Raw genomic sequence first — 55,556 nt, 5'->3', positions numbered from 1 at the left:
CGTCCTCTCTCCAGTCGGTCCACATGGAACCTGCGCCTTGCGACGGAATCACCACGCTCGCATCCGTATCCCCAAACACGCGGCGCACGTGGCCCTTGGTGATCCAGTTCGAGGTCTCCGGGGAATCTACGCCCTCGAGAAAGTACACAACGGGCCCGCCGTTGCCCACGACGACGTCGACGGGAATATCGCGCCCCATCGACGGCGAAGACACGATCCACTTCTCGCGGCCAGGTTCGTCGGTGGCGCGCCGCTCCACGAGGGAGACCTCGTCGATTTCTTTAATCGGGTACGGGTACTCTTCCTGCTCCGTAGACCATGCGTCGGTGAGTAGGTGGGAGGAGGTACCCAAGCCATCGATGACGTTGAACATGGTGTCCACGGCCCACTGCGATGAGGCCTCGTCGCGGCTCGACAGTTGGTAGGAGGAGCCGGGCGTGAACATCAGGGAGCTGGCCACCAGCGCGGAGAAGAGCTTCATAAACGGCTACCTTAATACAGATTCCGGTATGCTCGGCGCACATGCTCGGAAAGGATGACACCATGAAGATGGCCCCGCGCCACCGTCAGCAATTGCCACCGCTTCCGATGGTTTCGGCCAAGCTGGGGGAGCGGTTGGCCAGCCAGGTGTTCGTGGAGGAAGGCCGGGAGTTGCTTCCGGAGTTGCAGGAGTTCCGCCGCGATTTGCACCAGAACCCGGAGGTGGGGCTGCACCTGCCGCGCACCCAGGAGAAGGTGCTCGAAGCCCTTAAAGGCCTACCGCTGGAGATTCATCTCGGCCGTGACCTCAGCTCGGTCGTCGCGGTGCTGCGTGGCGGCAAGCGCGGCGAGCGCCCCGTGTCGGTGCTGCTGCGTGCGGACATGGACGGCCTTCCGGTGCGCGAACAAACGGGCAGTCCTTTCGCTTCGACGAATAACAACATGCATGCGTGTGGCCACGACCTGCACACGGCGGGGCTTATCGGCGCGGTCAAGATGCTCTGCCGCCACCGCGAGGAGCTGTTGGGCGATGTCATCTTCATGTTCCAGCCGGGCGAGGAAGGCCCGGGTGGTGCGCAGCCGATGATTGATGAGGGCGTGCTCGACGCTGCTGGCCGCCGCCCCATTGCCGCCTACGGCCTGCACGTCGGCCCGCAGGATCGGGGTACCTTCCATCACATCGCCGGGCCGATGATGGCCTCGTCCTCGAACCTGGGTATCACCGTCTACGGCAAGGGCGGGCATGGTTCACGCCCGCACGATGCGATTGATCCGGTTGCCGCCTTGGCGGAGATCCAGGTGGCGCTGCAGGTGGCGCTGACCCGGCGCTTCGACGCGAACTCGCCGATTGTCATCACGGTGACCAACCTGCGCGCGGGCGACGGTGCGGTCAACGTCATCCCGGACAAGGCGGAGCTGGGCGCGACGGTGCGCGTGCTTCGCGACGAACACATCGACGCCGTCCGCCAGATGATCATCGAGGTCTCGAGCTCCGTGGCGGCCTCGCACCGTTGTACCGCGAAGGTGGACTTTGAGGTTTTGTATTCGGCCACGAAGACCTCACCGCGCGAGGACCAGTTCGCGGCGTCGTTGTGGGCCGGAATGTTCGGGGCGGAAAACGTACTGACCATGGACACACCAATGATGGCCTCGGAGGACTTCGGCGCGGTGCTATCCCAGGTGCCGGGCACGTTCATGTGGTTCGGCACCGGTGATCCGCACACCCCGGAGCACATGCGCGAGTGGAACCATTCGCCGCTGGTGCGCTTCGATGATTCTGTTCTGGGAGACCAAGCCGCGGCCCTGGCGGCGGTGGCCTTTGAGCGCCTCGCCGCCGAGGACGCCCATCCCTCCCCGGCCACGAAGGCTATGCGTGCGCCGGTGCAGGGGACGGGGTCGGATGCGCAGCCGCGTTCTTCCGCAGCGCAATAGTGCCCCAGATGGTGGCTACCCACACGGCTAGCACGACGACCATGCCGGCGAGCACGGGCCAGATGGCGTCGTCGAACGCGGTGCTTAGCGACGGGAAGAGGTTGTTCGTCACGTGCACCGCGATGGCGGCAATGAGCCAGCGCATCGGCTGTTTCTGGGATAGGCCATAGGCGCTAAGCCCGGTGAATAGCGAGTGGGAGAGCGGGTTGGATACCAATCGGATAACCACCGCCGCGATTGCCCCGGCGGTATCCGAATCGAGGTTATCCACCGTCATGCGCGCGAAGGCGGTAGCGTCCTCACCCGCAGTGAAACCGAGGCCCACGGCCACGCCCACGAAGACGTAGTCGAGCCAGCTACGGGGCCGGGTGACGCAGGTGCAAATGAGAATCACGCCGAGGAATTTCAGCACTTCTTCGGTGAGCGGCGCGTACCCGGCAGCGCCCAGCCAGTCCAGGCCCGCGCGGGCAAGGAGGTGTGTCATGTTCGTATTGAGCTCCACGGCGAGCCCGGAGACCGCGAAGCCCCACACCACGCCGTGGGCAATTCCCGGCCGGCGGCGCAGGAGGAACAGCGTGAGGGAGACGAGTACGGCGGCGAAGACCACAGCAGTCAGCGCGCTGGCGGGTAGGAAGGGTTCGCGGGTGTAGTGGAAGGCGGACACGGCCAGCGCGCCGAGGGTCAGCAGATAGTACAGGTACTTCAAGCTTCCTCCTTCTGAACCCGGTCGGCGAAGTCACTTGCCTTCGGGCCCTCGATATACAGGAAGGAGATGGTGTTGTCGTGCGGGTGAGCCAGCGTGATGCCGTCGCCGTCCTCGACGCGGTAGAGCTCTGGCGCCTGGGTGGTGATGGGGGCGTCGGTGAGCGCGCGCGTCCCGATGAAGGAACGGTGCTGCCGCGGCAGGTAGGTCTCGACCTCGTGGGAGGAGCTGCCTTCCTCAGAAATGATGGTCGCACCACCGCAGTTCCAGGTCTGCGAGGAGGCGTACGGATCCTCCGGGCATTCAAGCCCCGGGATACCGCGTACGGGCGTGGTGTCGGGAGTGGGGTCGGGGAGGAGGGCGTCGGCAAGCGGTACTGCGGCGAGGACGCCGATGCAGGAATAAATCAGTGTGTTTCTCATGCTTTTGACCCTAAGAGCTGCGATTTTGCGCCGGTATCCTCCGCAGGGAGGATTTTGCGGAGTTTCACAATGCTGACAATCGTGGCGACCCACAGGCCGATGAGGATGAGGAAGGTAGGGAAGATGGGCCAGAGGGCGTCGTCAAACGCGGTAGAGATAGACGGGCCGAAATTGGCCGTGAAGTGCACCGCCATGGCGATAAGCAGCCAACGCACCGGTTGCCTGCGGGAGAGTCCATATGCTGCGATGCCGGTGAAAAAGGAGTGCATGAGCGGGTTCGCGATGAAGCGGACAAGGAGCGCCAGCAACGTTCCCCTGAGATCAGAATCGAGGTTCTCCAGCGTCATGTTGGCGTAGTAGACGGCGTTTTCGCTCACGCTAAAACCCATCCCCACGGCCACGCCGACGAAAACGTAGTCCGCCCAGTGGCGGGACCGGATGACGCAGGTGCAAATGAAGATGACGCCGAGGAATTTGAGGACTTCCTCGGTGAGTGGGGCGATGCCAGCGATGACCAGCCAGTCTGGGACCGTGCGGATGAGGAGGTGGTACATGTTCTCGTTGAGCTGGCCGGCGACAGTGGAGACCGCAATACCCCACACCACCCCGTGCGCAATGCCCGGGTGCTTGCGCAAAATCAGCAACGTGAGACCGATTGCCACGGCCGCGTACAACACTGCGGCGAGCGCGCTGGTAGTGACGAAAGCGCCGTGGGAGAAATCATAAGCGACGAACACCAGTCCGGCGGCGGTGAGCAGTTCGTACAAAGTCTGTGTTCTTCTCATGCGGTTTAGGTTATGAACCGGGCTTGGGGTGCCGGTATCCTCCGCAGGGAGGATTTTCCGGAACGCAGGGAGAACTATCGTGGCAACCATGACGAGAAAGACGCGACCACTGTGGATCACGGTGCTGCTCATTCTGCTCTGCGTGGTGGCGGATTTGGCGGCATGGATCCCCCATATCGAAAACTTCGAGGGGACGGATCAGGAAGCCCTTGTTATGGGCTTGATGGGTCTATTTAGCTTCGCCACGTGGATTCTGCTGCCCTTCGCCCTGCACCACTCACGGCGGGAGCGCAACATCCACGAGGAGTACCCCGGCCACCCGGTGGTGCTGATTGCGGCTCTGCTCGTCCTGGTACTAGGCGGGTTTCGCCCACTGTCGCTGTCAGTGCTGGTGGTGTTGATTTCAATCATCTCGCGCGGCCGATTGCGGTGGTCCCTGGCGGGGACGGCGGTCTTCGTGGCCTCGTGTGTGACCGTTATCTCTGTGCCTTACATTCGGATGAACATCTTCGATCCCTTTGGTTACGTGTTCTATGGAAGCCTCTTTCTTATCGTTGCCTGGATTACGGGCTCGGTGCGCGCGCAGCGCCGCCAGCGCGAGGTCACGCTGGTGAGCTTGGCGGAGCTTAATGAGGACCAGCTGCGCTCGCGCGAGGAGCGGGCGCGCCTGGAGGAACGCAACCGCATTGCCCGCGATATCCACGATTCCCTCTCGCATCGGCTCAGCCTTATTTCCGTGTACGCGGGTGGCCTGAACTACCGCAAGGATGCCGACCCGGAGCGCGTCGCTGAGGCGGCGGGAACCATCCAGTCGGAGGCCAAGGCCGCCGTGGAGGACCTGCGCGGGGTGATCAAGGCGCTGCGCGTGGATGACAGGGTGGATCCGCGCGCGAGCATCGAGGAACACATCGAGCGCGCACGTGCGACGGGGACGAAGGTGCGCTATGAGAAGGGGGATGTCGATAAGCTGAGCACACTAGCCGCCCACACGCTGGGCCGCGCCGTGCAGGAGGGGCTGACCAACGCGCGCAAGTACGCGCCGGGGAAGAAGGTGACGCTCAGCGTGGACAACGAGGAAGGTAAGGTGCGGGTGACCATGCAGAACAAGAAGGTGGCGCACCAGCCGGAGTCGGGTGGCGGCAACGGCCTGCTAGGTCTGGAGGAACGCGCCCGGCTGGCGGGAGGTACCTTCACAGTGCTTGACGACGCCTCCACCTTCACCTGGGTCCTCGAACTCCCTGAGGAGGCACGCGCGTAATGATTTCAGTGGTATTAGTCGATGATGAGCAGGCGCTGCGCCGCGGCATTCGGTTCATCCTGGAGGGCGCCGCAGACATCGAGGTGGTGGCCGAGGCCAGCAATGGGCGCGATGGCGTGGCCCGCGTGCTGGACCTGCAACCGGATGTCGTTCTCATGGACATCCGAATGCCCGTCATGGACGGCATCGAGGCGGCTGGGCAGCTGCGCGCGAGCGCGCCGGATATCCCGGTGGGCATGCTCACCGCCTTCGATACGGATGAGTTCATCGTGGATGCGCTGCACGCCGGCGCGATGGGCTTTCTGCTCAAGACCATCGAGCCGGAGGGCCTAGTCTCGGCGGTGCGCGCTGCGGCCACGGGGCAGCAGCTGCTGAGCCCGAAGGCCCTGAAGAATCTGCTGGCGCTCAAGCACCCCGAGCCCGCGCCGGCAGAGACAAAGGCGCCTGGGCCCCGCCCGCTGGAGGGCTTAAGCCAGCGCGAGAACGAGGTGGCGGAGTTAGTGGCCCAGGGCCTAGACAACCAGGAAATCGCGGGGCAGCTCTACGTGTCAGTTACGACGGTGAAAACCCCACATCAAGCACATCCTGGACAAGCTTGGTGGCACCAACCGGGTGCACATCGCGATTGCGGTGTTGGAATCGCGCTAGCGCCGGCGGATAAACGCGGAGGCGAGGCCGAGCAGCGCGATGACGATCACGATGATGGACGCCGCCGGCCAGTACTGGGGGTAGTACTTCAGCGCGTAGCCGAAGACCTGGCTGTCGTTGAACTGGCGGGCAAGTGCAATGGGCATCCACCACAGCTTGGTCAGCGTCAGGATCGCGCCCAAGAGCCCGGCGATGATGCGGCCCGGCCTGCGCAGGAAGAAGCTGGCCGCCACGAGGAGAACACCAACAATCGTGAGTGCGAATAGCAGAGGCGTATCCACGGCGAGCGGCGAGCCATTGATGAGGAACTCGTGGTCCACTTCGTGCTGTTCGATAAGCGTGTAGCCGTCGAGGACGACATCGTCGGGGATGCCCACTTAGGTCTCCTTCTGTTCAGAGTTCGGGTCGTAGCCATCGGCCCAGGTATCGGTGTCGAAGTCGTAGTCTACATTCTCGCCCTTTTCATCGGTGCGCTGGTACCAGTCCGTGTAACGGTGCGCTGAGGAATCGAAGTCGGAGCCGGCACCGCGGCCTTCGTCGGCGTGCTCGACGGTGAGCTCGAAGTCATCGCCGTGCTCCTCGATGCCGCGCACGACGGCGTTTTCCACCGCGGCGCGCGCGTAGGCGCGACGGATGAACATCGGGTCGGAGCGCAGGTCCTTGATGAAGGCCACCATCATGACGAGCAGCACGATGCAGAAAGGCAGCGCCGAGAGGATGGTCAGGTTCTGCAGGCCGGTGAGCACGTCCTCGCCGCCGGTGAGAAGCATGACTACGGCAATGCCCATCATGCACAGGCCCCAGAAGATGACGATGAATTTGTTAGGAGCGGGGTCGCCCTTGGAGGACATGGTTCCCATGATGACCGATGCGGAATCCGCAGAGGTGATGAAGAAGACCGCCAGCACCAGGATCAAAATGAAAGGCGTGATGCTGCTCAGCGGCAGGTTGTCGAACATGGCGAAAAGAACCTGCTCGCCGGAGGCGGAGCCATCAAAGCTGGGTAGTTCTTCGCGCTGGAAGGTAATGGCCGTGCCGCCGAAGATGGTGAAGGCCAGGATGAGGATGAGGGAAGGGGCGAAGACGGTCACGGCCGTGAATTCGCGCAGCGTGCGGCCACGGGAGATACGGGCCACGAACATGCCGACGAACGGCGTCCAGGCAATCCACCACGCCCAGTAGAACGCAGTCCAGTAGGACTGGAACTCGACGGTTTCATCGCCCCAGGACAGGCCTTTGGCCATCATCGGCAAAAGCTGGTCGATGTAGGTCACGATGCCGGAGGGCACGAGATTGAGCAGGAGCAAGGTCGGACCGGTGAAGAAGACAAAGATGACCAAGCCGAGTGTCACCGTGATGTTGAAATTAGAGAGATAGCGCACGCCGCGGGAGACACCCGAGACCGCCGAGATGATGAAACCGCAGCCCAGGACCGCAATGATCACGATGAGCACGGAGTTGGTCAGCGGGCCGGCACCACGGATGATGGAGACGCCTTGGCCGATCTGGATGGCGGAAAGACCCAGTGTGGCGGCGGTGCCGAAGAGCGTGGCGACGAGGGCGAGGACGTCGATAAGCTTGCCCAGCGGGCCGTCGGTATCGCGGGAGCCGAACAGCGGCTTGAAAATCGAGGACACCAGAGGGACGCGTCCGCGGCGGTAGGAGGAATAGGCGATGGCGCCGCCGACGAGGGCATAGGCTGCCCAGGGCGAGATTCCCCAGTGGTAGTGCGCCTGGGCCATGGCCTGGTGCAGGGCCTCGACGCTGTTGCCGTCGACGGTGTGCGGCGGCGGGGTGAGGTAGTGCGACAGCGGCTCTGACGGGCCGTAGAAGAAGATGCCGACGCCGATGCCGGCGCCAAACATCATGGCGACCCAGCTAAACCAGCCGAACTCAGGCTCTTCGTCATCGGTACCGAGCTTGATGCGGCCTAGGCGGGAGCAACCGATGTAGAGCATGGTGGCTACGGCCATCATCATGGTGATGTTGAGCAGCCACCCGGCGTTCGTGATGGCCCAGGAAAAGGCGGAGGAGGATGCGGCCGAGACGGATTCTGGCGAGCTAATGCCCCACACGATGAAGGCTACGACGAAGGTAGCGGTGCTGAAAAAGGTGATTTTGTCGAGGGCGAAAGCGTTGCGTTGGTCCTCCACGCCGATGCCAGGGACCAAGCCCGGGTGCATGTCGTGGGGATAGATGCCTACTGGGGGACCGGTGGCTTGTCGAGAGTTCATGGTGACCATTATCGCAGGTGCGCGAAATGACAGTGTTGTGAGCTAGGATGAAGACACTTATTTCTGCGTCGATTGGAATGCCATGTCGCTGCCTAATTTTGATGAGAATGTCCGTGAGCTGGAGGAAGCCTTCGCTCTCTTCGAACTCGTGGAGGAACACGTACTCGATCCGAACCTTTTGCTGTCGGTGAAATGATTCGCCTTTTCAGCGCCCTCTTTCCCTCCGCGGAGGCCCGTGAGCACCTCGTACGGGCTGTGCGCCCGCTCAAGGACAACGGGTTGCGGTGGGCGGACCCGGATAACTGGCACATCACCCTCGACTTTTTCGGGGAACAGCCCAATGACGCAGTGGAGGTCCGCGAGGCGCTGCGCGGCATCGAAGCGGGGCCGCTCACGCTGAGCCTGAGCGGGGCTGGCTCTTTTGAGAAACAGGTGCTGTGGGCAGGTGTCAAAGGGCAGGTCAAACATCTCATGCTTGAGCCCTCGCGCCCACACCTCACGCTGGCCCGGGCGGGGAGGCGGACGCGGGATCCGTGGCTCATCCCGGATGCGGTGCACGCGCTGAGCGTCTACCGCGGGCCCGAGTTCGAGGCCACGGAAATCAGCCTCGTCCAATCTTTCTTGGGAGAGGGGCGCGGCGGTGGGCCCCGCTATGAGGTCATTGACGCATTTCCGCTGCGGTGATCTTTTCAATCAGCGTATCCAGTTCCGCGCGGCTGGGCTGCGTGAGCGGGTTGACCACGCAGAAGTCGAGGAGGAAGTAGCCGGCGGTTTGCAGGGCCGTGTGGCGCTCCCAGAACTGGCTGATATCGGAATGATTGGTCGCCAGCGACTGGATGCTGCGGCGTTCCGAGAGCAGCTCGTAGTGCAGGTCGCGGCGCTGTGCGAGTGCCTCTTCCGGGGTCTTAATCAACAGCGCGCCCAGCAGGGCGGCCATCGCCTCGAAGCAGCGCGTTTGCAGGCGGTAGTGGTTGATCAGCTGGGCGCGCGGCTTCCACAGCCACAGGAAGAGCATCGCCACGACCACGGAGAGTCCAATCTCCGCCATGCGCGAGCCGATGGTGTGGGCCATGTGCTCCGAAGAGTTGCCCATGAGCAAAGCAAGCGGCGTGGAGAAGATAACGCACAGCGCGTAGTTCTTCACCACCAGAATCTCTGCGCAGAACTGGCAGAAGGCCAGCGCGAGCACCAACCCCCAGCCGTGCGGGCTGAAAGAGGCAATGAGCGCAAAGACGCACACGCCTAAGACGGAGCCCAGCATACGTTGCACACCGCGAATCGTTCCCGGAACCCGGTCCGGCCCCCACTGCAAGAGCAGGAGCACCGAGACCGCGCCCCAGTCCGGGCGGTTGAGCCCCAGCGCCATGCCAATGAACGCGGTGGCCAGGCCACCGAGCGCGATCTTTTCCGCTGTTACCACCGCGTGGGAATTGCCCACCGCGGCGCGGTAGAAGCGGTAGCGCATCGTCGGCTTGGTGTGCGGGATGGTGGTGCGGTCCGGGTCCACGTAGGTGGGGGAATCAGACAGCTCATCCGAGTTGCCGCCGACCTGCTTGTGGTGCGCCACGATGCGCTGCTGCGCGGCCAGCGCGCGGTGCACCAGCTCCGCCTGGGCGGGGTGGCGGATGCGGCCGCCGCGGATGACGCCGGCGTCGGCAAGCGCTTGCCACGCCGTGGAAATGGCGGACTGCGCCTGGTGGTGGCGAGCCAGGAAATCGCTATCGGAGTTCACGAAGGCATCGGCGGCCTTCTCCAACGCGGCCACCGCGCGGGTCTCCGGGCCGTGCGGATCCCGAAAGCGCGGCAGCATGCCCAGCACGTAGCTGACCAACACGCCGGCCAGGCTCCATGCGGCCACCTCCCAGGGCGAGACCCCGCGCAGCATCGTGGAGCCGCCGGCCACCATCACGATGAAGAAGGAACCCGGCGGCGGCAGCCGCAGCGCATTCTGCACGAACGCGCCGGTTGTCGCCAGCACCACCGTAAACACCGCGGACAGCGCCAGGCCATGCACCCCGACGAGGGAGCCGGCTGTGGCCGCCAGCGTGAGCAACCCACCGGCCGTCAGGATCACGCGGCGCCGGGTGCGGTAGGGGTGTCCCTCGCCGTAGATGACGGAGAAGGCGCCGGCGGAAATGAGCAGCACCGCATCCGGGTGGCCCGTCACTACAGCGATCCCGCCGGGGATAATGATCGCCAACGCTGCGCGCAGAGCACCGGGCCAGCGGCGCGCGGAGGTGTTGAAGGCGGTAAAGAGCTGAAGTGCGTTAGGACGTTGCGGCAGAGGGTGTTCCATATCGGGAGAACACCTTACTCGCTTCGCCGTGCTCGACCAGTCGGCCGTCCTGCAGGACCGCCACCGTGGGGCATAAGTGGCGCACGACGTCGATGTCGTGGGAGACGAAAACCAGCGTCATGTCCTTCGTCACGCGCTGCAATAACTCGAGGACCTGGGCCCGCGAGGTGGCGTCCAGTGCCGAGACTGCCTCATCCGCCAGCAGGATCTCCGGCTTGCCCACCACGGCGCGCGCCAGCGAAATACGTTGGCGCTGCCCGCCGGAGAAGTCCCGGGGATAGCGCTCGAAGCCGTCGATGCCGACCTCCCGGAGCACCGCCTCGGCATCTTCGCGCGTCCCGCCGCCTTCGGCCACGATCTTCCAGATGGGCATGCGCGGGTTGAGCGAGCCCTTGGGGTCCTGGAAGACCATGTGCACGCGCTTCTTCACTGCCACCGTCCCCGAGGTCGGCTGCGCCAGCCCCGTGAGAAGCTTGAGCAGCGTGGATTTGCCGGAGCCGGAACCGCCGACGATGCCGAGGCGTTCGCCCTCGCGGACGGTGAGGGAGACGTCGTCCAGCGCGGTGACCCCGCGGTAGGCCTTGGTCACGTTCTTAAGCTCGATGACGGGCTCGCCCAGGGTGGGCATGGGCGGCGGGGTGAGGTCGGGAGTGGTGAGCTCACCGATGCGCACGACGCGGTCGCACACGCGCTTGACGACGTCCTGGTCATGGCTAATAAACAGCAGCGCCGTGTCTTCGCTGTCCGCGGCATCGACGATGGTGGAGAGGATCTCCTCCTGGGTGAAGGGATCCAGGGCGGTGGTCGGCTCATCGCAGATGAGGAGCTTGGGGCGGCGGGCCATGGCCATCTCGATGAGCGCGCGCTGGCGCTGTCCGCCGGAGAGCTGGTGTGGGAAGCGGTTGAAGCCGGGCACCTTCATCAGCGGGTCGAGTGCGGTCATGGGTTCTTGGAAGACCATGGCCAGCGGCAGCTTGCGCAGGTCGCGGTCGCGCATGCCCAGCAGCTCCTGGCCGTTGAAGTTAATGGATCCGGTGGCTTGCAGGTGGTCGGGCAACAGCCCCATGATGGCTAGGGCGGTCAGGGACTTGCCGCTGCCGGAATCGCCGATGAGGCCGACGCGCTCGCCGGGTGCGATGGAAAAGGAGAGGGGGCCGACGGGGCCCACGCGCAGATCAGTGACGGTCAGCATGGCTTCCTAGAAGGTTGAATCCGAGGACGGTGCCGGCAATCGCCAGCCCGGGCCACAGCGCCTGGAGGGGGTGGGTGGCGAGGAGGGGTTGGGCGTCGTGCAGCATGCGGCCCCAGGAGGCGGTCGGCGGGGCGGTACCCAGGCCGAGGTAGGAGAGGCCAGCCTCGGCGAGGACGGCCAGCGCAAAGTAGACGGAGGCCTGGATGGCCACGATGCCGCCGAGGTTCGGCAGGACGTGGCGCCACGCGATGAGCGCCGGCGGCACGCGCGAAATGCGCGCGGCGGCGATATAGTCCTGCGTCATGATCTGCAGCGTGCCGGAGCGCGTGACCCGGATGAAAGAGGGAATGCCGGCGATGCCGATGGCGATGGTCGCCGTGAGCGTCGACGAGCCCCACACCGCGCCGGCGACGATGGCCAGCAGGAGCGCCGGGAAGGCGAGCAGCAGGTCGGTGGCCGCCATGATGAAACCGCCACCGCGCATCCCGGCGATAATACCCAGCGGAACGCCAATGAGCGCGGCGATGGCCACCGCCACCACGCCCACCAGCACGGTGATTTGGGCGCCGGCGAGGATGCGGGAGAAGGTATCGCGCCCGAAGCGGTCGGTGCCCATGAGGTGCTCCAGGCTGGGGCCGGCTAGGCGGTCGGGGGAGATGAGGTTCGGGTCATAGGGCGTCCACACCAGGGAGACCAGGGCAAGCAGGATGGTCAGGCCCACCAGAATGTAGCCGGGTTTCATCGCGCCTCCTTGAGCCTTGGGTCGATGACCCGGTAGGCCAGGTCCGTGAGCAGGTTGACGGTCAGGGTGAAGGTCACGAAGACCATGATGAGGGTCTGGACGGTGGTGAGGTCGCGGGTGGAGACGGCGTCGAGAAGCATGGAGCCCAGACCCGGGATGACGAAGACGTTCTCGATGACCACCGCGCCCACCACCAAGGTGCTCAGCTGCACGCCGGTGACGGTGAGCACCGGCAGGGCGGCGTTGCGCAGGCCGTGGCGGATGAGCGCCCCGGTGCGGGATTCACCCAGGGAGCGGGCGGTGCGGATGTAGTCCTTGTCCATCTCCTCACGGAGGGTGGCGCGCACGTAGCGCGTGAGCATCGCGCCTTGCACCAGCGCCAGCGAGATAACCGGCAGGACCAGGTGGCTTAAACCCTCGCGCGGCAGCTGCCAGCCGTTGGCCGGCAGCCATCCCAGGTGCACGGAGAACACGGCAACCAGCAAAATACCGACGAGGAAGCTCGGTACCGCGATGCCCAGCTGCGTGGCGGCATTGAGCACGGGGAGGCGAAAGCGGGCGAGCAGGATGCCCATGGGGATAGCACCGACCAGGGCGAGGGCGATGGCCAGCCCAATGAGCAACAGCGTAACCTGCGCGCGGTCAATCACCAGCGGGGTGATGTCCTGCTGCGAGGACAGGGAGATTCCGAAGTTGCCGGTTAACAGCCCTTTCATCCACTCCAGGTACTGCACGATGAGCGGGCGGTCTAAGCCCATGGAGTGGGTCAGCTTCTCCACGGCCTCGTCCGTGGCGTTGACGCCCAAGGCCACGCGCGCCGGGTTGCCGGGCACGGCCCGCATGAGCAGGAAGATGATGATGGAGGCGGCCCACATGGTGCCGAGGAAGCGCAGGATTCTCATCGCACACCTCGCAACTCAATGGCATCGGTGATCTGATTCGGCTGCAGGCCGGTCAGGCCCTCGCGGTAGAGCACGATATTGGGCATGTTCATCAAGGTCAGGGCGGGCATGTCCTCCATAATCTGGTCCACGGCCCCTGTCATGTCATCCTGCTCCAACAGCGTGCGGGCCTGCGGCGAATCATAGCCGAGGTAATAGTCAGGGTTGCCAAAGATGGTGGGGATATCGCGCGGCTCGACGTGCGCGACGAGCGACATCTGATAGTCCTTGGCGCCCATGACTTGGCTCAGCCACACCGCGGGGAACTCCGCGGTTTCCAGCGTGACCTCAAAGCCCATCTCTGTGAGCTGCGAGTAGAGGAACTCGGAGAGCGTTTGTGCATAGGGCAGGCTCGGCACCGTGAGAGTGAGCGGCGTGCCCACCGCGCCGGCCTCCTCCATCAGCGCGCGGGCGCGCGCAGGCTCATAGGGGTAGTAGTCCTTCCCGCTAAACCAGGGGTCAGTGGGCGGGACGGGTGCTCCGCCAGTGTCCTGCGCGCGGCCTTCCCAGAGGATCTCGTTGGCGGCCCGGCGGTCGATGCCATAGGCCACGGCGCGGCGCACGCGGGGGTCGTCGAAAGGCGCTGCCTGGTTATTCATGGACAGCAGCACCTCACCGTTCGTGGTGCCCACGGCGGTCTCGATGGAGTCATCGAGGGTGTCGAGCAGCTCGGGGTTCTGCACGCCCCATACCGCATCCACCCCGCCGGAGCGCAGCGCGTTAACCGCGGTGAGGGAATCCGGGAAGTAGCGGATGGTGATGTCTTCCTTCGCCGGGGTGCCCCAGTAGTCCGGGCGGGCGCGCAGCGCGATGTATTCGTTGGGGGAGAAGCCCGCGACGGCAAAGGGGCCGGTGCCCACCGCTTCGGTGGGGGTGCGCATCGCGCCAATAGCGGTGCCCATGGACCATAACCACCCAGCGGAGGGACGGCTTAGGGTGACGAGGAGCGTGTGATCATCGACAGCCGTGGCGGATTCCACCACGTCCATCTGGGCGCTAATGCCGTTCGTCCACTCCGTCTTCACCGCGTTGATGGACCACGCGGCGGTGTGCGCGGTGAAAGCCTCGCCGTTGGAGAAGGAAGCCTCACGCAGGTGGAAGGTGTAGCGCGTGGAGTCCACCTCCCAGGATTCGGCGAGCCCAGGGACAATCTCTCCCTCCGGGGAGATGCGCACCAGGGTCTCGTAGACGTTGCTCATGAGCGCTGCCGGGATGGCGGCGCCGCCGACGGTGGTGAAATCCAGGGAGGTCGCCGGCGTCGTGGTGGCCAGCGTCAGCGCGGAGGAATCCGAATCAACCACTGCCGTGGAGCCGGCAGAACACGCGCTTAACGACGCCCCCACGACCACCCCCAGCGCACCCAGCCAAGTCTTCATCATCCTTCCGACAGCTTGACCTCGAGTGGGGACGTGGTGCCGCGCACGTTCGTCATGCCAAGCGTCATGCGGTCCCCGAGGTACAGGATTTCGGTGCACTCGACGGGATGCCCGGAGTGATCCGAGATGTCGAGGTGCAGGCGCCACAGCGGGGTGCCGGGGTCGATATTGAGGGAGCGCGCATCCTCCTCGCTGGCGTAGGCGAGGGAGAGCTCGCGGTTGACGCTGTCGAATTCCACGCCCTGCTTGCGCAGGTGATCGTGGATGGACTCATTGTCGGCATCGAAGCTGAGGATCTGGCTGCCCACGTCCAGTGGGAAGAACATGCGCTCGATGGCGATGGGCATGCCGTTGGCGCTGCGCACGCGGTGCACAAAGATAACGGGGGAGCCGGTTTCTACCCGCAGGAACTCGGCCTCCCTATCGGTAGCAGGGCAGCGCCCCAGCCACAACGTGGACGCGCCGGGCTCGAAGCCGCGCTCGCGCAGCCAGTGCGTCACGGAGTAAATGGAATCGAAGGACTCCGAGGTAAAACGGCCGAGGACGACGGAGCGGCGGCCACGGCCGGAGGAGATGAGCCCTTCCGAGCGCAAAGCCGCGACGGCTTGGCGCACCGGGCCGCGGGAGGAGGAGAATTGCTCGCAGAGCTCGGCCTCGCTGGGCAGGAAATCGCCAGGGGAAAGCTTCTTGCTGCGAATGAGGGTGCGCAGGTAGTCAGCGATAATGCTGTGCTGCTGAGTACCGCGAAGGGCCACAGGGATCCTCCTCTATGTAAAACGCTGTGACGGGCAACGATGCGCGTACGCCTACAATTGCCACGCGCGCGCCAGGTTACTCATGTTACCCAACGCGGCCTTGTGGCTTGTGGATTGCAGGGAAATCATGAGTTCGTCCGCCTGAGCCAACTTCTGGAAGTCGGTGAGATACTCGCGCACGTGCTCTACATTTCCGACAGCGGAGTACTGCAGCATGCTGATGATTTGCTGGCCCTGAGGGGAGTCGATGATGCGGGCGACGTCGTCGTCGCTGAGCTGCCTGCCGCGGCTGACGAAGGCCTTCACGCGGCGGAAGCAGACCTTTTCGAATTCCTCTTCTGCGTCATCCCCCGCGGTGACGTTGACGCCGGCGATGACATAGGGTTCGGGGTGGGCTTCGGAAGGCTGGTAATTCTCGCGGTAATACGCCGTGGCGGCTTCCAAGTGCTGCGGGGCGAAGTGCGAGGCGAAGGCATAAGGCAGCCCGAACTTGGCGGCCAGCGAGGCACCGAAAAGCGAGGAGCCCAGGATGTAAATCGGCACGTTCGTGCCGTGGCCGGGGATAGCCTGCACACCGGGGACGAGAGATTTGCCGGAAAGGTAGCCTTGCAACTCCTTGACGTCCTCGGGGAAACGCTCGGCGGCGTTTCTATCGCGGCGCAGGGCGCGGCCCAAGGTCTTCATATCGGTGCCGGGTGCGCGGCCCAAGCCTAAGTCGATGCGGCCGGGGTAGAGCTCGGCGAGGGTTCCGAATTGTTCAGCGATAACATAGGGCGCGTGGTTCGGCAGCATGACGCCGCCGGAGCCCAAGCGGATGCGCTCGGTCTTCGCGCCGATGTGTGCGATGAGCACCGCCGGGGAGGAGGAAGAAATGGAGGGCATGTTGTGGTGCTCGGTGTACCACATGCGCTTAAACCCCAAAGCCTCCGCGCGTTGCGCTAGTTCGACCGACCTAGCCATGGACTGAGAAGGGGTCTCCCCCTCATAAATGGTGCAGAAATCGAGGATGGATAGAGCCGCGCGAGGCGTCATGGACTACTCACTTTTCTTCGACGAGGATGTAGATACAACGTCGATGATAACGCCGATGGCAAATGCGAGGAGCGTGGGAACCACCCAGCCCAAACCAACGTCTTGGCCAGGGGAGAAATCAAGCGGCACACCGAAGGAGGTGGCGGCGGACCACAGCACGGAAACCCACAGCGCCAAGCGGAATCCCCAGTAGAAGGTGACCCACTTCTTGACCGCCGGCTGCAGAAGCGTCAGCGCGATCAACGAGATAGCCGGCGGGTACAAGAACACGATGAAGGGCACCGCGATGGCAAGCACCGTGTCCAGACCCTGGAAGGCGAAGGCGATGGACAGTGCGGTAAACAAGCAAGCCCAGAAGTGGTAGGTGGTCTTCGGTACCAGCATGGCGAAGAACTCCGAGGTGGCGGAAATCAGGCCCACGGCGGTGGTCATACACGCCAGGATGACGATGGCGGAGAAGACGGCCTGGCCGACGTTGCCCATGGTGAGATTGGAGGCGTCGGCAAGCAAGGCGGCGCCGGAATCGTAGGAGGCACCGTTCGGCATAGTTTGGCCGATCCACGCCAGGCCCAGATAAATGGCGGCGAGCAGCGCGCCGGCGATGACGGTGGAAGTGATGGTTCCGCGCAGCAGCGCCCGGTCGGTGGAGAAGCCCTTGGAACGCAGCGAGGTCACGATGACGATGGAGAAAGCCAGGCCGGCGATGGCGTCCATGGTGTTGTAGCCCTCAAAGAGACCCGTGACGAAGGGCGCGGAAGCGTACTCCTCAGTCGGGGTGCCGGGAACGCGGGGATTCGCCACGGTAGCGAGGGTGATGAGGACGGCGAGCAGGATGACCAGTGCCGGGGTCAGGAACTTTCCTAGGGTGTCGATGATGTCATTCGGGCGCCAGGCCAGGGCCAAAGCGATGAGGAAGAAGACGACGTTGAAGGCACCGTTGGCAAAGGTGCCCTCCCACCCGAGCAGCGGGGTAATCGCAGTCTCCATGGAGACCGCGCCGGTGCGCGGCAGGGCGTAGAAGGCACCGATGGCCAGGTAGGCGATGACGGAGAAGGTCACGCCGAAGATCTTGCCGCCGTGGTTTCCGATGTCTCGCACGGATTGACCGGAAATGGCCACCGCGATCACCGCTAAGACCGGCAGTGCCACGCCGGCGGCGAGGAAGCCCAAGGTGGCCGGCCAGAAGTTGGTGCCGGAGGAGACACCGACCTCTGGCGGGAAGATGAGGTTGCCCGCTCCGAAGAACATGGAGAAGAGCATGAGGGAGGCAACGATCACGATGCCGATGGGCGAGCTCGTCTTTGAAGCGGACTGGGCGGGGGCCTGAACGTCATTTATGGACATTTTTCTAAGGATAATGCCCATGACATGAGATGTAAATTTTAGCTAAATGCTTTCTCCAGCCGGTCGAGTGCCTCTTCCAGCAGCTCACGTGAGGTTGCGAAATTAAGACGGGCATGATGCTCGCCGCCCGTACCGAAGGTGACACCCTCGTTGAGGGCTACCTTGGCGTGCTCGCGCACCCAGGCCGCGGGCTTCGGGTCATCCCCAATGGCGGTCTCGCTAAAGTCCAACCACAGAAGGTAAGTAGCCTGCGGGTGGGAAGTCTTGAGGCCAGGCACGCGCTTGGGCAGCTCCTCCACCAGCCAGTCGCGGGTCTTCTTCAGATACTCGATTTCCTCGTCAAGGAACTCGCTGCCGTGGCGGTAGGCGGCCTCTGCCGCCAAGATGCCGAGCGTGCCGGTGCCGTCCTTGGCTACGCCGGTCAGCGAGTTCCAGCGCTCGACGTCCGCGGTGTTGGAGAAGATCACCTGCGCGCACTTTAGCCCTGCGGTATTCCATGCTTTGGACGTGGCGGTGACGGTAATAACGCGGTCGGACAAAGCGCCGAGCGGGATGTGGCGGCCTTCGTAGACCAGCGGGGCGTGGATCTCATCGGAGAGGATGCGGGCATCGTACTTCTCCGCCAGCTCCACCAGCCCTCGCAGCCAGTCCTCATCAAAGACAATGCCCAGCGGGTTATAGGGGTGGGAGAGCAGGATGGAGCCGGCGCCGGCCTGGAAGGCGCGCTCGATATCATCGAGCTCCAGCGAGGTTTCAATCTTCTCGCGCCCGGCGGTCTCCGGCAGCTCCAGCAGCGGCGGGTAGGAGGGAACCGGCACGGCCACCGCGCCCTCAGTAAAGTACTGCACGCCGAGCAACAAGCCGCGCACCACATCCCCGATCCAGAAGACGTGTTCTGGGCGCCAGCCGTAGCGCGATTCGTAGAAATTTGCTATTGCCGCGTTGAGCTCGGAGGCCTTGGGCGCTGGGGTGTAGCCGAAGGATTCGGCGTCGACCGCCTCCTGGATGGCCTCCTTGACCGCCGGCGCGGTGAGGAAGTCTGATTCGGCGATCCACAGCGGGATGACGTCTTCGTCATAGACGGTCCACTTGCGGGTGCCGCGGGCGGAGAGTTCTTTCAGGCTAGGGAAACGCATGCGTCCCACCTTACTCGTCGGTGGCTTGGACGAATCCGTATTTTTTCAATCGCTGCCGGTCGGCGGCGGAGGCGGATTGGGTCAGGCGCAGCAGTTCAGCGTAGATTCCGCCGGACTGGGCTAGCTCCGCCGGCGAGCCGATCTCGGAGATGCGGCCGCGGTCCAGGGTGATGATGGTGTCCACGTCCGCGATGGTGGACAGGCGGTGCGCGATGATGAGCGTGGTGCGGTCCTTCATTAGCTCGTCCAGACCCGCCTGCACGGCGCGCTCGGCCTTGGTGTCCAGCGCCGAGGTGGCCTCGTCGAGGACGAGGATGGGGGTGTCTTTCAGCATGGCGCGCGCCACGGCCACGCGCTGCTTCTGCCCGCCGGAGAGCTTAAGGCCGCGCTCGCCGATGACGGTGTCGTAGCCATCGGGGAATTCTTCGATGAAGCCGTGTGCGTTGGCGCGCTTGGCGACGTCCACGATCTCCTCCATCGTCGCCCCCGGCTTGCCATAAGCGATGTTTTCCCGAATGGTGCCGGAGAAGAGATAGGACTCCTGGAAGACCACGCCGACCGAGGCGCGCAGGCGCTCCGCAGTAAGTTCCGCGGCGTCGTGGCCCAGTACCGTCAGTTTTCCCTCCGTGGGCTGGTAGAGACCCAACAGGAGGTTGACCAGGGTGGACTTGCCGCCGCCGGACTCGCCAACGAGCGCGACCTTGTGGCCCTCCTGGGCGGCGAAGGTGATATCGGCGACGACCGGCTTATCCGATTCATAGGAGAAGGACACGTCCTCGAAGGCAAAGACGGGGCCTTCGGTCGGGCGCAGCGGCTCGGCCGGGGTGAGGTCCAGCTCCGGTACGTCGGAGGTTTCAGCGGCGGCGACCAGCTGCGGGTTGACCGTGGGCTCCGGGACTTCCTCCATGACCTTGAAGTAGTCCTTGGAGCCGGCGATGGCGCGCTGGCTGACATCCACGATCCAGCTCATCATGAACACCGGCTGCTTAGCCATGTTTACCAGCTGCAGGAGCATGACCATGTCACCGATGGAGAAATGGCCCTCCAAGGTGCGCCAGAAGATCAGGCCATAGATGCCTAAGAAGATCAGCGCCATGGCCGCGCCGCGAGCGGTATCCATGGAATGCCACCAGCGCGACTGCGGTTTCGTGGTATCCACCACCGCGCGGTAGCGCGAACCGAAGGAGGCCAACTCGCGGGCCTCAGCGACGAAGGACTTAGTCACCTTCACCTGGCCGATGACCTCCGCGAAGCGCCCGTTGGCCACGTCGATGTTTTCGTTCTTGATGGCCTCAAACTCCTGCCAGCGCTCCGAGGTCAGCGCGGTGAGCCACATATAGATAGGGAAGAGCGCTGCCAGCAGGATGGCCAGCGGCCAGTAGTACACCGCGGTGATGACCAGCACCGCTGCCGCCTGGATGAGCATGACGAAGAAGTTATTGGAGAAGGACTGCAGGAACTGCGTGATATTCGCAATCGAGCGGTCCAAGCGCGCGATGATGGTGCCGGTGACCTGGTTGTCGTAATAACCCTGCGGCACAGAGAGCAGCTTGGCAAAGTAGCGCGTCGAAAGAATCTGGCGCAGGCGTGCGACCATGACATCGCCGATATAGCCGCCGATATTCTTCACCACGTTGCCCAGCGCATCCGCCACAAAGAGCGCCACGACCCACCACAGGATGGTGCGCAGCGGGCCGCCCGCGACGACGGTGTCGGTGGCCTCGCGGAGGATAAACGGGGTCAGCAGTGACAGAATCGCGGTGACTGACGCGGTGATAAGGACGCCAAGATAAAACGGCCACAGGGCGGATGCGCTGCGGACGATGCGGAGAATAGAGTTCATCGCCGGCCGATGTTACGCCCTTAATAGGAATATCCAACCTGTCGACTAAGGTAGGGGAGAAACCGAAGTCGTGATGGAAAAGGATCCGCGGTGAAGAAATACCTCCCCCTAGCGTGCGCCCCGCTGTGCCTGGCTGCCTTGTCAGGCTGCAGCATCCTCCAGCCGCCGGACGTGGGCCCGCAGGACAACATCGTGGTGTCTAGCTCGGAGCCGCCGACCTTTGAGGCCAAGGACGTAGACGCTCATGAGGTCACCTCCAACCTGGCGGCACCCGTTAAAGATGAGGGCCTCAACGTGGAGTTCGAGCTCCAGGGGCTGTACTCCGGCGGCGGTGGAACGGTGCTGACGGTGAAGATTCATAACCTCAACGAGGTGCCCCTGCCTGCCGACGCCCTCGCGGAACCCACCCTCGAGCGCGCCGACGGCAATGGCGGCTGGGCCACCGTGGATCCTGTCCCTTATGACCCGGAGGTCAACGTGGACCTAGCCGCGCCGGGCCTGGATCACCCTCTGGGCGCCGGTGCGTCCACCAACCTTCAATATGTCTATAACGTTGCCCCAGGCAACCTCTGGAACGCGCGCTTTAGCATCGGCAACGTGCGCTATGTAGGAGACCTCAATCTATGACGGAACTCGTCGTTCTAGCCTCGCCGGAGGGCAAGCCCGCCGGCACCGCTGACAAGGCCGCCGTACACACCGCAGATACCCCGCTGCATTTTGCCTTTTCCGCGTGGGTGGTACGCGATGGCCAGCTGCTGCTGACCCGCCGCGCCCTGTCCAAGCTGACCTGGCCCGGCGTGTGGACCAATTCCTTCTGTGGGCACCCGGGCCCGGATGAGCCGACTGGCGACGCCGTCGTGCGCCGCGGCCGCTTCGAGCTTGGCCTGACCGGCACGCCGCGCTTGGTGCTGCCGGACTTTGCCTACCGTGCCGAGGATTCCTCCGGCGTGGTGGAGAATGAAATCTGTCCGGTCTACCTCTTCGAGACCGAAGATGATCCGACGCCCAACCCGGAGGAGGTTGACTCCTTCGCGTGGGCGCCGGTGCGCGATGTGCTCGCTGCCGTCGACGCCACACCTTTTGCCTTTAGCCCGTGGATGGTGGAGGAGCTGACCCACGAGCCGCTGCGCGCGGCCCTTCTGGCCTAGAGCAAGCTGCCGTCCTGGGCAAAGGCCGCCGAAATATAATCCAAGCTGGAATACGCCACGCGATGCTCGTCGTTATCCAGGTTGTACTCCCAGATAGCGTGCTCCGGGCGGTAGGCCTCGAATCCGGGCTCGCCTGTGCGCACAAAGTCCTGCAGCCACTGGGCCAGCGGCGTCCTGCCGAAGAGCGGACGCAGCTCCTCGCAGTGCAGGGCCGGGCCCGAGGATCGGGTAAATTCCACCATCCAGGTCTTCCCCGGAGCCTTCTCCGCCACTTCGGCCGCCCACCGGCGGATGATGGAATCGCCCACCATTCGGCCCATCGGGCGGTCCTTGTCCATGTGCTGCGCCACCTGATACCAGGGTGTGAAACCGTTGCGGGGAAAGCCGAAGCGCGGCGCCGCATAGCGCAGGATGAGGGCACGGAAAGGGGAGCGGTCGACCTTCTGCGTGGCTGGGATGTTGTAGAACTCGTCGCGGGTGCTGGCGAGGATGAGGGGGACGTCGGCAAGCTGCCCACACTCCAGCGGGGTGGGGCCCAGCGCCATATCGAGGCTGTACTTCTTGCGGAACTTGGCGTAGCCGGCGGCGAGCTCCTCCTGGCTCATCGCCGCCAGGGAGGAACGCGTGATGGGCTTCTTCATCACCTGGCGCAGAGTGGCGCTGCGCTCCTCGAAGGTTTCGCGCGGAAAGCCCGGGGACAGAGCTAGCGCTCGCCGAAACGCCCCTCGGTAGTGGTCGCGCCGGCACAGCCACAGTACGGCGTTGGCGCCGGCGGACTGGCCCAAGATGGTGACGTTGGTGGGATCGCCGCCGAATGCCTCGATGTTGTTCTGGATCCATTCCAAGCCCAACTGCAGGTCCTCGATGGCGCGGTAGCGGTCGGGCTCGTCATCACGAAAACGGGCAAGCCCCGGCAGACCCACACGATAACCGAGTTGCACGTGGACGATGCCCGCCTGCGCGGTCGGCGTGCCCTCCGCGCGGGGATCCTCGTGGGAGCCGTGCTCGTAGCGGCCGCCGTGGATATAGACCAACGTCGGCGCCAGGGACGTCGCGCGGTTGCCGGGCGCGGGGGCGGTGATGGTCAGCGCGATCTTCTCCGGGTGAGGGGTGCGCGCATCCTGGTCACGTGGCGGTGCGGGTTCGGGGTTCTCAAAATCCCCGGGGATGTGGGAGTACTCGATGGAATGGAAATGGGCCACGTCCTCATCGAGGTAGCCGGTGATGGTGCCCGCGGGGCAGGTGACGGTGAAAGGTGCACGGCTCATGCACAACAGGCTACCCTGAGGGCATGGAATGGCTCGTGCAGGCGCCAGTGTGGGTGCAAATGGCGGTGCTCGCCGTCACGGCGGTGCCGGCCGCAACCGTCATGGGGTGGCTCCTGATGTGGGCAATCGACCGGGTGTATTCGTGGCTTGTGCCCGTGACTAGGATGAAGAACCATGACTCCCGATGATCACCGCGAAGGCCTGTGGGACCCCGAGCGCTCCGAACATGTCCACCGCAAGCGGGCACTGCCTAAATCCCGAGTGAGCGTGACCCTGTGGCTGATGATCGCGCTCATCGTCGTGGTGGCGGTGGTGGGCGTCGTCCTTTAAAGGGACGACGCTTTAGCGCTCGGCCCCTGGCCTCTTGGCGGCTTGGGCGAGGCGCTGGTAGAGCTCCTGCTTCGGTAGATCCTCCAAGAGGACGGGCTCGCCGGCGGTATTGCACAGCGGGATGCACCAGTTGGGGTACTGGTCCTTCGTCGTGCCCGGCTGGTTCTGTGCGCGCACGTCACCGACCATATCCACCACATTGGTGACCGTCAGCGCCGAGGGGGTTCCTGCGATGTAACGGTGCAGGGCAACCAACACGTCCTCTTCGTTCTTGCGGTTCTCCAACATGCCATAGGCATGCAGATTATCCTTGACCTCTTCCTGCCACGCGCGGTCCTCAGCCTCTTCTTCCGCCACCGGGCGGGTCAACAGACCCAGGCGGGCGCGCAGTGCGATGTGGTCGCCGCGCAGGAAGGCGAGCGTTGGCGGCAGATCGTGCGTGCCCACTGAGGACATCGCCATGTGGCGGTATTGATCCTGCGGGCGCGGGGTGGGGCCTTCGTTGGCGTGCTCAAACCAGATGATCGTGGTGCCGAGTACTCCCATATCCTGCAGGGCGTTCTGGACCCAGGGTTCCAGGGTGCCCAGGTCCTCGCCGACGAGGACCGCGCCGGCGCGTTCGGCCTCGAGCGCGAGGATGCCGAGCATCGCTTCCCAGTCATAGGTCACGTAGGTGCCGTTGAGCGGGGTGGACTGGCGCGGGATCCAGTACAGACGGAACAGGCCCAGCACGTGGTCGACGCGCAGACCGCCGGCGTTGCCCAGCATCGTGCGCAGCAAATCGCGCCACGGCTCGTAGCCGGCTTCTGCCAGCCGGACCGGGTGCCACGGCGGCTGCGACCAGTCCTGGCCCTGCTGGTTATAGTCATCCGGCGGAGCACCCACCGAGCACTGGGGAGCCAAGTACTCGGAGAGGTTGACAGCATCGGCACCCGCGGGGTGGATGCCCACGGCCATATCGGTGATAAGCCCGATGCTCATGCCGGCGTCGAGCGCGCGGCGCTGGGCGGCATCCAGCTGCTCATCGCAGAGGAACTGCAGCCAGGAATAGAACTCGGCTAAGTCGTTGATGTCGAGGCTCAGCGCGTGGCGGCGACCACTGTGGCGATCCAGCTCGGTTTCTGCGCACCACAAAGCGAAGTTGCGCAGGCCGCGGCCCTCGCGGCGCTGGTACTCGCTGAAGGCGGTGCGGCGCTCCGGGGTCATCCCCTGGTTGAAGAGCTCCTGCAGCACCTGCAGCTTGGCCTCGAAGATGGAATCACGGTCGATCTCTTCGGCAGACCGGTTGCGCTCGCGGAACTCGGCGGCGAGCTCGGCGACGTCCTCCTGAAGCTCCGGGCTGAGCTGTTGCAGCTCCGGAATATCCTCGATGCGGATGTAAATCGGGTTGATGAAACGCCGCGTGGTGGGCAGGTAAGGCGAATCCTCCACAGGCGGGATTGGCTCGCCCGCGTGCAGCGGGTTGATAAGGAGGAAGTCATAATCCGGCGCCAGTACCTCCGCGAGCTCGGCTAGATCTCCGAAATCGCCCATGCCCCAGGACTTCTCGGAGCGCACCGAATACAACTGCGCCATCGCGCCCGCGGCGGGGCGCTCGAGGAAGCGATCTGCTGTGCTCAGATGGTTCGGCACGACGATGAGCGGGCATTCGTGCTCGCCGATACCCGGCGAGGACAAGTGCAGCTTGTGAAAACCTAAGGGCAGGTCCCCGGGAACGTGGAAGCCGGCCTCGCCCCACATGGTGCCGGCGACGTCGGCAGCCGGGGCGTCGTTCGGATCCTGGTAAGTCGGCCGCGTCTCGCCGTTTTCCAGCTCGATGGTGACGGTGACGGGGTCGCCGTCGTGGACGTGGACGACGAAAGACTTTTCGGCACCTTCGCGGGCCACCACGCACGGCGGCAGCGGGCGGGAGGCGCGCTCGAGATAATCCTCGAACAGGGCTTGGGTTAGCTCCCCATCGTCCGGACGGTCGGAGATAGAGACGCCGAGTGCGCGCAGCGTATAGGTAATTGTTTCCTCGCTGACGTACACGGGCTGTCCGTTCTGGGCGGTGTACTCGCAGGCCACGCCGTGGCGTTGGGCAAGTTCTTGAAGCAGATCACGGGTAGTCACATCCCCCAATTGTGCCACGCCCTCCCTGCGCGCGGGAGAAATCCGGTTGGTAGAGTGGGCTGGAATTTAATTTTTGTGGGAAAGGACACAACTGTGACTTTGAATGAAGCGCATACGAAAGCGGAGTTCGAGATCAAAGACGGGGAGACCTGCCTTACCGCCATGATGGCTACGGCACACGCCCGCCCACATGGCGTGCTGTTTACCCGCCCCGCGAACTACGAGTGGGTCAACGTCACCGCCAAGGAATTTGTGGAGGAAGTCTACGCGGTGGCCAAGGGCCTCATCGCTTTCGGCGTGGAGCAGGGAGACCGCGTGGCTCTTATTTCCACCACCCGCTATGAATGGTCCCTGCTGGACTACGCCATCTGGGCGGCCGGTGCTATCTCCGTTCCGGTGTACCCGTCTTCATCGATGTCACAGGTCCAGTGGATTATCGAGGACTCCGGCGCCATCCTCGCCATCACGGAAACCCGCGAGCACTCCGAGCTGGTCAAGCACCTGAAGCTGCAGGAGGATGGCACCCCGCAGCTGCACGGCTCGCCCTCCCAGCTGCGCCGCGTCCTAGAGATCAACTCTTCGGCCATCGATACGCTGAAGTTCGAGGGCCGCGATGTCAGCGACGATGCCGTCGACCAGCGCATCGAAGCCACGAACACCGATGACGTCGCCTCGCTGGTGTACACCTCTGGCACCACCGGGCGCCCCAAGGGCTGCATGCTGACCCACCGCAATTGGCTGGCAGAAGCCCGCGGCCTGCTGACCAACCCCATCGGTGCCATCGCTGTGCCGGGTGCGCACGTTTTGACCTTCCTGCCCTTGGCACACGTCTTTAGCCGTGCAGTGTCGCTGGCGGTCACCATCGGCGGTGCCTCCCAGAACCACTGGTCCGATTTTGGCACCATCACCATCGAATTCGCGCGCTCCCGCCCGAACCTGATCCTCGGCGTGCCGCGCGTGTTTGAGAAGGTACGCAACGGAGCCTCCGCGAAGGCCCACGCCTCCTCCGCATTCAAGGGTGCAATCTTCGACCAAGCTGAAAAGGTCGCCATCGAATACTCCAAGGCGCTGGATACTCCGGAGGGGCCTAACCGAGTCCTCAAGGCCAAGCACAAGGCCTTTGACAAGCTGGTCTATTCCGCCATCCGCCAGGCGATGGGCGGCGAGGTCAAGTACTGCATCTCCGGTGGTTCGGCCATCTCGCAGGACTTGCTGCACTGGTACCGCGGCATCGGCGTGACCATCTACGAGGGCTATGGCCTGACGGAGACCGCAGCGGCTGCCGCCGTGGACTTCGTGGACCAGTCCATCGGTACCGTCGGCCCGCCGCTGGGTGGAACGACGCTGCGCATTAACGACGACGGCGAAATCATGATCAAGGGAGATATCGTCTTCAAGGGCTACTGGCAGAACGAGGAAGCCACCGAGAACTCCCTGCAGGACGGCTGGTACAACACCGGCGACCTGGGTGAAATCGATGAGGACGGCAAGCTCGTTATCACCGGCCGCAAGAAGGACCTCATCGTCACCGCCGGCGGCAAGAACGTCTCGCCGGGGCCGATGGAAGATATCCTGCGCTCCCACCCGCTGATTTCCCAGGCCATGGTGGTCGGCGACGGCAAACCCTTCATCGGCGTCTTGCTCACCCTCGATGAGGACGCGCTCAAGCGCTGGAAAGCCGATCACAACATTTCCGCGACCAAGGGCATGCGTGAGGTAGCTGCTGATCCGGCACTGCGCGCGGATATTCAGGACGCCATCAACCAGGTCAACGCTACGGTCTCCCACGCCGAGGGCATTAAGAAGTTCGTCATCCTCGACCAGGACCTCACCGAGGAAAGCAACGAACTCACCCCCACGATGAAGGTGAAGCGCTATGTCGTGGCGCAGCGCTACGCAGCGGACATTGAGCGCCTCTACGCCGGCAAGAAATAAGGCTGGATGGAGTCTGTGAATTCCTTCGGAGTGTCGCGCAGACCCACGGGAGAATCTCTAATAGAGTCAGCGGGGTCAGAAAAACTCTAAACCTCAACTAGAGGTTCTCGCGGAAAGGGCAGCCTATGCACAAAATCGCAGCCGAGCTGCGCCACCGTGAGCTGACCCAAGAAATCTATAACATCGGCGACGAAGTCGTTGACTACATTGAGCACCTCATCGAGGCCATCGAGGACTGGGATGATGAACTCTCCCTCGACTGCTTGGCTGAGCTGGGGGACATCGTCGAGGACGCCCGCGTGGATTCCGGGCGTTGTGTCGGCGAACTCATCGGCCTGCGCCACGCGCTGGTCTCCGGGCTGAAGTCCGGCACCATCTCGGCTGCCTCCTCCGGCGACAACGACGTTGAGGAACCGAAGCAGCTTACCGCCCGCGCGCTCGCTGAGGGCCTGCCCATCTCCGGCCCGCCCGTTGTGGTTTCGGAGCTGGCAGAAACCCTGCGCGGCCGCACCGCCGCGGTGGCCGCCTACCTGCGCGAGCTGGTTGAGTACGTGCTGGCGCAAACCGACGCCGTGGCCCGCAACCTCGATGTGGTCTCCCTGCCGAACCTGTACAAGCGCGCCGGCGAGTCCGCGCTCATTGCAGTGCAGGCCTGGCGCCACACCGTCGTTGAGGCACACCCCGCCTTCGTGCGCACCATGCGCGGGCATAACCCGCCGCCCTTCCTGGAGGAGCGCGCGCGTATCGACGCCGTTGTTGCCCGCGTGCGCGCCAAGCGTCAGAAGAAGGCCGCCACGACTGCCTAGTCGCCGCATCACAGACTTCCTTGTTGCCAACACACAAGGATTACCTAAGAAAAGCGCCACCGAGATTCCCTCTCTCGGTGGCGCTTTTCGTCTCTCTGGGTACTGGCCAAGCTTCCGTGCCAGGCCTGGCTGTGCGCCACGCCTAGCGCGTACGTGCTAGGCCCCCGGGTTCTTCGACGCCGGCACGGCCTGGTCCAGCTGCTCCGTAATCTGCGGCCACAGCTGGCCCATGATGTCATCCCAGGTGAGGATCCACACCGTCTTGTCCTTGGTGGGCTTGCCCACGACGACGAGCTGCTCATTGCGGGCGCGCATCTGGTCCAGCGTCTTCTGCACGGTGGAGGAGGAGCCCACCGCCAGTGCGGGGCGCGAGAAATCTAGCACCGGGGTGTCCGGGTCCGCCAGCAGGGTATCGCGCACGTGGACGATGCGCGGGATGCGCGAAGTACGCGGGTAAACCAGCACGCGCATGATGGACTTGCGCACCACGAGCTCGTGGAGCTCAGCCACGGTGGCATCGGAGGACAGCGGCAGGATTTCCGAGCCATGCTCGCGCGCCAACTGGGCCGCGGTGGAGGCTTCCAGCTCGATGACGCCGGTGATCTGGTTGGCGGAGTCGTCGTCAAGCGTGCCCGTCAGGCGCGAGTGCTCGACCAGGTGGCGCAGGGTCTCCGCGTCATATCCGGCCGCACCAGCGCGGTCGACGGGCTCCTCGCCGGCCATCGTCACCAGCTTGTTGGCCATCTTGTTGATCCAGATCAGCAGCGGACGGAAGAGCCAGATGAAGCCGCGGGCGGGCACCGCGATGAGCTGGAGGGCGGTCTCCGGGTGAGCAATGGCCCAGGACTTCGGCGCCATTTCACCGATGACCAGGTGCAGGAAGGTCACGACGAAAAGGGCCAGCAGGAAGGAGACGACGTCAGCAACGCCCAGCGGCAAGCCGAGGGCCTCCAGTGGCGTCATCAACAGGTGATGGACCCACGGCTTGGTCACGGCACCCAGGACGAAGGTCGCGGCGGTAATACCCAGCTGGGCGCCGGCCAGCATGATGGTCAGCTCGTTGAGCGAGCGCAGGCCCGCGCGCGAAGCTGCCGAGGATTCCGCGGTCTCCTCCAAACGGTTGCGGCGCGCGCCCATGAGGGAGAACTCGATGACCACGAAGAACGCGGAAGCAGCGATGATGAGAACAGTGATAAGGAGGTTGAACCACCAGGTATCAGTCATTAGTCATCGTCTCCTTCCGGGAATTCCTCCACCAGCTCGAGTGATAGGACGGAGGGGACGTGGCGGTCGATTTCCTCGACGCGCACGTTGAGCGTGCGGATGGGGGCTTCGTCGCCATCGACCCAGTCTTCCGGCTCGGCCTCAAGCTCGATGGAAAGCTCTTCGCCTTCCTCCGGCAGCGTGCCGGAATGAGCGATGAGCAGGCCGGCGACGGTTTCGAAATCGCCCTCTGGCAGGTCGTGGCCGATGGCGCGCTCCACCTCGTCGATGGGCGTGTCACCGTCGACGATCCAGTGCGTCTCGTCCTGCTCAGTGATTTCCTCGGTTTCTTCGAGGTCGTGCTCGTCGGTGACATCGCCGAGGATTTCCTCGGCCAAGTCCTCCATGGTCACGATGCCGACGAAGCCGCCGTATTCGTCGATGACGCAGGCGAGTTTCTCGTCGGCGTCGCGAAGCTCCGTGACGACGTCGGGAAGCGGCATGAGCTCCGGCACCACCACGGGGGCCTTCATGATTTCGCGGGCCGGGGTGGCCGCGGGCAGCTCGGTGCCCAGCACGTCGTAGAGGTGCACCACGCCGATGGGATTGTGTTCATCGTCGATGATGGGGTAGCGGGTGTGGTTCTCCGACATCATCTCGCGCACCTCGCCGATGGTGGTTTCGGGCTCGATGACATCCACGCGCGAGCGCGGAATCATGGCGTGTCCCACGTCGTGTTCGGGGAAGTCGAGGAGGCGGTCGAGCACCAGGTAGGTGTCCTCATCCAAGTCGCCGGCCTCGTGGGAGGCATCGACGATGGACTCCAAGTCATCGGTGGTGGCAGAAGAATCGACATCCTCCACCGGCTCGATGCCGAATAACTTGAGCAGGGCATTGGAGGAATACTCGAAGAAGTGGATGAGCCAGCCAAAAATCTTGAGGTACCACATCGTCGATGCGGACAGCCACAGCGCTGACTTCATGGGGGCTGCGATGGTGTAGTTCTTCGGGAAGAGCTCGGCGAAGAGCATGGTGAGAACCGTCGAAATAGCAAGCGCCGCCACGGTGCCTACCGCGACGGATACACCCGTGGGCACGCCCACGCCGCCCAGCAGCTGGCCCAGGCCTTGGCCCACGAGGGGCTCGGCCACATAACCGATGAGCAGGCCGGTAATCGTGATACCCAGCTGCGCGCCGGAGAGCATGAAGGAGGTTCTCTGTGTAATTTTCAGGGCACGTTGTGCCGCGGCATCCCCCGCCGCTGCTTGCTGCCGCAGCTGTGTGCGGTCCACCGACATGAAGGCGAATTCCTGCGCCACGAAGTAGGCGTTGGCCACGATAATGAGAGCGATGACGGCGAAACCCGCCATAATCATCAGGATGGCAGATAACACGGCTTACCCCACCGCCTTAAGGAGGCGGCGGGGACATCGACTCGGAGGTTCCACTTAAAAGAGGCCTTTCTTCACTATCGGGGTTGCAAATCTGCACTATAGACTACCGCTTTAACGGCGCTGTCGGATACTTTGTTCCCATGGATCCCTTTGGTCTCTACATTCACGTTCCTTTCTGCGCCTCCCGCTGCGGTTACTGCGACTTCAACACCTATACCCCGGGTGAGCTGGGAGGGGACCTGACCAGCGATTATCTGGCTGCTCTGGAGAAGGAACTGGAGATGGCGGCGGCCCAGGTGGGGCGCGAGGCCGAGACGGTTTTTATTGGCGGTGGCACGCCGAGCCTGCTGGGCGCCGACGGCCTGGGCCGTGTCTTGTCGAAGGTTCGCGACACCTTCGGCCTCGCCCCGGACGCGGAGGTCACCACGGAATCCAACCCGGAATCCACCTCGCCGGAGTACTTCGCTGGGCTTCTCGACGCCGGCTTCACCCGCCTTTCCCTGGGCATGCAATCCGCCTCCCCGGGGGTGCTCGCCGTGTTGGAGCGAGCCCACACGCCGGGCCGGGCCTTCGATGCGGCGCGCGAAGCCATCGATGCGGGCTTCGAGCACGTCAACTTGGACATGATTTATGGCACGCCGACAGAAGAAGATGCGGATGTGGCCCTGACGCTGGAGCGTGCCCTGGAGACCGGGGTGGATCACATCAGCGCGTATTCGCTCATCGTGGAGGATGGCACGCGTATGGCCCGCAAGGTATCGAAGGGCCTGCTGCCAGCACCGGATGAGGACGTGCTGGCCCGACGCTATGAGATGATCTCCTCCACGCTCGAAGCCGAAGGTTTCGAGTGGTACGAGGTGTCCAACTGGGCCAAGCCGGGCGGGGAGTGCCAGCACAACCGCATCTACTGGGTGGACGGCAATTGGTGGGGCGCGGGCCCGGGCGCGCATTCGCACCTGGGCAACGAGCGCTTCTACAACGTGAAGAACCCGCGGACTTACATCAAGGCCGTGGGCGAGGGGGAGCTGCCCATCAAGGATCGCGAGCAGCTCAGCGCCGCTGACCGCCACACCGAGCGCATCATGCTGGGCCTGCGCCTGCGTCAGGGCATCCCTGCGTCCTGGCTCGCGCCGGCCGCCGAGCCCGTGGCCGCGCGCTTTATTGAGCGCGGCCTGCTCGAGCTTTGTGACGGCCGCCTCCGCGTGACCAAGGCGGGCCGCCTGCTCGCGGACGGGATCATCACCGACCTCCTTGTGGCTGAAGACACCGCTCGTTAGCGGCTTGCCCCACCTGCGGGCCGGCCTCCAAGTCCGCATCAGCTGGCCCACTAGCGGCTGGCTTCGACCCTCGTAGATGGTTCCAGTGAAAAGGCTCCAGTCAGAAGGTTTGTTTGGGGGGCAAACAAACCTTCCTTGGGCTGCAAGAAGGTTCGTTTGGGCACAGGTAAACCGTATGACCCGAACCATTTGAGTAGAACCACTTGGAAGCGGCGGTGAACTACCTGCCCGTAGTCGTTGATTTCCACAGCTTTTCCACCCCTGACCGCCAGAACGGATAGCCTTAAAGACATGTCCAGCTCCACCGATGCCCGCCGCCAAGAAGTCCTGCGCGCCATCGTCGCGGACTACATCGCCTCGCAATCGCCCGTCGGCTCCAAGGCCTTGCTCGAGCGCTACCAGCTGGGCGTGTCCTCGGCGACGATTCGCAATGACATGGCCGTGCTCGAAGCCGAAGGGCTCATCGCCCAAGAACACGCCAGCTCCGGGCGCGTGCCCACGCAGAAGGGTTACCGCCAGTTCGTCGATACGCTCCACGACGTCAAACCGCTGTCCACACCCGAGCGCCGCGCCATGCTCTCCTTCCTCGAGGGCGGCGTGGATTTGGAAGACGTGCTGCGCCGCTCTGTCCAGCTGTTGGCCCAGGTAACTAAGCAAGCGGCCGTCGTACAGATGCCTAACCTCAAGGTCTCCCGCGTGAAGCATTGCGAGGTTGTCGCATTGTCACCGGTGCGCCTGCTCTTGGTGTTGATTACGGACAATGGGCGCGTCGATCAGCGCAATGTGGAGCTCGATGACGTGATCGACCCCGAGCAGACCCACCGCCTGCGCGATATCCTCAACACCGCCCTGGAGGGCAAGACTCTCACCGATGCTTCGGCGGAGCTGGCCGCGCTTGTCGACGACTCCCCAGTCGACATCCGCCCCCACCTCCTCAAAGCAGCCACCACGCTGATTGAGACCCTCGTGGAGCAGCCCTCCGATCGCCTGATCATGGCGGGAACCTCCAACCTCACCCGCGTGGCCCTACCGGAGGGCCTGCCGTCGATCATCGAGGCCCTAGAAGAGCAGGTCGTGGTGCTGAAATTGCTGGCGCGCGTGCCGGACCTGGGCAATGTTTCGGTCTCCATCGGCGAAGAAAACGAGGCCGATGAGCTGCGCCAAACCTCCGTCGTGGCCACGCGCTATGGATTCGGCACCGGCTCGGAGGCCGCAGCACTCGGCGGGCTCGGTGTGGTGGGGCCGACGTATATGGACTACTCGGGAACAATCTCCAAGGTCTCTGCCGTTGCACGCTATGTGAGTGAAATTCTGGCGGGCGAGTAAGCTGGCCCGTCGGATTAGATTTAGCATCAACGAGATATAGAAGGATGACAGTACGTGGCTCGTGACTACTACGGCATTCTTGGTGTAGAAAAGTCGGCGTCCGACGCCGAGATTAAGAAGGCCTACCGCAAGCTGGCGCGCAAGTACCACCCGGACGTGAACCCGGGCGATGACGAGGCCGCGGAGAAGTTCCGCGAGGCTTCCCTTGCGCAGGAGGTTCTGCTGGATCCGCAGAAGCGCCGGGTTGTGGACATGGGTGGTGACCCCATGGAGGAGCGCGCAGCCCAGGGCGGCGGCTTTGGTGGTTTCGGTGGCGGCGGCCTCGGGGATATCTTCGCCGAGTTCTTCGGCGGGGGAGCTGCCTCCCGCGGTCCGCGTTCCCGCGTGCAGCCGGGCGATGATGCGCTCCTGCGCACCACCATTACCCTCGAGGAGGCCTATAGCGGCGTTAAGCAGCAGGTTAAGGTCGATACCGCTGTGGTCTGTGACCGCTGTGAGGGAACCGGTTCCGAGTCCAAGTCCAAGCCGGTGACCTGTGATCACTGCGGCGGCATGGGCCAGGTTCAGGAGGTCCAGCGCAGCATGCTGGGCAACATGATGACCACCCGCGATTGCCCGAAGTGCTACGGCTTCGGCGAAGTGGTCACCGATCCTTGTGGCCACTGCGGCGGCGATGGCCGCGTGCGCAAGCGCCGCGATATTACGGTGAACATTCCTGCCGGCATTGGCGATGGCATGCGCATCCGCATGGCGTCCCAGGGCGAGGTCGGTCACGGCGGCGGCCCCGCTGGCGACCTGTACGTTGAGGTGCATACCCAGCCGCACCCCGTCTTCGAGCGCAACGCCGATGACCTGCACCTGACCGTGCGCGTGCCCATGGTGGATGCCGCCCTCGGTGCTTCCTGCACCGTCGAGCAGCTTGACGGCGAGGAGCTCACCATCGATATCGCTCCGGGCACCCAGCCGGGCGAGTCCATCACCGTGCAGGGCAAGGGCATGCCGCGCCTGCGCACCGATGGTTATGGCAACCTCTTTGCCCACGTCGACGTCGTCGTCCCGACCGACCTGGATAAGAAGACCCGCGAGGACCTCGAAAAGGTCCGGGCTGCCGGCCACGGCGGCACCGAGGTGCACCGCGCCGACGATGACCACGGCGAGTCCCTCTTTAGCCGCTTCCGCGATAAGTTCCGCCGCTAATGTCTCTGCCTGTTTTCCTCCACCCGGACCTGTCCCTTGCTGAGGTCGGCCAGCCCGTGGGCCTCGACGGCGCGGAGGGCCGCCACGCGGTCACCGTCAAGCGCATGGGACCAGGGGAGCATCTAGTCCTGATCGATGGGTCCGGGCGCCGCGCCACCGCGACCATCACCGATACGCAGGGCAAGGACACGCTGGCCGCGCTTGTCGACGACCTCGCGATCATCCCCGAACCCTCCCCGCGCGTCATCGTGGTCCAGGCCATCCCGAAGTCGGAGCGCTCCGAGCTCGCCGTCGACCTGGCCACCCAGGCCGGAGCGGATGAGATCATCGCCTGGCAGGCAGACCGCTGCGTGTCCAAGTGGGATGCCAAGAAGGCCCCGAAGGCGCTAGCCAAGTGGGAATCCGCGGCCGTGGCGGCTGCTAAGCAATCGCGCCGCGCGCGCGTGCCCGCCGTGCGCGGCCCGCTGACCACCCGCCAGCTGTGCCAGGAAATCTCCGGTGCTCGCGCGCTGGTCCTCCACGAGGACGCCGAGGCCCGGCTCAAGGACCTTGCTGACCTCGACTCCGCCGAGACCATCTACCTGCTGGTGGGCCCGGAGGGCGGCATCGGCGCGGAGGAACTCGCTCGCTTGCAGGACGCCGGTGCGACGGCGATCAAGTTGGGGCCGGAGGTGTTGCGGACGGCGTCGGCAAGCATGGTGGCGTTGGCCAGCATCGGCACCCTGACCGCGCGCTGGTAGCCTTTTGGGCGTGCCTATTATCACCACCAAGTTTGATCTCGATTCCGCCTACCTCGCCACGGTGCTCGGTCCGGCGGACGATAACCTGCGCGTTTTGGGCAACCTCGTGGGCGTGGACCTTTTCGCTCGCGGCACCACAGTCACCGCCGCCGGCCCGGATTATGAGGTGGCCCGCGCACGCAAGGTCTTAGAGGAGCTCGAGGCGATTGCCCGCCGTGGGCATCCGGTGAGCACCGATACCGTGAAGCACACCCTGGACCTCGTCACGGTGGATGCTCCCGCTTCCGTGTCTGAGACGCTCGCGGCCGATATTGTCTCGCGCCGCGGTAAGGCTGTGCGGCCGAAGACTCTTGGGCAGTCGCGCTATGTGCAGGCCATCGATGAGAACACGATTGTCTTCGGTATCGGTCCGGCCGGTACCGGTAAGACCTACCTGGCGGTGGCGAAAGCGGTGCAGGCCCTGCGCGCCAAGCAGGTCAGCCGCATTATCTTGACCCGCCCGGCCGTGGAAGCGGGGGAGAAGCTGGGCTTTCTGCCCGGCACCCTCAACGACAAGATCGACCCTTACCTGCGCCCGCTGTACGACGCTTTGCGGGACATGATCGATCCGGAGATGATTCCAAAGCTCATGGAGGCCGGGATCATTGAGGTCGCACCCCTGGCCTATATGCGTGGCCGCACGCTCAACGATGCCTTCGTCATCCTCGACGAGGCCCAAAACACCACCCCGGCGCAGATGAAGATGTTCCTGACTCGTTTGGGCTTTGGCTCCACCATCGTGGTAACCGGCGATATTTCCCAGGTGGACTTGCCCGGTGGCCAGGTCTCCGGTCTGCGCCTGGTGCGCCGCATTCTCAAGGGCGTGCCGGATATCCACTTCGCGGAGCTGGGCTCTGCTGATGTGGTGCGCCACCAGCTGGTCGGGCGCATTGTCGAGGCCTACGATAACTTTGCTGAGCAGGAGGAGAAGAAATGAGCATCGAGTTTATTAACGAGTCCGGTTATGACGGCGTCAACGAGGAGATGCTGATCGACGTCTGCTCCTACGCCCTCGGCCGCCTCGACGTTAACCCGGATGCCGAGTGCACGATTACCGCGGTGGATCTGGATACCATCGCGGAGCTGCACGTGCGCTGGATGGACCTGGAGGGCCCGACCGACGTGATGAGCTTCCCCATGGATGAGCTCACCCCGGGTGCTACCGCTGGCCGCCCCGACGCGGTGGAGGCCGGCCCCGCCATGCTGGGCGATATTGTGCTTTGCCCGGAGTTCGCTCAGCGCCAGGCCACGGCCGCCGGCCACTCGCTGGGCCATGAGCTGGCCCTGCTGACCGTGCATGGTTGCCTGCACCTGCTGGGCTATGACCACACGACTGCGGCGGAGGAAAAGGAAATGTTCGGCCTGCAGAACGAGCTGCTGGCGGACTGGTACGAGGACTTGGCAGCACGCGGCGTGAGCTACCAGCCCAAGCCTTCGGGCCCGAAGGCCTTCCCGGATGCCGCCGAGCGCGCCGAGCTGGACAAGGAAGTCCCCGGCGGCGGAATCTAAAGCGACTCGGCAAGGGTTTAGCGCCACTCCTGACACGGCCACGCTAAAACAGTTTCTTTGCTTAAATGAGGCCAATCGTTGAGGTGCTGCGTGGGGCGTAGCACAATAGGGGATTATGAACATCCTCTCCATTCAGTCCCACGTCACCTTCGGCCACGTGGGCAACTCCGCAGCAGTCTTTCCACTTCAGCGCGCTGGCCATGAGGTGTGGCCGATTCACACGGTGAACTTCTCCAACCACACCGGTTATGGCGATTGGGGCGGGCCGATGATCCCGGCGGAAGAGGTCACGGCGATTGTGGATGGCATCGAAAAGCGCGGCGCCTTCCCGCGTATCGATGCGATCCTGTCTGGCTACCAGGGCGGCCCGGACATCGCCGGCGCCATCGTGGATGCCGTGAACCGCATCAAGGCGGTCAACCCGCGTGCCCTCTATGCCTGCGACCCGGTCATGGGCAACGCCAAGTCCGGCTGCTTCGTCTCCGACGAAATCCCGCCGCTGCTGCGCGATAAGGTCGTTCCGGTCGCGGACATCATCACCCCGAATCAGTTCGAGCTGGGCTACTTGACGGACTCCGAGGTGGGCACCTTGGAGCAGACCCTCGCCGCGGTGAAGCGCGCTCAGGAGATCGGACCGAAGACTGTGCTGGTGACCTCGGTGCAGCGCCCAGAAACCGGTGACGACGAGATTGAGATGCTCGCCGTTGATGGCGAGCGCGCCTTCCTGGTGACCACCCCCAAGTTGCCGTTCAAGCGCAATGGTTCGGGCGATGTCACGGCCTCGCTTTTCACCGGCCACTACGTGGAGACGCATGATGCGAAGGAAGCGCTCAAGCGCACCGCGTCTTCCGTCTTCGACTTGCTGCAGAACACCTACGAGGCAGATTCCCAGGAGCTGCTGCTCATCGAGTCGCAGGACGTCTTCGCTCACCCGCAGCTGCAGTTCCAGGTCACGGAGCTCTAGCTTTCACGCCTCTTTCGCTGCCCGCGCGCCTTCGTGGCCTTGGGCTCTGCCTGGTTTTCTTGGCCTCGCGCATCAGCCTGAGCCTTGGTCTTGCCTTGGTCTTGCTTGGTCTCGCGCGCCAGTCTGATCCTTGGCCCGCAAAAGGCGTCCGACAAATGGCATCCCGCAGAAGGCATCTGTCAGAAGGCGTTTTCACTCCTGAAAACGCCTTTTGCTGCGTCCAGATGGCGTTTTTGCTACCAAAGACGCCTTTCGGAAGATGCCGTTTGCAAGATGCCATGTGGCGCAAGCTTTTTCGCAGTCGACATGCGGCGGATACGCTCGCGCCAGCAACTTTCACCCTCACCTCACCGCTGCTTCCGCGGCCCTCCCTTTAACGATGTGGTTTCCAGCCATAAGGTGCTACTCACATGGTTCGGGTCAGAAGGTTCTCTTGGGGGCAAACAAACCTTCTGGAGGTCGCTAGATGGTTCGTTTGGGGGCAAAGAAACCTTATGACTAGAACCGCCTGACTGGAACCATCTGCAGGGCGGATGACCCCCGGAGGAGCACAGAAGGTCCCTTTAGTCTGGTCCCTTCGCACACTAAAGGGACCATTTAGCACGCGAAAACCGGCACCAGATGGTCCCTTTGCACAGAGAAGGGACCAGAGTAGAAGGACCAAACTACAAGGACCATCTGCCGGTGCATCGGCAGGAAGCTCTCGGGGCCGCACGTCGAGAGTCAGAGCAGGGCCATACAGGAAGAACGGGACTCGGCAGCTCGTGCGTTATGATATGAGGCAATATGAGCACTGATTTCGATGCCGCCTTCGCCGACCTGCCAGCCGAGGGCGAAGCCAACGCCGCCGACTACTCGCAATACACCGACACGCCTGAGGGCTTCCGCTCCGGCTTCGTGTCCTTCGTCGGCCGCCCCAACACCGGCAAGTCCACCCTGACCAACGCCCTGGTGGGGCAGAAGATCGCCATCACGGCTGACCAACCCGAGACCACCCGCCACCCCATCCGCGGCCTGGTCCACCGCGAGGACGCGCAGATCGTCCTCGTCGACACGCCCGGCCTGCACCGCCCGCGCACTCTGCTCGGCGAGCGCCTCAACGAGGTCGTCAAAGACACCTATGCCGACGTCGACGTCATCGGCCTGACCATCCCCGCGGATGAGAAGATTGGCCCTGGCGACCGCTGGATCCTGGAGAACGTCCGCAAGGTCGCCCCGAAAACCCCCATCATCGGCATCGTCACCAAGCTGGACAAAGCCTCCAAGGACCAGGTTGGCGCCCAGCTGCTCGCCCTGCATGAGCTGCTCGCCGAAGAGAACCCCGATGCCGTGGTCATCCCAGTTTCCGCCACCGAGCGCGTGCAGCTGGATGAGCTGACCCAGGTCATCGTGGACCACCTGCCCGAAGGCCCCAAGTTCTACCCGGACGACCATGTCACCGACGAAGACCAGTCCAAGCGCATCGCCGAGCTCATCCGCGAGTCCGCGCTCTCCGGCCTGAAGTACGAGCTGCCGCACTCGGTCGCCGTCGAGGTCGACGAAATCCTGCCCAGCCAGGAACGCCCCGACGTCCTCAACGTCCACGCCATCCTCTACCTGGAGCGCCCTGGCCAAAAGCGCATCATCGAGGGCAAAGATGGCCGCCGCTTCCGCCGCATCGTGGGCACCGCCCGCAAGGAAATCATCCAGCTGCTGGGCCAGAACGTCTACCTTGACCTGCGCATTAAGGTTTTGAAGAACTGGCAATCGGACCCGAAGGCGCTGGGCCGCCTGGGCTTCTAAGAGCTGGCGAGCTTCTACATGCGCGAGAATTTCCGCGACCGCGCCCTCGTCATCCGCACCTATGATTTCGGCGAGGCAGATCGCATCATCGTGCTCTTGACCCGCTACCACGGCCTCGTGCGCGGGGTGGCCAAGGGTGTTCGCCGCGCCAAATCGCGCTTCGGCTCGCGCCTGCAGCTCTTTGTCAACCTCGACGTGCAGCTGTATCCCGGCCGCAACCTCTACACCATCTCCCAAGCCGATACCGTTGACTACTTCGGCGCGCGCATCATCGAGGACTACGAGCGCTACACCGCCGCCTGCGCCGCCCTCGAATCCGCCGAGCGCCTCGCCGCCGCCGATGCCCCCGGGGACCCCTACCTCTACGATGCCTGCGTCGATATCCTCAACCAACTCCAGCACGGAGATCCGCTCATGCTTCTCGACGCATTCCTCCTCAAAGCCATGTCCCACGCCGGCTGGGCACCCAGCCTTTTCGATTGCGCCCAGTGCCAAAGGCCCGGCCCCCACCACGCCTTCCACCCGGCCGTGGGCGGAGCTGCCTGCCACCAATGCCGCCCGCCGGGAGCCGCCGAGGTGGACCCGGAAACCCTGCACCACATGTGGCTTATCGCTCACGATCACCCCAGCCAGCCGACGAACGCCCAAGCCCAAGAGGCCCATCGCCTCACCCGCGCGCACCTGCAATGGCACCTTGAGCGAAGCGTTGGCGCGCTGGGCATCATGGAACAGTAGACTGTAATCCGTGATTACGCCTGACCCGAACCGAGTCCTTCATCCGCCCGCTATCCCGCAGGAGTTCCTGCCGCGCCACATCGCACTGGTCATGGACGGCAACGGCCGCTGGGCGGAGGAGCGCGGCATGAAGCGCACCGAAGGCCACCGGCGCGGGGAAGCCGTGCTTCTCGATGTCGTCGATGCCTGTCTTTCCCTCGGCGTTCCCTACCTGTCCGCCTACGCCTTCTCCACGGAAAACTGGCGCCGCAGCGCGGAGGAAGTCCGCTTCCTCATGGGCTTTAACCGCGACGTGCTGCGCCGCCAGCGCCACTGGCTCAACGAGAGAGGAGTGCGCGTGGTGTGGGCCGGCCGCCGCCCGCGCCTGTGGCGCTCCGTTATCAAGGAGCTTGAAGCAGCTGAGGAGCTCACCAAGGACAACACCACGATGACCCTGGTGATGTGCGTGAATTACGGTGGGCGCGCCGAGCTTGTCGACGGCATCCGGTCCCTCGCCGAGCAAGTCTCCCGCGGCGAGCTCGACCCGCGCTCCATCAATGAGAAGACGGTGAGCTCGGTGATGTATGACCCCGATATGCCGGACGTGGATCTGTTCTTGCGACCCTCCGGTGAGAAGCGCACCTCCAACTTCCTGCTGTGGCAATCGGCCTACGCAGAGATGATTTACCAGGACAAGCTCTTCCCGGACTTCACGCCGGAAGACCTATTCGCCGCGGTGGAAGAGTACGCGCGGCGCGACCGCCGCTTCGGCGGGGTCAAATAGCCTGCAGGCTCTTAGGCATCTGGGATGAAGATGTCCTCGATGCGGCAGGAAAAGTGGCGCGCAATCTGAAAGGCGAGGGGCAGCGATGGATCGTAGCGCCCCTTTTCAATACTGATGATGGTTTGGCGCGAGACTCCCAGTTCGGTTGCGAGGCCTTGTTGTGAGAGCCCGCGTTGTTCGCGTATCTCTTTGAGGCGGTTATCCACGGCTTAGCTCGCCGCCTGCTTGTGAGCGAGATAGCTAATACCAAAGGTGCCAGTAACGAAGGCGCCCAGAATGATGGTGAGCAGAGTGCCCGAGACGCTGAATTCCCAGATAGATGAGATGATGCCCAGCCCACCAATGGCAAAGAGCATGGCATGCAGTGTGTTTTCGGAAGCCTGCGCATACCAGTGAGACTCGATGGAGTTCTCCGGGTCTGGGGTAGCGCCCCGAATGGTGGAACGGTCCACCATGAAAGCCCAGCTAGCTACAGAGGCAACGGGCAGGAGACACAAGGTGTACACCGCAATGGCGAGCCACGGTGCTTCGCGGTGTACGAAGGTGCCAAAGGCAGCGCCGGCGGCCGCGGCGATGAGAAGCCCCACGGCTAGGGATAGGACGATGAGTGTGGTTTGGGTACCGCCAAACTTGGGGCGGCCAAAGCGAGTGGTGGGCATGATGATCCTCCTGTCAGCGATGATTGTAAAGCGTGCTTTACGGACACTATATGTCAAGCGACCTTTACTGTAAAGGGAGCTTTACTTCATTTGCTGGAGGAAGTGGCGTTGCCGCAGGTAGAGGGGCAAAGAAGAACCTCAGCCTGCGCCGTATCGTTAGGGCGCAGGCTGAGGTGAAAGGGTCTCGGTGTAAAGGGGGTGCGCTTAGGAAGCTTTGGAGCAGTCGGCGCAGGTGCCGAACACTTCGGCATCGTGCCCAGTGAGCTCAAAACCGTGTTCCTTGGCTACCGAGGAGGCCCACTGCTCGATGGGGCCACCGTCGATTTCCTCGGTGCGGCCGCACTTGGTGCACACCAAATGGTGGTGGTGTGCATCGCTTTCGCAGTGCCGGTAGAGGGTCTCGCCGGAGGGCATGTGGAGTGCGTCGACGGCTTCAATCTCCGAAAGTGATTGGAGCGTGCGGTAGACGGTGGTGAGGCCGACTTTCTGGTTACCGTCGATAAGCGCTTGGTGAATGTCCTTGGCAGAGACGAACTTGTCGAGACTACGCAGGACCTCAACGACGGCGGTGCGCTGGCGGGTATTGCGAGCACCGAGTTTGGGAATACTGTCGTGGATGGACATGGCCCCTAGTTTATCAACACACTTCCATTAAGCGGTGGCCAGTGAGGCGTCGCGAAGCAAGGGCAGCACCTTAGGCGCCACCAGAGAATAGCGAACCTCGCGGCCGGTGCGCTCACTGTCGACGATCTGCGCGCGCTTGAGAACCCGCAGGTGCTGGCTGATAAGCGGCTGCGATTTGCCGGTCGCGGACACCAGCTCGTGGACGTAGTGGTCGCGCTCGGAGAGGCGCTGAATGATATCGATGCGCAGTGGTGAATCCAAAGCGCTAATCACGGTGGCAGCCGCGGCACGATCGAAAGGGAGAGCTTCGCTCTGGGTGTTGGTCACGCCATTCACCTTCAGTCATATCTATTGATGGAGAGTTAAAAAGAGAGCTATCGGTACTATAGCCGAAGAATGCGGAAATGTGTATAAAATGCACCACACTTTTGGGGTGACGGCACGCGGCGGTGAGGGGCACGCTAGACTAGGCCGCACTGTATAAAGACTGTCCCCTACCAGAGGAGTCCCATTAGCTATGGCATCCGTCATTGATACCGTCGTCAGCCTGTGTAAGCGCCGCGGCTTGGTCTACCAGGCAGGTGAAATTTATGGCGGTTCCCGCTCTGCGTGGGACTACGGCCCGCTTGGCGTCGAGCTCAAGGAAAACATCAAGCGCCAGTGGTGGCGCCACATGGTGCAGTCCCGCGATGACGTCGTGGGCGTCGATACGTCCGTGATCCAGCCGCGCCAGGTGTGGGTGTCCTCCGGCCACGTCGAGGTCTTTACCGACCCGCTGGTGGAGTCCAAGCACACCGGTAAGCGCTACCGCGCTGACCACCTGATTGAGGCCTACGAGGAAAAGCACGGCCATGAGCCGGCCAACGGCCTGGCTGACATCAACGATCCGGAGACCGGCCAGCCGGGTGACTGGACCGAGCCGAAGGCCTTCTCCGGTCTGCTCAAGACCTTCCTGGGCCCGGTCGACGATGAGCAGGGTCTGCACTACCTGCGCCCGGAGACCGCGCAGGGTATCTTCGTGAACTTCAAGAACGTGATGACCTCGGCGCGTATGAAGCCGCCGTTCGGTATCGCGAACATCGGTAAGTCTTTCCGCAACGAGATCACCCCGGGTAACTTCATCTTCCGCACCCGTGAGTTCGAGCAGATGGAGATGGAGTTCTTCGTCAAGCCGGGCGAGGACGAAGAGTGGCACCAGTACTGGATCGATGACCGCTTCAACTGGTATGTCGATCTCGGTATTAAGGAAGAGAACCTGCGCCTTTATGAGCACCCGCAGGAGAAGCTGTCCCACTACTCCAAGCGCACCGTGGACGTGGAGTACGCCTACAACTTCAAGGGCTCCAAGTGGGGCGAGCTGGAAGGCGTGGCCAACCGTACGGACTACGACCTTTCCGTGCACACCAAGGGTTCGGGCGAGGACCTGTCCTACTTTGACCAGGAGTCCGGCGAGCGCTGGACCCCGTACGTCATCGAGCCGGCTGCCGGCCTGGGCCGCGCCATGATGGCCTTCCTCATCGATGCCTACGACGAAGAGGAGGCCCCGAACGCCAAGGGCGGTACCGATAAGCGCGTCGTGCTGCGCCTGGACCGCCGTCTGGCGCCGGTCAAGGTGGCCGTGCTGCCGCTGTCGAAGAAGGAAGAGCTGTCCACCCCGGCCCGCGAATTGGCGAACAAGCTGCGCGCCAACTGGAACGTGGAGTTCGATGTCTCTGGTGCGATCGGCCGCCGCTACCGCCGCCAGGATGAGATCGGCACGCCGTTCTGCGTGACCTATGACTTCGACACCCTCGAGGACAACGCGGTCACCGTGCGTGAGCGTGACTCCATGGAGCAGGAGCGCGTCAAGCTCGACGAGCTTGAGGCTTACCTGGCCGCCCGACTGGCTGGCTGCTAATGCATTACACCAGCTGGGACCGCAGCGACCGCAAGAACCCGGTCCTCCTCGTGGGGGAGGGGCCGGCGTCGTTGGGCATGTTCCAGGAGCGCTCGGCGGACGTGGAAGGCGAGCACTGGCGCTTGGGACTCGATGACCTGGGCGCGTCGGTGACCTTGGAAGATGACCGCGTCTACCGCCTGGCGGGCAACCCCAAGCGCGATAAGCGTTTGGAAGCTTCCCTGGATGGGCGCACGTTCGCCTTCATCAACGAGTCCGGTGGCGACTGGATTGTCGAGGACCACGAGGGGCTGAAAATCGCCCAGTTCTCCTCTAAGAATTCTGGTGTGCGTAAGGCCATCCTCGAATTCGAGGGCGAGGACAGCGATGATTCCGATGACCTCAGCCACTCGGAGATTGCTGCCCTGAGCTGGTTTACGCGCGTCATTTTGGAGGCGCGGACGCAGAAGACTGCGATTCCGATCATCGCGACGCTGCTGCTCATGACCATCGTTGCCATTGTTGCGGTGCTTCTCTGATGCAGCGCTGGGTGTGGCGCGATGAGGCGCTGGTGGATGGCGCGGGCGTGGTCATCGCCCGCGTGAGACCGACGGGCCTGCTGCTGCCCGGGACGGACACCACCATCGCCTTCGAGCACATCCCGGGCGCGCGCCGCTTTACCGTGCGCGGGCCCGACTTTTCCGCGGAACAGACCAGCTTCACAGTGAACAAGCTGCGCGCGGCGTGCGAGGGCCGCGAGTACCTGCTTGAGCGCACGAATCCATTCCGCCGCGAGCGCCGCATCCTCGCTCTGTCTGGCCCCGCCGCCGAGGTCGCCCGCACCACCCCGCGGGGCCGCGACCTCGAAGTCGCGGTGGGCGAGCTCCCCCTCACGGACGCTGCCTTCACCAGCTACTGTTGCCTGCTTCTCGACGGCTCCGTCCGCCCCTTCCGCACCTAACCCACCTTCCGCGGTGCCGCCCATTTGTGCACCGAACCCCTACTTCGCACTGCTGCCCGCCTAAGCCCACTTCGCTTTCCTGCTGCCTGCTTGCTAGGCCCTGCTTTCCGCTCTCTCACAGACGGTCCTTCTAGTTTGGTTCCTCTACTCTGGTCCCTTATGAGTGCAAAGGGACCATGTGACGCAGCTTCTCGTCTGATAAATGGTCCCTTTACTGGGCAAAGGGACCAGAGTAGAGGCACCAAACTAAAGGAACCTTCCGCGATATAACTTGCACCGACATGCGAGTAGTGGAGTTTGTCTTCGAAGAGGAGCTCTCCGAGTGTGCTTGCTCGGCTTGGTATGCCGGTAGAGGGTTCGAGTCAGATGGTTGCAGTCATAAGGTTTGCTTGCCCCCAAACGAACCATCTAGCGCATTGCAGAAGGTTTACTTGCCCCCAAGTAAGCCGTTTGACCAGAACCATTTGAGGCGAACCGTTTGACCAGAACCATGTGCATGACCGGTTTACACCAATCATGTACGTGCACCAATCCTGTATCCGTGGATCTACTTGGCCGACAACCGAGTCGGCGCCCAGCGGCCCGGTGTGTGCAAGGGCATCCGGCATCCGGCATCTCGCAAACGGCAACCGACAGTCCGGCAGAAGGCATCTGGCAAATGGCGTCTGTCAAAAGGCGTCTTTGGGTCTGAAAACGCCATGTAGAGGGTGCAAAAGGCGTTTTTAGCTGTGAAAACGCCTTCTAGAAGATGCCTTTTGCGAGATGCCTTTTGTAAGGCGCCTTGTGTGAGATGCCATGTGGCACCGCCCCGGTTGGGAGATACCGGGCGTGGGCCGCGGGTTTCGAGGCTTAGGCGCGAGGTAGCGGGGGAGAATGGCTCGGAAGAGCCGCCGTGGGAAGGGAAGCGGCGGCTGGGAGGAGCTGGTGCGGGGAGAGAGGATGGAGAAGTGGGTGAAGACGGCTGGGAGGGGCTAGCGCGGGGAAGGGGGAGAGGACTGCTAGAAGGAGCCGCCGCGGAAGCCGCCTCCACCGCCGCCGCCCGAGAAGCCACCGCCACCAAAGCCGCCTCCTCCGGAGAAGCCACCGCCGAAGCCGCCACCGTGGCCGCGGGAGCTGCCGCCGCCGAGGATTTGGCCAATAACCATGCCGGTGAGGATGTTGCCTGCGGCATCGGTGGCCTGGCGGCGCTGTTCCTGGCGGCGGTAGGCCTCCAGGTCTTCCTTCGCGCGGTTGAGCGAGGTCTGTGCGGCAGACGCGGCATCGCGGGAGTAGTTGAGCGCCGCGCGCAAGTCCTTCGAGGCGGAGTTTTGGGCTTGGGCGAAGAGGCGGGTGGCATCGGCAAGAGCCACACGCGCATCGGGTCCCACCACGCGACCACGCGAGGAGAGCAAGTCCTCAGCTGCCTGGATAGCGGATTCGGCCGCGGCCATCTGCTGGCGGTAGAGCGCAATTTGGCGCTCGCGGGTGGCGTTGGTCTCGCGGACGGTATCCAGCTGCTGGTCCAGTTCGCCATCGATAGCCGTCAGCGCCGTGTACTGACCCAGCGGATCGCCCTGACCCTGCTCGCGGGCCGCGCGCAGGGCCTCCCGGGCACGAGCCAGCAACTCCTCCAAGGCGGCCCAATCTGCAGTCGAACCTTGGGCCTTGCCGCGCTGCTCGAGATGCTGTGCTTCAGCGATTTCTTCCTCGACCTCATCGATGAGCGCAGGTAAGTTATCGCGCGCCGCCGTAATCGAGTTCTCCGCATTCTCCACCCCATTAAGCAGGCGGTCGGAGAGCTCCAGAGCATGCTCGGCATCGCGGATATAGCCCACCAAAGGACCCTGTTGGCCAGCGGGCTGGGACTGCAGAGAACGGCCGCGCTCCAACAGTTTCTCTGCCTCATTGAGGGAGACCTCCGCCATCTCCGGGTTATCCGCAATGGAGGACAACACCTCCTCGGAATAGGAGCCGCCGAGAGTAGACAAGGTAGCGCGCGCCTGCGGCAAGCGCCCGCGAAGGTCGACCACCCGGCGAGTCAGCTCATCCAGCTTGGACCCAGCATTCATGAGCAAATCGCGCATCTTAGCAAAGTCGGCGGCCTGCTCATCCAAAGCATCATCGGCCTGCCCGCAGGAGGAGATAATCTCCACCAACATCTGGCGGCGCTCCGCCGTGGTCTCGGGCAGATTGTCCTTAAGCTTCTGCTGCAGTTGAAAAGCCTTCTGCAGCGTCAGCGTAGAGTGGTTCATCGCGCGCGTGAACGGGCGGGTGCGCTCGGGGCCGAACTCGGCCACCGCAATATCGAGCTCCTCCTTGCCGCGGCGAATCGATTCATCCGTGGAGACCAGCTCCTCCTGGGCCAGCTTCTCCAAGGTCGCCATGTCCAGGCGGTCCAGCTGCGCAGTGTTGCTCGGCTCAATCTGGCGCGCGGATTCCAGAGTGGCCGCCGAGTCCTTCTTTGTCTTGCGCCTGTTGGCCACCGCGATTCCGCCACCCGCCAAAGCCAGCGCGCCCGCGCCGCCAGCTAGCCACAGGCCTCCCGAGCCATCGGAATCAGAAGCAGCAGAAGCGCCAGAAGAAGACCCCGCAGAACCGGAAGCGGCAGCGTCGACAAGCGCGAGTGCGGAAGCGCCGAACTGGCGGCCGTCGGCAAGCTTGGCGTAGGCCGCCTCATACATCACATCCAGGCGCCCGCGCGGCCAATCATTACCCGTCTGCACGCCCACGGTGGAATCATCCACGCCCACCACATAGGCCGCAGAATTCGGGCCCTTAGACTTCACAATGCTGTCCGCATAGCTTTCCGCGCCCTCCGGCAGCGAGGACGCAAAGACCACGAAAATCACCACGTGGTGCTCCTGCTGCAGCGCGGCAATCTTGTCCTCCAGCTCGGCCTTCTCCGAGTCCGAGAGCACCCCCGCCTCATCCGTCACCTTATCCGTGAGCGAGGCAGCCTCCGGCGCGGCAACAACGAAGTCCGCAGCCACGGCCGGGCTAGCAGTGGCCAACCCCAGCACGAGGGCGGCGAGGGCGACGCGTCCAATACGAGCAGCAGTAGTCATGCGCACCACGATACCTTCCCACTCAGCGCTAAAGTGGTCAGGCAGTGAAGTACGTTATTGTCCTCGGCGCCGCACAGTACGATGGGCGCCCCTCCCGCATCCTTCGCGGCCGCGTGCGCTTCGCCGCCGAGTACGCCGCCGCGCACGACCTGCCCATCATCACCGTCGGCGGGAAGCTGCCCGGCGATAGGTTCACCGAAGCTGGGGTGGCACGGGCCTTGCTTGACGACGCACCCCTCAACGTCACCGCCCTCGAAGAAGGCCTCGATACCCGCAGCGAGCTGGCCGCCGCGCGCGAGAAGCTTGGCGTAAGCGAAGCCGTCATCATCACCGACCCGCTCCACCGCCTGCGCACCTTCCTCATCGCCCGCCAAGAGGGGATTGCAGCCACGGTGCTGGGCACGCCCTATTATCCTTCCCCGCGTTTCTCCATCCCGTGGTGGCGCTACCTGGCCCACGAGACCGGCGGCCTAGCCTACCTGGGCCTGCGCACCCTGCTGGGGGAGAAGCGCACCGAAGGCGTGCGCGCGGCCTTCTACCGCATCGAGCGCCTCATCCGCCCCAACCAGGCCCTGCGCCACCGCGTCATTGGCGCGAGGCAGACCCAGGATGGCCAGGACTCCGCCTAAGCTTAAAACCCGTGAGCTATTCCTATCGCGCAGAAGACGTCGCCCGCCTCGCCTCCGAGTCGCCCAAAGGCTCGGCCCTGCTCAAAAGCGAGGAGCACCGCGGCGCCTTCTCCAGGGACCGCGCCCGCGTCCTGCACTCCGCGGCCCTGCGCCGCCTGGCGGACAAGACCCAAGTCGTCGGCCCGCGCGACGGCGATACCCCGCGCACCCGGCTGACGCACTCCCTGGAGGTCAGTCAGATTGCCCGCAGCATCGGCGCCGGGCTAGGCCTCGACCCGGACTTGTGCGATATGGCGGGCCTGACCCATGACATCGGCCACCCGCCCTACGGCCACAACGGCGAGAATGCTCTCAACGAGGTAGCCCTCGGCGGCTTCGAGGGCAACGCCCAGACCCTGCGCATCCTGACCAAGCTGGAGCCCAAGGTGGTCCTGGATACCCCGGCGGGCCCGCGCAGCTATGGCCTCAACCTCACCCGCGCCTCATTGGATGCGGCCTGCAAATACCCGTGGACTAAGACCAACCCGGACGGCACCACCAACCGCAAATACGGCGCCTACGACGAAGACGCCGACGTCCTGGAGTGGCTGCGCCAAGGCCACTCCGACCAGCGCAAGTCCATGGAGGCCCAGGTCATGGACTGGTCGGATGACATCGCCTATTCCGTCCACGATGTCGAAGACGGCATCATCTCCCGCCGCATCTCCCTGGGCGTGCTCTGGGACCTAGTGGAGCTAGCCAACCTCGCGGACAAGGGTGCAAAGGCCTTCGGCGGCACCGCCGACGAGCTCCTCGAGGCCGCCGACCGCCTGCGCCAGCTGGACGTCATCAATGCCATCGGCAACTTTGATTACTCCCTGCGCTCCTATGCCAACTTGAAGAAGATGACCTCGGAGCTCGTCGGCCGCTACGTCGGCGCCACCGTCTCCGCCACGCTGGCGGCTAACGACGGCCCCCTCGGCCGCATGAACGGCGACCTCGCCGTCCCGCCGGGCGCGGTGGCGGAGGTTACCCTGCTCAAGACCATCGCCGTTCTCTACGTCATGGATGAGCCCGCCCACCTGGCCCGCCAGGACCGCCAGCGCGAGCGCATCTACCGCGTCTACGACTACCTGGTGGCCGGCGCGCCGGGCTCGCTGGACGCCACCTTCGCCCTGTGGTGGACCCAAGCCGACACCGATTTGGAGCGCGACCGCGCCATCATCGACCAGATCGCCTCCATGACCGAATCCCGCCTGGAGCGCCTGGCGCAGCGCAGCGCCGATCTCTTCGGCTTCTTGAGCTAGCGCACGAGTGCTACACCCTGGTCCTTCAGCACCATGCTGATCGGGGCCAGGTCTTCCTCGACCATGTCGAAATCCGCAGCGATAATCGCCATGATGTGCTGCTCACGCAGGAAGTCGGCCAAAGCATCGAGGTTGCGCGGCGCACCGGACTGGCAGCCGCGCAAGCGCCCAAGCGCGCCATAGAAGTCCTCGCGCGTGCGGATAGGTTCAGTAATCAGGATGCGCTGCATGTCTTAGTCCTCCGCGTCCGGGATGCTGCAGAAGCTGTCGTAGTGATCATCGGTGTAGTACCAGACATCCGGGTCGGTCTCGCTCCCGCCACCGGTGACAATCCGCTTGGCCCCGCGGTGCCCAATCCCCGGCGTTTCCACCGTGTATTCACGGTAGTAATTCCTGTCCTGCTGCGGCAGCACGCCCTCATAGTTGCCAAACCGCACGTTGTCATTATCCGGGTAGTCATAGGGCCCGCCGGCCAGGATGTCCTCGGCGGTCTCGTGGGCCTCCTGGGGCAAGGAATCCATGGAACAGGTGGGCAGGTCGGAGCCGCCCTGCTTGGCGACGTCCCCCTCATCCCCACCAGACGCACCAGCGGCAGAGGAAGACGGTGCTGCCTTCTGGTCCGCGCCATCGCTGGAGTCACCGAGGTCGATGCCGAAGTAGCCCGCGACGAGGACGAGAACCGCGCCGCCGATGAGGGCCGGCAGCGACTTTTTAGAAGGGGAAGACTGGGCCATGGCCCCATCATTGCAGGTGCCAGGGCCGAAAAAGAAATCAGGACCGCGCACTTTTCCGATTCCCACATATGGGTTCTTCCAGGATGTGGGACTCGCAGCTCTTGCCCACCCAGCCGTGGGTACCTGTACCTTGCGTGGGCGGGGTAGTCTGTACGCATGGCACGAGGCAGAATTCCGGACAGCGACATCCAAGCTATCCGTGAACGCGCGCCTATTGATGAGATCGTGGGCGAATACGTCCAGCTCAAACCCGCTGGTTATGACTCTTTGAAGGGATTAAGCCCTTTCAAGGATGAGAAGACCCCGTCTTTCCACGTGCGCCCGCAGCGCGGCTACTACCACTGTTTCTCCACCGGCAAGGGCGGGGATGTTTTCAGCTTCCTCATGGAGATGGAGCAGGTCTCCTTCCCGGAAGCAGTTGAGGCCGTAGCCCAGAAGATTGGCTACCACATCAACTACCAAGGCGGCTCCACCGGTGCGCGCGATGAAAAGCCCGGCACCCGCCGCCGACTCATCGCTGCGAACAAGGCCGCGCACGAGTTCTACCGCCAGCAGCTGGAAACCCCGCAGGCCGCCGCTGCTCGTGAGTTCCTCCTGGACCGCGGCTTCTCCAAGGAAATTATCTACGAGTTTGAATGCGGTTATGCCCCGGAGGGCTGGGATACCGCCACCAAGCATTTGCTGCGCATGGGCTTTTCCTTTGAGGAGCTGGAAGCCGCCGGCATTTCCAAGATGGGCAAGCGCGGTCCCATCGACCGCTTCCACCGGCGCCTGCTGTGGCCCATCAAGGACCTATCCGGCAACGTCATCGGCTTCGGCGCACGCAAGCTTTACGACGATGACAAGCTGGGCAAGTACATGAACACGCCCGAAACCATGCTCTATCACAAGTCCAAAGTGCTCTTCGGCCTGGATTTGGCCAAGCGCAACATCGCGGAGCAGCACCAAGCCGTGGTGGTGGAGGGCTATACGGATGTCATGGCCATGTACGCCGCGGGCGTGAAGACTGCCGTGGCCTCCTGTGGCACCGCCTTCGGCCCAGACCACCTGCAGGTGCTGCGCCGCCTCATGTTGGATGATTCCTACTTTCACGGCGAGCTCATCTACACCTTCGACGGTGACGAGGCCGGCCAGAAGGCCGCCATGCGCGCCTTCGAGGGCGAGCAGAAATTCACCGGCCAATCTTTCGTATCCGTGGCCCCGGATGGCATGGACCCCTGCGATCTGCGCTTAGAGCGCGGCGATGCCGCCGTACGCGACTTGGTGGCGGACCGCATCCCCATGTTTGAGTTCGTCATCCGTTCGGTCATTTCAGACTTCAGCATCGACTCTGCCGAAGGCCGCCTCCAAGCCCTGCGCCGCGCGGTGCCAGTCGTGGCGCAGATTCGCGACGCCCCTTTGCAGCGCGAATACGCCCGCCGCCTTGCCGGCTGGGTGGGCTGGCCCGACCCGGAGGAAGTACTCCACCAGGTACGCCAGGAAGCCCGCAGGCCGAAGAAGGAGCAGCGCCCGCGCTTTGCCTCCTTGGAGGAGACCTCCTCTACGCCGGCGCAAACCAACGCCCCCGTCATGCACATCCCCGGCCCCCGCGAGCCGCACCTGTGGCCACAGCGCGAGGCCCTCAAGCTGGCCCTGCAGTACCCGCAGATCGCCGGTAGCTACTTCGATGGAATCACGGAGGATGCCTACTCCAACGAGGCCTATCGCACTATCCGCCGCGCCATCTCCACCCTCGGTGGCGTGACCGCCGGCGCTGAACAGCCCGGCGTGGAGTGGCTAGCCGCCGTGGCCGGGGAGATGCCGGATCTCATGGCTCGCAACTTCGTTTCTGAGCTGGCCGTGGAACCCATCAAGCTGGGGGAGACCGGCAACCCCGATACCGACCTTGAGGCCTACGCCGACTCCGTACTCTCCCGCTTGCAAGAAGCCCGCGTGGGCGACCAAGTAGCCCAACTCAAGGCCCAACTCGGCCGCATGCGCCCCTCCGACGACGAAGAGTCCTACAACTCACTCTTCGCCGACCTCGTCGCACTTGAGCAAGCCCGCCGTGAGCTCAACGACCGCGCCTTCCGCGGCGTGCGCTAACCGACGCCCACGCCAATCCGCAGCCACGCGCACGCGCTAATCTTCGTCTGGCTCGTAGATCCGATCCAGCTGCACTCCATCCGCGGCGCCACGCTTGCCGCGGCGCCCCTTGTTGTAGTCCTTAAGCTCGCGCATACGCGGCTCCGGATCCAAGCGGTTGGCCACTGCCTTGCGTGCTGAGCGCACCGCGGCCTTGGTGGCGGGGGAGTTCACGGCTTTTTCATAAGCGCCCTTAATTTGGTGGTAGCGCTTGCGCCCAGCCTTGGTTCCAAAGACGTATCCGGCGGCAGCACCCACAACAAATTGGATCATTGGAAACTAGTCATCCCCTTACTTCAAGCCGGCGCAGCGGCCAGCGTTTGCGTACAACGTACGGGCAACGTGCAATTCTCACGATCAGCCTACCTGCCCAAGCCCACCGACGTGGGTGGCAGTGCAGCCGTAGGGCGAATAGATATTGTGCGAACTCTTCCCAAAGACCATTCGCTTCAGTTAACTTAAGTTCTGTGGAGAGTTCGAAGCGTACGCACGCGGTCTCGGCAGCCGTGGCGATGTCAGCGCTATTAACAGCCAGCGTGGCGGCAGCTGAGCCGCGCGTGGCTGCTTTTGAAGAGCCACGGGAAGTCACCGTGAGCGAGGACTAGCGTTCACGGGACTGACGTTCTACTCGTCGCAATCACCGGACCATGTGCACGTGACACGAGCACTGTAGACTCTTATGGAGATTCTCTCCCGGTAATAAATGAAGGAAATTTATGTCTAAGCCGAAGATTATGACCGTGTATGGCACCCGCCCCGAGGCGATCAAGGTAGCCCCAGTCATTAAGGCATTGGAGAAGGACGAGCGCTTCGAATCGGTTGCTGTCTCCACTGGCCAGCACAAGGAAATGCTGGAGCAGGTTAACACCATGTTTGGGATTGAGCCGAAGCTGGACCTGCACCTGATGAAGCCGGGCCAGGGCCTCAACGAGATTGTCTCCCGCGCGCTCATGGGGCTAGACGAGATCATTGATGCCGAACAGCCCGACGTCATCATTTCCCAGGGGGATACCTCCACGGCCATGACTGCAGCGCTTGCTGGTTTCCACCGCGGTGTGAAAATCGTGCACCTAGAAGCAGGCCTGCGCACCGGCGATATTCACTCGCCGTTCCCGGAAGAGGCCAACCGTAAGCTGATCGGCCAGGTTGCGGAGCTGCACCTCGCTCCCACGGCAGGCTCGATGGAGAACCTGCGCCGCGAAAATGTTCGTTCCAAGGACATCGCGGTCACCGGCAATACCGTCATCGATGCGCTACTTGAGGCTGCAAGCTGGGATACCGAGTTTGAAGACCCCGCAGTGCAGGAGGCAGCTCAGTCAGCTAAGCGCCTCGTGGTGGTCACCACCCACCGCCGCGAAAACCTTGAAGCCATGAAGGAAATCGGCGGTGCGGTCAAGGATTTGGCAGAGGCCTACACGGACATCAACTTTGTTCTGCCACTGCACCTCAACCCCAAGGTTCGTGAGGCTGTGCTTCCGGAGGTTGAGTCCCTGCCTAACGTCATCATCACGGATCCGCTGCCCTATGACCAGTTCACCAAGCTTCTGGATCATGCAACCATTATCCTCACTGACTCGGGCGGAGTTCAGGAAGAAGCCCCGGCTCTGGGCAAGCCGGTCTTGGTCATGCGCCAGAACACCGAGCGCCCCGAAGCCGTCGTGGCCGGCACTGTGAAGCTTGTGGGCACCAACCGCAGCCTCATCGTGGCGGAGGCGAAGCTGCTCCTTGATGATGCTGCTGCCTACGAGGCCATGGCCAACGCCGTCAACCCATACGGCGATGGCAAGGCTGCTGCGCGAGCTGTCGCAGCTATCGCTGAGCTCCTCGGAGTAGGGGAGCGCCTGCTGGACTTCGATCCCAGCGTTGAGGCTTAGTTCACCTACCTTATCGGGCAGGGGCGACTACTTTGTTGCTCTTGCTCGACTTGGTGGTGTCGCCATACTCGCAGACACGGAACCAAGTTGCACCGAAAGAGCTTGTTTCCGTTGAGCTACATACTCTGGATTAGCCCATGCGAAACTCGTGAGCCAACTCAGCACCGTCATCCGAGGATTGAACAACTTACCCGGTGATGCTACGACGAGCGGCGAACTGTGATTGAGTGCCTATCGAATCTACTCGCGGCTTCATGAAAAATCCTATCCTTGGTACCCCGAGCTTGTATCAAAGTACTATTACGGCCATAACATTATCTAATAAAGGTTTGCTGCGGTTGATACTCAGCTCAAAGAATAGCTAACTCGTCGGTAAATGACTCCAGTTGCTCCGTTGGCATTTTCAGTGAGATATTCTGCTCAACTCGATATTTGGAACTTGGAAGGATTTCCGCGACCGAGCAAACTGCGATAGCGGGGACTATCGGACTACGACTTTCGATCGGTTAGCTATCTGAGACATTCTTTGATTGAGTGGGCTTGTTTGGTTGGGCAGAAGTAAACGGGCTCTTCCGGTTTTGGGGTGCGTAGCGGGGTGA

54 protein-coding genes (1 of these 54 running past the window's edge) are annotated in these 55,556 nt (G+C 63.5%); 27 read left to right on the top strand and 27 right to left on the bottom strand.

What is annotated here, in order from left to right; genetic code table 11:
- A protein-coding gene (locus HMPREF2806_RS12590; protein WP_070517899.1) for an alpha/beta hydrolase crosses the window boundary here: on the bottom strand, window positions 1–481 show its 5' portion. The gene continues 599 nt to the left of window position 1, outside the view; 481 of the gene's 1,080 nt are visible here — the first part of the coding sequence; the start codon lies at window positions 479–481; its stop codon lies beyond the left edge, outside the window.
- A gap of 62 nt (window positions 482–543) precedes the next feature.
- On the opposite strand from HMPREF2806_RS12590, the gene HMPREF2806_RS12585 reads away from it, so the two are divergent.
- A complete protein-coding gene (locus HMPREF2806_RS12585) occupies window positions 544–1,911 on the top strand; it encodes a M20 metallopeptidase family protein (RefSeq protein WP_070517898.1) in 1,368 nt (455 codons plus the stop codon).
- Here HMPREF2806_RS12585 and HMPREF2806_RS12580 read toward each other — a convergent pair.
- The 3 genes from HMPREF2806_RS12580 to HMPREF2806_RS12570 are packed head-to-tail and all read right to left on the bottom strand — an operon-like array spanning window position 1,847 to window position 3,821.
- On the bottom strand, window positions 1,847–2,617 hold the full coding sequence (locus tag HMPREF2806_RS12580) for a PrsW family glutamic-type intramembrane protease (RefSeq protein ID WP_070517897.1): 771 nt from the start codon (window positions 2,615–2,617) through the stop codon (window positions 1,847–1,849). The genes HMPREF2806_RS12585 and HMPREF2806_RS12580 overlap by 65 nt on opposite strands.
- Complete coding sequence (locus tag HMPREF2806_RS12575) at window positions 2,614–3,036, bottom strand: hypothetical protein (protein WP_070513652.1); 423 nt, start codon at window positions 3,034–3,036, stop codon at window positions 2,614–2,616. The genes HMPREF2806_RS12580 and HMPREF2806_RS12575 overlap by 4 nt, the downstream gene beginning before the upstream one ends.
- A complete protein-coding gene (locus tag HMPREF2806_RS12570; protein WP_083306555.1) occupies window positions 3,033–3,821 on the bottom strand; it encodes a PrsW family glutamic-type intramembrane protease in 789 nt (262 codons plus the stop codon). The genes HMPREF2806_RS12575 and HMPREF2806_RS12570 overlap by 4 nt, the downstream gene beginning before the upstream one ends.
- 88 nt (window positions 3,822–3,909) lie before the next feature.
- On the opposite strand from HMPREF2806_RS12570, the gene HMPREF2806_RS12565 reads away from it, so the two are divergent.
- Both HMPREF2806_RS12565 and HMPREF2806_RS12560 read left to right on the top strand, forming a co-directional pair.
- Complete coding sequence (locus HMPREF2806_RS12565; RefSeq protein ID WP_232745482.1) at window positions 3,910–5,079, top strand: sensor histidine kinase; 1,170 nt, start codon at window positions 3,910–3,912, stop codon at window positions 5,077–5,079.
- Window positions 5,079–5,993: a response regulator gene (locus HMPREF2806_RS12560; RefSeq protein WP_232745480.1), complete on the top strand. Its 915-nt coding sequence runs from the start codon at window positions 5,079–5,081 to the stop codon at window positions 5,991–5,993. The genes HMPREF2806_RS12565 and HMPREF2806_RS12560 overlap by 1 nt, the downstream gene beginning before the upstream one ends.
- 111 nt (window positions 5,994–6,104) lie before the next feature.
- On the opposite strand, the gene HMPREF2806_RS12550 is transcribed toward HMPREF2806_RS12560, so the two are convergent.
- Complete coding sequence (locus HMPREF2806_RS12550; RefSeq protein ID WP_070517894.1) at window positions 6,105–7,970, bottom strand: BCCT family transporter; 1,866 nt, start codon at window positions 7,968–7,970, stop codon at window positions 6,105–6,107.
- Window positions 7,971–8,153: 183 nt separating this feature from the next.
- Here HMPREF2806_RS12550 and thpR point away from each other — a divergent pair, with 183 nt between their 5' ends.
- Entirely contained in the window at window positions 8,154–8,645 is a 492-nt protein-coding gene (gene thpR / locus HMPREF2806_RS12545; protein WP_083306554.1) for an RNA 2',3'-cyclic phosphodiesterase, read from the top strand.
- On the opposite strand, the gene HMPREF2806_RS12540 is transcribed toward thpR, so the two are convergent.
- Genes HMPREF2806_RS12540 through HMPREF2806_RS12495 form a run of 10 tightly spaced genes read right to left on the bottom strand, consistent with a single transcriptional unit; the run spans window position 8,620 to window position 20,618 of the window.
- Window positions 8,620–10,257, bottom strand: a complete 1,638-nt coding sequence (locus HMPREF2806_RS12540) for an FUSC family protein (RefSeq protein WP_070517893.1) — start codon at window positions 10,255–10,257, stop codon at window positions 8,620–8,622. The genes thpR and HMPREF2806_RS12540 overlap by 26 nt on opposite strands.
- A complete protein-coding gene (locus tag HMPREF2806_RS12535; RefSeq protein ID WP_070517892.1) occupies window positions 10,229–11,449 on the bottom strand; it encodes an ATP-binding cassette domain-containing protein in 1,221 nt (406 codons plus the stop codon). Before HMPREF2806_RS12535 ends, HMPREF2806_RS12540 begins: the two co-directional genes overlap by 29 nt.
- A complete protein-coding gene (locus HMPREF2806_RS12530) occupies window positions 11,433–12,191 on the bottom strand; it encodes an ABC transporter permease (protein ID WP_010190814.1) in 759 nt (252 codons plus the stop codon). The genes HMPREF2806_RS12535 and HMPREF2806_RS12530 overlap by 17 nt, the downstream gene beginning before the upstream one ends.
- Window positions 12,188–13,093, bottom strand: coding sequence for an ABC transporter permease (locus HMPREF2806_RS12525; protein WP_070517891.1), 906 nt, complete (start codon window positions 13,091–13,093; stop codon window positions 12,188–12,190). The genes HMPREF2806_RS12530 and HMPREF2806_RS12525 overlap by 4 nt, the downstream gene beginning before the upstream one ends.
- Window positions 13,090–14,508, bottom strand: coding sequence for an ABC transporter substrate-binding protein (locus tag HMPREF2806_RS12520; RefSeq protein WP_070517890.1), 1,419 nt, complete (start codon window positions 14,506–14,508; stop codon window positions 13,090–13,092). The genes HMPREF2806_RS12525 and HMPREF2806_RS12520 overlap by 4 nt, the downstream gene beginning before the upstream one ends.
- Window positions 14,508–15,263: a GntR family transcriptional regulator gene (locus HMPREF2806_RS12515; protein ID WP_070517889.1), complete on the bottom strand. Its 756-nt coding sequence runs from the start codon at window positions 15,261–15,263 to the stop codon at window positions 14,508–14,510. Before HMPREF2806_RS12515 ends, HMPREF2806_RS12520 begins: the two co-directional genes overlap by 1 nt.
- A gap of 51 nt (window positions 15,264–15,314) precedes the next feature.
- Window positions 15,315–16,295 (bottom strand): LLM class flavin-dependent oxidoreductase, encoded by a 981-nt coding sequence (locus tag HMPREF2806_RS12510; RefSeq protein ID WP_070513624.1) that lies wholly within the window; start codon window positions 16,293–16,295, stop codon window positions 15,315–15,317.
- Window positions 16,296–16,298: 3 nt separating this feature from the next.
- Window positions 16,299–17,639 carry a branched-chain amino acid transport system II carrier protein gene (gene brnQ, locus HMPREF2806_RS12505; RefSeq protein WP_070517888.1) on the bottom strand — a complete coding sequence of 447 codons (1,341 nt, stop codon included), beginning with the start codon at window positions 17,637–17,639 and terminating at the stop codon, window positions 16,299–16,301.
- Between the two features lie 38 nt (window positions 17,640–17,677).
- On the bottom strand, window positions 17,678–18,775 hold the full coding sequence (locus HMPREF2806_RS12500; protein ID WP_046649024.1) for a MalY/PatB family protein: 1,098 nt from the start codon (window positions 18,773–18,775) through the stop codon (window positions 17,678–17,680).
- Between the two features lie 10 nt (window positions 18,776–18,785).
- Window positions 18,786–20,618, bottom strand: coding sequence for an ABC transporter ATP-binding protein (locus HMPREF2806_RS12495; RefSeq protein WP_070517887.1), 1,833 nt, complete (start codon window positions 20,616–20,618; stop codon window positions 18,786–18,788).
- A 90-nt stretch (window positions 20,619–20,708) separates the two neighbouring features.
- Between HMPREF2806_RS12495 and HMPREF2806_RS12490 the strand changes: the two genes are divergently transcribed.
- Both HMPREF2806_RS12490 and idi read left to right on the top strand, forming a co-directional pair.
- Window positions 20,709–21,245 (top strand): hypothetical protein, encoded by a 537-nt coding sequence (locus HMPREF2806_RS12490; protein ID WP_046649026.1) that lies wholly within the window; start codon window positions 20,709–20,711, stop codon window positions 21,243–21,245.
- Window positions 21,242–21,766, top strand: coding sequence for an isopentenyl-diphosphate Delta-isomerase (gene idi, locus HMPREF2806_RS12485; protein ID WP_070517886.1), 525 nt, complete (start codon window positions 21,242–21,244; stop codon window positions 21,764–21,766). The genes HMPREF2806_RS12490 and idi overlap by 4 nt, the downstream gene beginning before the upstream one ends.
- Here the strand turns inward: idi and HMPREF2806_RS12480 are convergent.
- Entirely contained in the window at window positions 21,763–23,034 is a 1,272-nt protein-coding gene (locus HMPREF2806_RS12480; protein ID WP_070517885.1) for a carboxylesterase family protein, read from the bottom strand. The genes idi and HMPREF2806_RS12480 overlap by 4 nt on opposite strands.
- 174 nt (window positions 23,035–23,208) lie before the next feature.
- Here HMPREF2806_RS12480 and HMPREF2806_RS13675 point away from each other — a divergent pair, with 174 nt between their 5' ends.
- Complete coding sequence (locus HMPREF2806_RS13675; protein ID WP_168162657.1) at window positions 23,209–23,364, top strand: hypothetical protein; 156 nt, start codon at window positions 23,209–23,211, stop codon at window positions 23,362–23,364.
- 12 nt (window positions 23,365–23,376) lie between these two features.
- On the opposite strand, the gene malQ is transcribed toward HMPREF2806_RS13675, so the two are convergent.
- Entirely contained in the window at window positions 23,377–25,476 is a 2,100-nt protein-coding gene (gene malQ / locus HMPREF2806_RS12475; protein WP_232745478.1) for a 4-alpha-glucanotransferase, read from the bottom strand.
- Between the two features lie 93 nt (window positions 25,477–25,569).
- On the opposite strand from malQ, the gene HMPREF2806_RS12470 reads away from it, so the two are divergent.
- Entirely contained in the window at window positions 25,570–27,411 is a 1,842-nt protein-coding gene (locus HMPREF2806_RS12470) for an AMP-dependent synthetase/ligase (RefSeq protein ID WP_070517883.1), read from the top strand.
- 125 nt (window positions 27,412–27,536) lie between these two features.
- Window positions 27,537–28,217: a hypothetical protein gene (locus tag HMPREF2806_RS12465; protein ID WP_070513599.1), complete on the top strand. Its 681-nt coding sequence runs from the start codon at window positions 27,537–27,539 to the stop codon at window positions 28,215–28,217.
- Window positions 28,218–28,373: 156 nt separating this feature from the next.
- Here the strand turns inward: HMPREF2806_RS12465 and HMPREF2806_RS12460 are convergent, their stop codons facing one another.
- Together HMPREF2806_RS12460 and HMPREF2806_RS12455 are read right to left on the bottom strand one after the other, a co-directional pair.
- Entirely contained in the window at window positions 28,374–29,441 is a 1,068-nt protein-coding gene (locus tag HMPREF2806_RS12460; protein ID WP_070517882.1) for a CNNM domain-containing protein, read from the bottom strand.
- Window positions 29,441–30,814 (bottom strand): hemolysin family protein, encoded by a 1,374-nt coding sequence (locus HMPREF2806_RS12455; RefSeq protein WP_070517881.1) that lies wholly within the window; start codon window positions 30,812–30,814, stop codon window positions 29,441–29,443. The genes HMPREF2806_RS12460 and HMPREF2806_RS12455 overlap by 1 nt, the downstream gene beginning before the upstream one ends.
- A 140-nt stretch (window positions 30,815–30,954) precedes the next feature.
- Here HMPREF2806_RS12455 and hemW point away from each other — a divergent pair, with 140 nt between their 5' ends.
- The 10 genes from hemW (at window position 30,955) to HMPREF2806_RS12400 (ending at window position 41,146) form a co-directional block, all read left to right on the top strand.
- Entirely contained in the window at window positions 30,955–32,091 is a 1,137-nt protein-coding gene (hemW, locus tag HMPREF2806_RS12450; RefSeq protein ID WP_070517880.1) for a radical SAM family heme chaperone HemW, read from the top strand.
- Window positions 32,092–32,382: 291 nt separating this feature from the next.
- The gene (gene hrcA, locus HMPREF2806_RS12445) at window positions 32,383–33,417 is read left to right on the top strand and encodes a heat-inducible transcriptional repressor HrcA (protein ID WP_070517879.1); all 1,035 of its coding nucleotides are present in this window, start codon (window positions 32,383–32,385) and stop codon (window positions 33,415–33,417) included.
- Between the two features lie 54 nt (window positions 33,418–33,471).
- Window positions 33,472–34,614 carry a molecular chaperone DnaJ gene (gene dnaJ / locus HMPREF2806_RS12440; RefSeq protein WP_070517878.1) on the top strand — a complete coding sequence of 381 codons (1,143 nt, stop codon included), beginning with the start codon at window positions 33,472–33,474 and terminating at the stop codon, window positions 34,612–34,614.
- Window positions 34,614–35,354 (top strand): 16S rRNA (uracil(1498)-N(3))-methyltransferase, encoded by a 741-nt coding sequence (locus HMPREF2806_RS12435; RefSeq protein ID WP_070517877.1) that lies wholly within the window; start codon window positions 34,614–34,616, stop codon window positions 35,352–35,354. Before dnaJ ends, HMPREF2806_RS12435 begins: the two co-directional genes overlap by 1 nt.
- Before the next feature lie 10 nt (window positions 35,355–35,364).
- A complete protein-coding gene (locus HMPREF2806_RS12430) occupies window positions 35,365–36,330 on the top strand; it encodes a PhoH family protein (RefSeq protein WP_046649036.1) in 966 nt (321 codons plus the stop codon).
- Window positions 36,327–36,902, top strand: a complete 576-nt coding sequence (ybeY, locus tag HMPREF2806_RS12425; protein WP_046649037.1) for an rRNA maturation RNase YbeY — start codon at window positions 36,327–36,329, stop codon at window positions 36,900–36,902. The genes HMPREF2806_RS12430 and ybeY overlap by 4 nt, the downstream gene beginning before the upstream one ends.
- Before the next feature lie 115 nt (window positions 36,903–37,017).
- Complete coding sequence (gene pdxY, locus HMPREF2806_RS12420; RefSeq protein ID WP_070517876.1) at window positions 37,018–37,866, top strand: pyridoxal kinase PdxY; 849 nt, start codon at window positions 37,018–37,020, stop codon at window positions 37,864–37,866.
- A 786-nt stretch (window positions 37,867–38,652) separates the two neighbouring features.
- Window positions 38,653–39,648, top strand: coding sequence for a GTPase Era (gene era, locus HMPREF2806_RS12410; protein ID WP_046649038.1), 996 nt, complete (start codon window positions 38,653–38,655; stop codon window positions 39,646–39,648).
- Window positions 39,649–39,666: 18 nt separating this feature from the next.
- Window positions 39,667–40,383, top strand: a complete 717-nt coding sequence (recO, locus tag HMPREF2806_RS12405; RefSeq protein WP_046649039.1) for a DNA repair protein RecO — start codon at window positions 39,667–39,669, stop codon at window positions 40,381–40,383.
- Between the two features lie 10 nt (window positions 40,384–40,393).
- Window positions 40,394–41,146, top strand: coding sequence for an isoprenyl transferase (locus HMPREF2806_RS12400; protein WP_070517874.1), 753 nt, complete (start codon window positions 40,394–40,396; stop codon window positions 41,144–41,146).
- Between the two features lie 11 nt (window positions 41,147–41,157).
- Here the strand turns inward: HMPREF2806_RS12400 and HMPREF2806_RS12395 are convergent, their stop codons facing one another.
- The 4 genes from HMPREF2806_RS12395 to HMPREF2806_RS12380 form a co-directional block, all read right to left on the bottom strand.
- Window positions 41,158–41,352: a helix-turn-helix transcriptional regulator gene (locus tag HMPREF2806_RS12395; RefSeq protein WP_039676346.1), complete on the bottom strand. Its 195-nt coding sequence runs from the start codon at window positions 41,350–41,352 to the stop codon at window positions 41,158–41,160.
- A gap of 3 nt (window positions 41,353–41,355) precedes the next feature.
- Window positions 41,356–41,805, bottom strand: a complete 450-nt coding sequence (locus HMPREF2806_RS12390) for a hypothetical protein (protein WP_053089100.1) — start codon at window positions 41,803–41,805, stop codon at window positions 41,356–41,358.
- A gap of 204 nt (window positions 41,806–42,009) precedes the next feature.
- Complete coding sequence (locus tag HMPREF2806_RS12385; RefSeq protein WP_070517873.1) at window positions 42,010–42,429, bottom strand: Fur family transcriptional regulator; 420 nt, start codon at window positions 42,427–42,429, stop codon at window positions 42,010–42,012.
- A 27-nt stretch (window positions 42,430–42,456) separates the two neighbouring features.
- Window positions 42,457–42,756 carry an ArsR/SmtB family transcription factor gene (locus HMPREF2806_RS12380; RefSeq protein WP_070517872.1) on the bottom strand — a complete coding sequence of 100 codons (300 nt, stop codon included), beginning with the start codon at window positions 42,754–42,756 and terminating at the stop codon, window positions 42,457–42,459.
- A gap of 190 nt (window positions 42,757–42,946) precedes the next feature.
- On the opposite strand from HMPREF2806_RS12380, the gene HMPREF2806_RS12375 reads away from it, so the two are divergent.
- The 3 genes from HMPREF2806_RS12375 to HMPREF2806_RS12365 are packed head-to-tail and all read left to right on the top strand — an operon-like array spanning window position 42,947 to window position 45,266.
- The gene (locus tag HMPREF2806_RS12375; RefSeq protein WP_070517871.1) at window positions 42,947–44,326 is read left to right on the top strand and encodes a glycine--tRNA ligase; all 1,380 of its coding nucleotides are present in this window, start codon (window positions 42,947–42,949) and stop codon (window positions 44,324–44,326) included.
- A complete protein-coding gene (locus tag HMPREF2806_RS12370) occupies window positions 44,326–44,844 on the top strand; it encodes a hypothetical protein (protein ID WP_070517870.1) in 519 nt (172 codons plus the stop codon). The genes HMPREF2806_RS12375 and HMPREF2806_RS12370 overlap by 1 nt, the downstream gene beginning before the upstream one ends.
- Window positions 44,844–45,266 carry a hypothetical protein gene (locus tag HMPREF2806_RS12365; RefSeq protein WP_070517869.1) on the top strand — a complete coding sequence of 141 codons (423 nt, stop codon included), beginning with the start codon at window positions 44,844–44,846 and terminating at the stop codon, window positions 45,264–45,266. Before HMPREF2806_RS12370 ends, HMPREF2806_RS12365 begins: the two co-directional genes overlap by 1 nt.
- Window positions 45,267–46,264: 998 nt before the next feature.
- Here the strand turns inward: HMPREF2806_RS12365 and HMPREF2806_RS12360 are convergent.
- Window positions 46,265–48,310, bottom strand: coding sequence for a TPM domain-containing protein (locus HMPREF2806_RS12360; RefSeq protein WP_070517868.1), 2,046 nt, complete (start codon window positions 48,308–48,310; stop codon window positions 46,265–46,267).
- A 44-nt stretch (window positions 48,311–48,354) separates the two neighbouring features.
- Between HMPREF2806_RS12360 and HMPREF2806_RS12355 the strand changes: the two genes are divergently transcribed.
- A complete protein-coding gene (locus HMPREF2806_RS12355; protein ID WP_070517867.1) occupies window positions 48,355–48,939 on the top strand; it encodes a YdcF family protein in 585 nt (194 codons plus the stop codon).
- A gap of 11 nt (window positions 48,940–48,950) precedes the next feature.
- Window positions 48,951–50,225: a deoxyguanosinetriphosphate triphosphohydrolase gene (locus tag HMPREF2806_RS12350; RefSeq protein WP_070517866.1), complete on the top strand. Its 1,275-nt coding sequence runs from the start codon at window positions 48,951–48,953 to the stop codon at window positions 50,223–50,225.
- On the opposite strand, the gene HMPREF2806_RS12345 is transcribed toward HMPREF2806_RS12350, so the two are convergent.
- Both HMPREF2806_RS12345 and HMPREF2806_RS12340 read right to left on the bottom strand, forming a co-directional pair.
- Window positions 50,222–50,455 carry a barstar family protein gene (locus HMPREF2806_RS12345; protein ID WP_070517865.1) on the bottom strand — a complete coding sequence of 78 codons (234 nt, stop codon included), beginning with the start codon at window positions 50,453–50,455 and terminating at the stop codon, window positions 50,222–50,224. The genes HMPREF2806_RS12350 and HMPREF2806_RS12345 overlap by 4 nt on opposite strands.
- 3 nt (window positions 50,456–50,458) lie before the next feature.
- On the bottom strand, window positions 50,459–50,959 hold the full coding sequence (locus HMPREF2806_RS12340; RefSeq protein ID WP_070517928.1) for a guanyl-specific ribonuclease: 501 nt from the start codon (window positions 50,957–50,959) through the stop codon (window positions 50,459–50,461).
- A 156-nt stretch (window positions 50,960–51,115) separates the two neighbouring features.
- Between HMPREF2806_RS12340 and dnaG the strand changes: the two genes are divergently transcribed.
- A complete protein-coding gene (dnaG, locus tag HMPREF2806_RS12335) occupies window positions 51,116–53,044 on the top strand; it encodes a DNA primase (protein WP_070517864.1) in 1,929 nt (642 codons plus the stop codon).
- A gap of 36 nt (window positions 53,045–53,080) precedes the next feature.
- Here the strand turns inward: dnaG and HMPREF2806_RS12330 are convergent, their stop codons facing one another.
- Window positions 53,081–53,356: a hypothetical protein gene (locus HMPREF2806_RS12330; protein WP_070517863.1), complete on the bottom strand. Its 276-nt coding sequence runs from the start codon at window positions 53,354–53,356 to the stop codon at window positions 53,081–53,083.
- A gap of 194 nt (window positions 53,357–53,550) precedes the next feature.
- Here HMPREF2806_RS12330 and HMPREF2806_RS13515 point away from each other — a divergent pair, with 194 nt between their 5' ends.
- Window positions 53,551–53,688 (top strand): hypothetical protein, encoded by a 138-nt coding sequence (locus HMPREF2806_RS13515; protein ID WP_157844611.1) that lies wholly within the window; start codon window positions 53,551–53,553, stop codon window positions 53,686–53,688.
- A gap of 111 nt (window positions 53,689–53,799) precedes the next feature.
- Window positions 53,800–54,957 carry a non-hydrolyzing UDP-N-acetylglucosamine 2-epimerase gene (gene wecB / locus HMPREF2806_RS12325; protein ID WP_070517862.1) on the top strand — a complete coding sequence of 386 codons (1,158 nt, stop codon included), beginning with the start codon at window positions 53,800–53,802 and terminating at the stop codon, window positions 54,955–54,957.
- Window positions 54,958–55,556: the final 599 nt, after the last annotated feature.

This window comes from Corynebacterium sp. HMSC076G08 (assembly GCF_001811515.1).
GTDB lineage: Bacteria > Actinomycetota > Actinomycetes > Mycobacteriales > Mycobacteriaceae > Corynebacterium > Corynebacterium hiratae.
The sequence above is the reverse complement of the archived record's forward strand: the minus strand, read 5'-3'. Positions and strand labels throughout refer to the sequence as shown.

Excerpts from the sequence above, each read along its gene's own strand:
- HMPREF2806_RS12585 (WP_070517898.1), top strand. The coding sequence starts at position 544 with ATGAAGATGGCCCCGCGCCACCGTCAGCAATTGCCACCGCTTCCGATG.
- HMPREF2806_RS12575 (WP_070513652.1), bottom strand. The coding sequence starts at position 3,036 with ATGAGAAACACACTGATTTATTCCTGCATCGGCGTCCTCGCCGCAGTA.
- HMPREF2806_RS12570 (WP_083306555.1), bottom strand. The coding sequence starts at position 3,821 with ATGAGAAGAACACAGACTTTGTACGAACTGCTCACCGCCGCCGGACTG.
- HMPREF2806_RS12565 (WP_232745482.1), top strand. The coding sequence starts at position 3,910 with ATGACGAGAAAGACGCGACCACTGTGGATCACGGTGCTGCTCATTCTG.
- HMPREF2806_RS12560 (WP_232745480.1), top strand. The coding sequence starts at position 5,079 with ATGATTTCAGTGGTATTAGTCGATGATGAGCAGGCGCTGCGCCGCGGC.
- HMPREF2806_RS12550 (WP_070517894.1), bottom strand. The coding sequence starts at position 7,970 with ATGGTCACCATGAACTCTCGACAAGCCACCGGTCCCCCAGTAGGCATC.
- thpR (WP_083306554.1), top strand. The coding sequence starts at position 8,154 with ATGATTCGCCTTTTCAGCGCCCTCTTTCCCTCCGCGGAGGCCCGTGAG.
- HMPREF2806_RS12540 (WP_070517893.1), bottom strand. The coding sequence starts at position 10,257 with ATGGAACACCCTCTGCCGCAACGTCCTAACGCACTTCAGCTCTTTACC.
- HMPREF2806_RS12535 (WP_070517892.1), bottom strand. The coding sequence starts at position 11,449 with ATGCTGACCGTCACTGATCTGCGCGTGGGCCCCGTCGGCCCCCTCTCC.
- HMPREF2806_RS12530 (WP_010190814.1), bottom strand. The coding sequence starts at position 12,191 with ATGAAACCCGGCTACATTCTGGTGGGCCTGACCATCCTGCTTGCCCTG.
- HMPREF2806_RS12525 (WP_070517891.1), bottom strand. The coding sequence starts at position 13,093 with ATGAGAATCCTGCGCTTCCTCGGCACCATGTGGGCCGCCTCCATCATC.
- HMPREF2806_RS12520 (WP_070517890.1), bottom strand. The coding sequence starts at position 14,508 with ATGAAGACTTGGCTGGGTGCGCTGGGGGTGGTCGTGGGGGCGTCGTTA.
- HMPREF2806_RS12510 (WP_070513624.1), bottom strand. The coding sequence starts at position 16,295 with ATGACGCCTCGCGCGGCTCTATCCATCCTCGATTTCTGCACCATTTAT.
- brnQ (WP_070517888.1), bottom strand. The coding sequence starts at position 17,639 with ATGTCCATAAATGACGTTCAGGCCCCCGCCCAGTCCGCTTCAAAGACG.
- HMPREF2806_RS12500 (WP_046649024.1), bottom strand. The coding sequence starts at position 18,775 with ATGCGTTTCCCTAGCCTGAAAGAACTCTCCGCCCGCGGCACCCGCAAG.
- HMPREF2806_RS12495 (WP_070517887.1), bottom strand. The coding sequence starts at position 20,618 with ATGAACTCTATTCTCCGCATCGTCCGCAGCGCATCCGCCCTGTGGCCG.
- idi (WP_070517886.1), top strand. The coding sequence starts at position 21,242 with ATGACGGAACTCGTCGTTCTAGCCTCGCCGGAGGGCAAGCCCGCCGGC.
- HMPREF2806_RS12480 (WP_070517885.1), bottom strand. The coding sequence starts at position 23,034 with ATGAGCCGTGCACCTTTCACCGTCACCTGCCCCGCGGGCACCATCACC.
- HMPREF2806_RS13675 (WP_168162657.1), top strand. The coding sequence starts at position 23,209 with ATGACTCCCGATGATCACCGCGAAGGCCTGTGGGACCCCGAGCGCTCC.
- HMPREF2806_RS12465 (WP_070513599.1), top strand. The coding sequence starts at position 27,537 with ATGCACAAAATCGCAGCCGAGCTGCGCCACCGTGAGCTGACCCAAGAA.
- HMPREF2806_RS12460 (WP_070517882.1), bottom strand. The coding sequence starts at position 29,441 with ATGACTGATACCTGGTGGTTCAACCTCCTTATCACTGTTCTCATCATC.
- hemW (WP_070517880.1), top strand. The coding sequence starts at position 30,955 with ATGGATCCCTTTGGTCTCTACATTCACGTTCCTTTCTGCGCCTCCCGC.
- hrcA (WP_070517879.1), top strand. The coding sequence starts at position 32,383 with ATGTCCAGCTCCACCGATGCCCGCCGCCAAGAAGTCCTGCGCGCCATC.
- HMPREF2806_RS12435 (WP_070517877.1), top strand. The coding sequence starts at position 34,614 with ATGTCTCTGCCTGTTTTCCTCCACCCGGACCTGTCCCTTGCTGAGGTC.
- ybeY (WP_046649037.1), top strand. The coding sequence starts at position 36,327 with ATGAGCATCGAGTTTATTAACGAGTCCGGTTATGACGGCGTCAACGAG.
- pdxY (WP_070517876.1), top strand. The coding sequence starts at position 37,018 with ATGAACATCCTCTCCATTCAGTCCCACGTCACCTTCGGCCACGTGGGC.
- era (WP_046649038.1), top strand. The coding sequence starts at position 38,653 with ATGAGCACTGATTTCGATGCCGCCTTCGCCGACCTGCCAGCCGAGGGC.
- recO (WP_046649039.1), top strand. The coding sequence starts at position 39,667 with ATGCGCGAGAATTTCCGCGACCGCGCCCTCGTCATCCGCACCTATGAT.
- HMPREF2806_RS12390 (WP_053089100.1), bottom strand. The coding sequence starts at position 41,805 with ATGCCCACCACTCGCTTTGGCCGCCCCAAGTTTGGCGGTACCCAAACC.
- HMPREF2806_RS12385 (WP_070517873.1), bottom strand. The coding sequence starts at position 42,429 with ATGTCCATCCACGACAGTATTCCCAAACTCGGTGCTCGCAATACCCGC.
- HMPREF2806_RS12375 (WP_070517871.1), top strand. The coding sequence starts at position 42,947 with ATGGCATCCGTCATTGATACCGTCGTCAGCCTGTGTAAGCGCCGCGGC.
- HMPREF2806_RS12370 (WP_070517870.1), top strand. The coding sequence starts at position 44,326 with ATGCATTACACCAGCTGGGACCGCAGCGACCGCAAGAACCCGGTCCTC.
- HMPREF2806_RS12365 (WP_070517869.1), top strand. The coding sequence starts at position 44,844 with ATGCAGCGCTGGGTGTGGCGCGATGAGGCGCTGGTGGATGGCGCGGGC.
- HMPREF2806_RS12360 (WP_070517868.1), bottom strand. The coding sequence starts at position 48,310 with ATGACTACTGCTGCTCGTATTGGACGCGTCGCCCTCGCCGCCCTCGTG.
- HMPREF2806_RS12345 (WP_070517865.1), bottom strand. The coding sequence starts at position 50,455 with ATGCAGCGCATCCTGATTACTGAACCTATCCGCACGCGCGAGGACTTC.
- HMPREF2806_RS12340 (WP_070517928.1), bottom strand. The coding sequence starts at position 50,959 with ATGGCCCAGTCTTCCCCTTCTAAAAAGTCGCTGCCGGCCCTCATCGGC.
- dnaG (WP_070517864.1), top strand. The coding sequence starts at position 51,116 with ATGGCACGAGGCAGAATTCCGGACAGCGACATCCAAGCTATCCGTGAA.
- HMPREF2806_RS12330 (WP_070517863.1), bottom strand. The coding sequence starts at position 53,356 with ATGATCCAATTTGTTGTGGGTGCTGCCGCCGGATACGTCTTTGGAACC.
- wecB (WP_070517862.1), top strand. The coding sequence starts at position 53,800 with ATGTCTAAGCCGAAGATTATGACCGTGTATGGCACCCGCCCCGAGGCG.